Here is a 56,831-nt window from a genome sequence, read left to right as displayed (position 1 = left end):
GTTCGTGAAGCGCGGCTTCGACGCGGTCGTCGCCCCGCGCCCCAAGCTGATGGCGTACGTCGTCGTCTACGCCGAACTCGCCCTGGGCCTCGGCCTGATCCTCGGTCTCCTGACCCCGGTCGCCCTGGTCGGCGGGCTGCTCCTGAACCTCCTCTACCTCGTCCTGATGATCCACGACTGGGCCGAGCAGGGGCAGAACGCGATGATGGCGCTGATCTCGCTCGTCGCCCTCTTCGCGATGTCCTGGCAGACCTGGTCCCTCGACCACGCGATCGGCCTCTTCGGATGACGGCCGCCGCCCCCGACGTCGACGCCTTCACCCGCCCCTACTGGGAGGCGGCGGGCGAAGGCCGCCTGCTCCTGCGGCGCTGCGCGGCCTGCGCGCGGGCGCACCACTACCCGCGCGAGTTCTGCCCGCACTGCTGGAGCGAGGACGTGACCTGGGAGCCCGCGAGCGGCCGGGCCACGCTCTACACCTGGTCGGTCGTCCACCGCAACGACCTCCCGCCGTTCGGCGACCGCGTGCCGTACGTGGCGGCGGTGGTCGACCTCGCCGAGGGGCCCCGGATGATGACCGAGGTGGTGGGGGTGGCGGAGGGGGACCTCCGGATCGGGATGGAGCTGGAGGTCACCTTCCGCACGGAGGGGGACGGGGCCGGAGCGGCGACCGTCCCCGTCTTCGGGCCTGTGTCAGAGGGCTGAGATGTTCCGCCAGAGCTGGCCGCGGTCGCCGGAGTCGCAGGCGTACGTGGTCAGGAACGGCGGGCCCACGGTCATGCACTCCCCGTTGCGCACGTTCATGATCGTCCGGCCGGAGGACGTGGTGTCGCGGATCTTCCACGCCTGGTCGCTGGAGCCGTTGCAGGCGGCGACGCCGACGCCGCCGGGGTTCCCGCCCGCCTGGAGGCAGTGACCGGTCTTCCTGTTGATCAGCCGGAAGGTGCCGCCGGATCCCGGCGCGTAGGTCCACGCGAAGTGGATCGGGTTGCCCGCGCCGTCGTGCGCGCCACACGTGTGCGTGTTGGCGAAGTCGCCGTAGCCGGGGTTGTACTCGCCCACGCACTGGCCGCTCGACACGCTCTCCAGGGAGTACGTCCCCGAGGGCGTCGAGCCGCCGCCGGAGGGCGGCGGTGCCGGGCGCGTGGTCCGCGGGGTGGTCGGCGTGGAGCCTCCGCCGCCCCCGGACGCGGCGTCCCCACCGCCCCCACCGCCGGGACCGGAGCCGGTGCCGCCCGCCGCCGCACCGCCCCCGACCGCGCCGCCACCCGCAGCACCACCGACCCCGCCGCCGTCCGCACCGCCGTCCGCCGCTCCGGCACCGGCCGGGCCGGCCCCGGACGGCTGCCCCGAGGGCGATCCCGGCGCGGACGGCCCCGCGGACGAGGGCGAGACGGAGGAGGACGGGCTGGCGGTCGTCGGTATGGACGTGCCGGGCGCCGGCTGCGAGGCGGAGGCGGACGGTCGCGCCGCCGAGGAGTCGGGGCCCGCGCCCTGCCGGCCTATCTCGTACGGGCCGAGCGCGACGGTCAGGGTGGTGCCGGTGGCCACGACGACGGGCACGACGAGCATGACGAACCGGTTGCGCCGGCCCTGCCGTGGCGCCTTCGCGCCCGGCCCGGTGGCCGCGGCCGGGTCGGGGCCGGCCGTCGGGGGTTCCTGCGGGCCGCGCTGGACGAGCGCCACCGTCCCGATGTCCTCGACCGAATCGGGGGCGACGGTCTCGTCCTCGCCCGGGAGTTCCGCGAGCTGCTCGGCCGTGGGCGCCGTCGCGGCGAACGCGGACCGCTCCTCGACCCGCGCCATGACGGCCGCCGGCCACGGGGTGCCGTCCGCGTAGTCGTCGGCGAGGTCGATGACCTCGGCGGCGGTCGGCCGGTCGGCGGGATCCTTGGCGAGGCAGGACCGTACGAGATGGGCCAGAGCGGGGGCGGACTCCGTGAGCCGCCCGAAGTCGGGCTCGCCGTGGACGATCCGGTAGAGCAGACCGGGCCCGGAACCGTCGCCGAAGGGAGGCCGGCCGGTCGCCGCGTACAGCAGCAGGCTGCCCAGCGCGAAGACGTCCGCCTGCCCGGTCAACCGCGGCTCGGCGACCGCCTGTTCCGGCGCCATGTACGCGGGCGTCCCGATGACCATGCCCGTCCTGGTCAGCCGGCTCTGGTCGGCCGCGCGCGCCACCCCGAAGTCGATGAGCGACAGGCCGTCGGCCGTGAGCATCACGTTGGACGGCTTGAGGTCCCGGTGGACCATGTCGGCGGCGTGCACCGCCCGCAGCCCGGCCGCCGCCTCCCGCAGCAGCCGCCACAGGGACGCGGTGGGCAGCGGACCGCCGTGCAGCGCGAGCGCCTCGTCGAGGGTGATCCCCGGGATGTACTCGGTCGCGAACCACGGCGGCTTCGCGGTGCGGTCGCTCGCGAGCAGCCGCACGCTGGCCCCGCCGGGCAGCCGGGCCAGGTTGTCGAGCTCGTGCCCGAAGTGGTTCAGGAAGTCCGTGTCCTCGGCGAGCACCGGAAGCACCCGCTTGACCGCCGCGAACTTCCCCGGCACCGCCCCGAGATAGACCCGCCCCATACCCCCGGAGCCGAGGACGCCGAGGAGCTTGAACGCCCCGATCCGCCGCGGATCCCCCGACTGAAGCGGTAGGGCTCCGCTTCCGTTCAACTGCGCGCTGTTTTCCGGTTCCCCCTGCATGAGGCACAGGATAGCCAGGCTATCCTGCGGTCCGCAGCGCCCCTCAAGTCACAGACTCGTAGGGACAGTTGCCCTCGGGGGTGTCGTGTAGATCATGCCGGGCTCGGCGCCCGCGAACCCCAGGATCTCGGGGACGGCCGCGGACAGTTCAGGGAAGTGCCGGTGGGTTCCGTCCGGCGGCGTGGGGCTGTTCACCGTCCACACCGTCATGCCCGCGGCGAGCCCGGAGCGGATGCCCGACGGCGCGTCCTCGACGACCAGGCAGTCGGCAGGGGAGGCGCCCAACCGCTCGGCGGCCAGGAGGTACGGGACGGGGGAGGGCTTGCCCTCGCTGACGGACGCGGCGTCGACGATCAGCCCGGGCAGCGGAAGCCCGGTGCGCTCGAAACGGCCCCGGACCCGGTGGGCGTAGTTGGAGGTGACGAGCGCCCAGGAGCCGGCCGGGAGCGCGGCGAGCAGCTCGGCTGCGCCCGCGAAGGCGGCGTACTCCCCGGTGCGTACGTCCTCGTCCTCCAGCGCGTGCAGCAGCGCGAGCCCCGCCTCCGGGTCGAGTCCGGGTGCGACGGCGGCGAAGGTCTCGACGGGGCGGGTGCGCAGGGCGACCGCGTACACCTCGTCCCCGTCGAGCCCGTGCCGGGCCGCCCACGCGTGCCAGACACGGCGCTGGTTGGCGACGGCGTCCATCAGGGTGCCGTCCACGTCGAAGAGGATGAACTTCCGGTGCATGAGGATGGAGCCTAGTGACCCGGGTCGCCATCCCTCGTTGCCCGGGTCATGAAGAGCACCCTCGCGTTCACGCTGGCCACGACCACCCTCGCGGGCCTCGCCCTCGTCGGCACGGCCGACGCCGCCGCCCCGAACCCGGCCACCCGCTTCGTCCTGACGGTCACCTCGGAGGCGACCGGCGACGTGACGGAGGTCTGGCTCGCCTGTCGCCCGACCGACGGCAACCACCCCGCGGCCGAGACGGCCTGCGAGGACCTCGACCTCGCCAACGGTGAGTTCGACAAGCTCACGGGCAACCCGGACCGCGCCTGCGCGCTGGTCTACGAACCGGTCACGGCGACGGCGGTGGGCACCTTCGACGAGACCCCGGTGAGCTGGAAGAAGACCTTCGGCAACAGCTGCGAGCTGACCGCGGGGACCGGCACGGTCTTCGCCTTCTGAGCAAGGGGCGGACACCGGCACGGCCTTCGCCCTCTGAGCAAGGGGCGGACCCGGGCCCCGGCCCGCATCCGCCCCACGCCGCCGCAGGACCGCTCGCCCTCGTCGGAACGGGGTCACGTCGCCCGTCAGAACAGGGTCACGTCGCCCGTTCCGAGCGGGTCCGGGTTGGAGACCCCCTGCCGCGAGCCGAAGGGCGCGCGCCAGTCGCCGGTGCCCTCGTAGTGGGCGAGGGTCTCGTACGTGCCGCCCATGACGCCCTGGACGACCAGGTCGGGACGGCCGTCCCGGTTGGTGTCACCCACTCCGACGATGTCGGTGTACCGGTCCCAGCCGGCCCCGATCCTCGTACGGGCGGCGAACGTGCCGTCGCCCTTGCCGAGGTAGAGCCAGAGGACACCGCCCTTGTCACGGGCGACGAGGTCGCCGGCGGGGGCTCCGGCGATGTCGCCGGTGGCCGTGAGCTGGTTGTAGACGCCCCAGCCCCAGCCGATCTTCTTGCGCGGCGCGAAGGGCGCGGCCGCGTTCCCCGTGCCCTTGTACAGGTACAAGTCCCCGGCCTTGTCGGTGGCGACGAGGTCGGGGCGGTTGTCGCCGGTCAGGTCGCTGCCGCCGGTGAGCTTGTCGTAGATCTGCCAGCCGGCGCCGATCTTCGTGCGCGGGGCGAACCCCTTGCCGGTACCGGCGTGGAGCCACAGGACGCCGGTACGGTCCCGGCCGAGCACGTCGGCGTGGACCGAGCCGCCGATGTCGCCGGGGGCGGTGAAGCGGTCGTAGGTGTTCCACCCCGTGCCGTGATCGACCCGCTCGCGCTTGCTCGGGAAGCCCCACTTCCCGGTGTGGTAGAGCGTCTGGCGGGCGTCGTAGCCGACCAGCCGGCCCGATTCGTCCTTGACGAGCAGGTCCGGGGAGCCGCTGTCGGAGAAGTCGTGCGGGGCGGGCTTGTTGGCGACCGTGAGTGTGCCGGTCTGCTCCACGGTCGGCCCGATGCCGTCGCTGGGCTTCACCGTCATGCGCCAGGTGTAGTCGCCGTTGTACGCGGCGGTGTAGTCGTCGAACAGGCCGGTCCAGCGGGCGCCGCTCAGGCCGGGCCGGGTGCCCCACGCGGGCTCGGAGGTCCACCGCTTGCCGGACGCGGTGTGGGTCAGCTGGAGCTGCAGTTCGGTGTTGCCCCGATCGAGGAGCCAGTGGAGGTCCACGTCACCGCTACCGAGGTCGACTTCGCCGGACGGCAGCTTGTATGCCTCGGCGGTGATCGCGAGGGGTTCGCCGGTGCTCGCCACGAGCGTGGCGACGGGGGTGCCGTCCGAGCCGAGCGAGATCCGGTAGAAGCCCCTGCCGTGCTCGACCGTGCCGCCTCGCACGAGCAGCCGGCCGCCGGCGGCGGGGGCGATGCTCTGCACGCTGTCCAGGAGCTTGACGGTCTTCCCGGTCGTCAGCGAGCGGGCCGTCAGCCCGTAGAGAGGGTTGGGGTGGTACTGCCCGGTCTCGTCCACTCCGTACGTCACCCAGTCGCCGAGCAGCTCGGCGAGGACGGCGCCGGACCCCAGGAGGACGCGCTCGGGCTCGGCCGAGGTGTCGCCGCGCCGGGCCACCGCCAAGGTCACCCGCCGGGGATCGGCGACCTCGGTCCAGGCCACGTGCGTGGCGGACGTGCTGCTGTCGCCCTCGGCGCGGGCGTCGGGAAGGCGCCGGTCCTCGACGACCGTGCCGGTGGCCACGTCCACCAGGGCCAGGTGCTGTCCGGGCGCGCCGACCGTGGTGTACCTGAGGATCAGGGTGTCGGGGGAGGACATGTCGAAGCGGTGGAACGAGGCGTTCTCGGGCAGCCCGGTCACCTTCCGGTCGAGGACGGTGTCCGCCGGCTTGCTGACGAGGTGGACCTCGGTACCGCCGGCGCCGGAGGGCTTCGTCATGACGAGAGTGGCGCCAACCAGCCGCCAGAGCTGCGCGTTCGGGCCGAGAGCGGTGGTGTCGATCGCCACGGGGGCGGCGCCGGAGGCGAGGTCGTGGAGCGTGTGGACGCTGCCGGCCGACTTCACGGCGAGGTCCGTCTGATGCCCGCCGATGTACGGCCCTGGCGGCAGCAGGGTCGTGACGCCGTCCGCGTACCGCGACCAGCGGTACTCGACGGTCCCGTTCGGGGCGTACAGGCTGGTCAGGAGCCCCGACGTGCCGGCGCTGGACAGGCGTGAGCCGGCCGGCAGGGAGAAGGCGTCCTGCGTGGCCGCGGCGGACGCCGTCGTTCCGGTGCCGGGCCGGGGCGTCGTGGCCACCGCCGGGGTGGCCAGACCGGCCGCCGTGACGGCGAGGACGGCCGTGACCGCAGCGGCGAGACGTCGCCGGGGCGTACGAACGTGGATCAAAGGGGTCCCTCCCCCAAAGGTGCTGGTGGCGGCGGTGATTCGCCGTTGGGGGTGGGACTCCTGGGACGGCTGAAGGGTTGTACGTCTGTCCGGCGGCGATCACACGCGCCGGTCGCCCCTGCCGGGCGGCCCGGTCACGCTTCCTCGCGCCGCTCCACCACGCCCCGGACGAACGCCGCCTGGCCCGCGTGCTGGTTGTCCTCGGCGACGACGCTCAGCAGGCGGACGCCGAGGGTGACCGGCGGGTCCCAGGCCTCGTCCACGACCTGGTCGAGGTCCGTGTCGGTCAGGTCGCCGATCTGTTCCAGGGTCCGTGCGTGCACGGCGTCGTAGTAGCCGAGCAGCAGCTCCGGCGAGGCCCGGACGGCGGCGACCTGCTTGCTGGAGTGGCCGAATCCGGTGGCCTTCGCGGCGAACGGGAGGTCGAAGCGGTCCTTCCAGCCGTCGGCCGTCCAGACCTGCTCGGTGCCGAACACGCCCGCGAGATGGTCGTCCTGGACCCGGGTGAGGTGCCAGACCAGCCAGGCGATCGAGTTCGCCTCCTCGTCGACCCTGGCCGTCAGCTCCTCCTCCGACAGCCCCTCGACGGCCTGGTGCACGGCCTCCTGGACGCGGCCGAACGCGTCCGCCAGCAGGTCGGCGCTCCTCATGTCACCCAACTCCTCGCTTGCCGTCCCGGTCGGAGCGCGACTACCGCCGCCTCCGCGACTACCGCCGCCTCCGCGACTACCGCCGCCTCCGCGACTACCGCGGCCCCGCGACTACCGCGGCCTCCGCGACTTCCGCCACTCCGCCAGCACCGTCTCCACGTCGAACGGCGTCAGGTTCAGCGGCGGGCCCGCGGGCGGGCGGCGCAGCGCCTCCGCGATCCTGGTGTTGATCTCGCCGAGGATCCGGCGCACCTGGGCCTCCGGCACGGCCCGGTCGACCGCCTCCCTGGCGTCCTCGGCATCCTTGCGGAGCGCCAGCGCGGGCGGGAGGACCGACGCGCCCTCGCGGTGCATCTTCTGCTTGATCCACCACAGCTCGTCGTACGGCGCGGTGTCGTCGTCCAGCGGTCTGCCGAAGCCCGCCAGCTCCCTGAACTCGCCGCGTTCCGCGGCTTCGCGGATCTGCTTGTCCACGAATGACTCGAAGCTGACGCCGGGTGGTTTCCGTTCGGTCATACGTCCAGCCTAAAAGGCAGGAGCCCCGCTCGTGCCCGAAGGCACGGAGCGGGGCTCCTTGGGTACTTCTCTAGCCGTGCGCGATCGCCGACCCGGGCAACTTAGGCCGGGGTGACGTTCTCCGCCTGCGGGCCCTTCGGACCCTGCGTGACGTCGAAGTTCACGACCTGGTTCTCCTCGAGGGAGCGGAACCCGGACGCGTTGATCGCGGAGTAGTGGACGAAGACATCCGGGCCGCCGCCGTCCTGGGCGATGAAGCCGAAGCCCTTTTCAGCGTTGAACCACTTGACGGTTCCGGTAGCCATAAGCCCTCCTTGGGCCAAAGGGTTGCCCTGCTCCAGAACCTGCAAACAAGTCTGAAAACTACAAAAGCCTGCGGGTCACATGCTCCGCAGGCTCTGTACTGCAAGGGAAACCAAACTGCAACTTGCGAGGAGCGTAGCACGCAGGGTGTGCGACGCACTAGAGGGAAAGATCACGTCACCCACACGTTTGACGGCCTTCTGACGCGCTGACGTGAGCGCCACGCGCGCCCCGGCGATGTCCACCGTACGAGACGGGTCTAGCCTCGCGATGTGGACAATGCAACCGATGACCACCAGCGCAGCCGGCCCCGCGTCGGACACATCCAGTTCCTGAACTGTCTGCCCCTCTACTGGGGTCTGGCCCGCACGGGAACGCTCCTCGACCTGGAGCTGACCAAGGACACCCCGGAGAAGCTCAGCGAGCGGCTCGTGGCAGGCGGCCTCGACATCGGGCCGATCACCCTCGTCGAGTACCTCCGCAACGCGGACGATCTAGTCGCCCTGCCGGACATCGCCGTGGGCTGCGACGGCCCGGTGATGTCCTGTGTGATCGTCTCCCAGCGGCCGCTGGACCGGCTCGACGGGGCGCGGGTGGCCCTCGGCTCGACCTCCCGTACGTCCGTGCGACTCGCCCAGCTGCTCCTCGCCGAGCAGTACGGCGTACGGCCCGACTACTACACGTGCCCGCCGGATCTCGGGCTGATGATGCAGGAGGCCGACGCCGCCGTCCTCATCGGCGACGCCGCACTGCGGGCCTCCCTGCACGACGCCCCGCGCCTCGGGCTCCAGGTCCATGACCTGGGGCTGATGTGGAAGGAGTGGACGGGGCTGCCGTTCGTCTTCGCGGTGTGGGCGGCGCGCAAGGACTTCCTGGCACGGGAGCCGGAGACCGTCCGCGAGGTCCACGAGGCCTTCCTGGCCTCCCGGGACCTGTCGCTGGTGGAGGTCACCAAGGTCGCGGAGCAGGCGGCGCGCTGGGAGTCCTTCGACGCCGAGCTGCTGGAGCGGTACTTCCGGACGCTGGACTTCCGGTTCGGCCCGGAGCAGCTGGCGGGGGTACGTGAGTTCGCCCGCAGGACCGGTCCGACGACCGGCTTCCCGGCGGACGTACGGGTGGAGCTCCTCGGCGCCCACCGGCGCTGACGCGTTCCTCGCGAGAGGCGGGGCCCGGGCTCAGGGGCTCGGGACCGGGCCCTGGAGCCGGCGGCTGATCCACGCGATCGAGCCGTCCCCCATCCCCCGCACGTACCCCTTCGCGTTGTGCCCGCCGCCCTCGATGACCTGGAGGCGGGTCTTCACCGGGCCCTTCGTGTAGTTCTTCATGAAGGCCTTCAGGCGATCCATGCCGGACTCCTCCGTTCCGATCTGGAACGCGAGGTAGACCCGGTTCTTCTCGGTGTCCGGCTTCGTGCCCAGGACGCGGGCGAGCTTCTCCGGATTGTTCGCCTGCCGCTCCGTCTCGTGCCCCGCCCACAGCGGCGAGTCGGGCACGGTGTCGGGGCCCGACGCGATCACGGCCTTGAACCGGTCCGGGCGTTGGAGCACGGCCTTGAGTCCGGCGAAGCCGCCCGAGGACGAGCCCATGAATGCCCAGCCGTCACGGGACGCGAAGGTACGGAAATTCGCCCGGACGAAATCGGGTACGTCCTCCGTCAGCCAGGTGCCCATTCTCGGCTGACCCGGGATATCGCTGCCGTCGTAGTAGTACGTGTCGTCCGGGTTGAGGACAGGCATCACCACAATGAACGGAAGGCTCTTTCCCTCCTCCGCCCACGTACTGATGCTCGACTGGAGTTTGAGGTCCGTGCCCATCCAGTAATTCATCGGATATCCGTTTCCACCCGGAAGGGCCACGAGGACCGGGAATCCGCTCTTCGCGTACTTCGGGTCGAAATACTGCTTCGGTGCCCACACCCACACCTTGCCCGTGAAACCGGACTTCGCGCCGGAGAGTGTGGTGACGCCGATCTTGGTGCCGTCCTCAAGGGAGTTGGCCGTCCTGAAGCTCGCCTTCGGGCCGGTGGGCAGAACCGTCTCGGGACCGCCGCCGGTACGCGCACCCGCGTCCTCGCCCGGCTCCTTGCCGGGGTCCTTGCCCGCTTCCTTGCCCGGGTCCTTCGCCTGCGTCGTGCCGCTCGTGGGGGTGTCGAAGCTGAGGGGCGCGCCCTCGTCCGAGCAGCCGGTCACCAGTGCGGCCGCGGTGCCGAGGGCGAGGGTGGTGGCGAGGAGCCTGGGGAGGCGGCGGTTCACGGGGCGACTCCGGATGTTTCGGGCACGGCGGTCGATGACGACAGGTACTACGGAAGGGAGGAGGGGCGTGGTGGGCGAACGGTTGGCTGGGTACGGTTCCGAATCGTGGTGACGCGGCCCACGGGCCGGGCCGACCGACCTGGCCCGACCCACCGGCGCACACCGGCCCACACCGGCCCACCGACCGAGCAGACCGGGCCGCCGGGCCACCAAGGGGGAAGACATGCAGCCGCTCGACGCAGGAGAACCCAGGACCATCGGCGCGTACCGGATCCTCGGCCGGCTCGGCGCCGGCGGGATGGGGCGCGTCTACCTGGCCCGTACGGAGGGCGGCCGGACCGTCGCCGTCAAGATCGTGCACCCGCACTTCGCCCTGGACGAGCAGTTCCGGGAGCGGTTCCGGCGCGAGGTCGCGGCCGCGCGCCGGGTCGGCGGCCGGTGGACGGCGCCCGTCCTGGACGCCGACCCCGACGCGCTCGTCCCGTGGGTCGCCACCGGGTACGTCGCCGGGCCGAACCTCACCCACGCCGTGGAGGCGGCCGGCCCGCTGCCCGCGCACACGGTACGCGCGCTGGGCGCCGGCCTCGCCGAGGCGCTGGCGGGCGTGCACGGGCTCGGGCTCGTCCACCGGGACGTGAAGCCGTCCAACGTGCTGGCCACCCTGGAGGGCCCCCGCCTCATCGACTTCGGCATCGCGCGGGCCACCGACGGCACGGCGTCGCTCACCGCGAGCGGGGTCTCCATCGGCTCGCCCGGCTACATGGCGCCCGAGCAGATCCTCGGCCACGGCGCGTCCGGCGCGTCCGACGTCTTCTCGCTCGGCGCGGTCCTCGCGTACGCGGCCAACGGCGCCCCGCCCTTCCCCGGCGACACCTCGGCGGCCCTGCTCTACAAGGTGGTCCACGAGGAACCCGAACTGGGCGGGCTCTCCGGGGAGCTGCTCGACCTGGTGACGGCCTGCCTCGCGAAGTCCCCCTCGGCCCGCCCGACCCCGACGGCCGTCGCGACCGCCCTCGCCCCGGCCGGCGCGGCGACGCTGGTGGCGGCCGGCTGGCTGCCACCCCGCCTCCTGGAGGAGATCAGCCGGACCGCCGTAGGCCTCCTGGACTTCGACGCGGACCTGGACGCGGACGCGGACACCGAGAGGGGCGCGGACGGGAACGCGGGCGAGGGGTCTCGCGGGGACGGGCCCCATCCCCTCTATCCCCACCCGTACGCCTCCGGCCCGGTGCCCTTCACGGCGCCGTCCGTGGAGGTCGGCATGACCGGTCCGCCGTCGGGCGTCTTCGGCCCTCCGGCGTTCGTGGCGTCGGAGCTCCTGCCCGATCCCGGCGTCTTCGGCCCCCCGCCCGGCCCGCTCGGCCAGCCCGTCCCGGGCGGCCCCACGCCCACCGCCCCCACCGAGCGGCGGGCCACCCTCTCCCTGGCGGGACGCCGGGTGAGCTGCACGCTCGCGCTGGCCCTCGCGGGGGCGCTCGCCGCCGTGACGCTGGGCGCCGGGTTCCTCTACGACCTGCTGCCGGGCGGCGACCGGGGAGCCGACGCGGGAAAGACCCCTGGCAGCACGTCGAGCGCGAGCCCCCCGGACGCCTCGGAACCCACGACCGGTACGCCGAGCAGGGAACCGACCCCCACAGAGCCCACCCCGGCGCCCAGCACACCCCCCACGAACACCGCCCCCTTCGCCGCCGTCCCGGCCGCCTTCGTCGGCACCTGGACCGGGCCCACCACGGAGGCCAACGGCTCCCCGCACGGCGACTTCACCGTGGTCGTCGCCAAGGGCAGGACCGGAGAGGACGTCGTCCGCACCACGCACACCATCAGCGTCCTCGGCACCACCGTCAGCTGCCACGGCATCGGCCGGCTCACCGCCGCCACCTCCACCGAGCTCCGCATCGCCGACCGCACCGACCCCGACCGTCCCGGCACCGTCGGCCTCTGCACCACCGGCGCCTCGTCCTTCACCCTCACCCTCGACGCCGACGGAACCCTGGCCTACCGCTCCGCCGAGGAGGCCGCGGGCCGCCCGACGGGCACCCTGCGGAAGTCCTGAGAACCGCTGGCGTAGGCTGGTTCAGCTCGTCAAGACCCCCTTTGACCCCTCCGAAAGGGACACACCCGGTGACCGAGAAGGCCGACCTCCAGTCCGTGCTCGACCGCGCCGCCGAGGGTGGCCGGATCACCCCCGAGGAGGCGCTCGACCTGTACCGCTCCGCGCCGCTGCACGCGCTCGGCGCGGCCGCCGACGCGGTGCGCCGCCGCCGGTACGCGGGGACCGAGCACATCGCGACGTACATCATCGAGCGCAACATCAACTACACGAACGTCTGCGTCACGGCCTGCAAGTTCTGCGCCTTCTACGCGCCGCCGAAGGACACCGCCAAGGGCTGGACCCGCGACCTCGACGACATCCTGCGCCGCTGCGCGGAGACCGTGGAGCTCGGCGGCACGCAGATCATGTTCCAGGGCGGTCACCACCCGGACTACGGCGTCGAGTACTACGAGCGGCACTTCGCGGCCATCAAGAAGGACTTCCCGCAGCTGGTCATCCACTCCCTCGGCGCGTCCGAGGTCGAGCACATGGCCCGGATCTCGGGGGTCTCCGTCGAGGAGGCGATCACCCGGATCCACCAGGCGGGCCTCGACTCCTTCGCGGGCGCCGGCGCCGAGCTGCTCCCGGCGCGGCCGCGCAAGGCGATCGCCCCGCTCAAGGAGAGCGGCGAGCGGTGGCTGGAGATCATGGAGATCGCGCACAAGCTGGGCGTCGAGTCGACGTCCACGATGCTGATGGGCACCGGCGAGACGAACGCCGAGCGCATCGAGCACCTGCGGATGATCCGTGACGTGCAGGACCGGACGGGCGGCTTCCGGGCCTTCATCCCGTACACGTACCAGCCGGAGAACAACCACCTCAAGGGCCGTACGCAGGCGACGCTCTTCGAGTACCTGCGGATGATCGCGATCGCCCGGCTCTTCATGGACAACGTGGCCCACATCCAGGGCTCGTGGCTGACCACGGGCAAGGAGGTCGGCCAGCTGTCGCTGCACTACGGCGCGGACGACCTGGGCTCGATCATGCTGGAGGAGAACGTGGTCTCCTCGGCGGGCGCGAAGCACCGCTCGAACCGCATGGAGATCATCGACCTGATCCGCAAGGCGGGCCGCGTCCCGGCACAGCGCGCGACGACGTACGAGCACCTGGTCGTGCACGACGACCCGGCAAACGACCCGGTCGACGAGCGGGTCGCCTCGCACATCTCGTCGACGGCGATCGCGGGCGGCACCGCGCACCCGGAGCTGAAGCTCCTGGACGCGAACTGACCCCGTGGTGCTGACGATCCACGTCGCCGAGGCGTCGCCCGAGACCGCGCTGCTGGTCGACGGCGCGCACCTCGCCGCCGTCGGCCCCTTCGACGACCTGGTCGCCGTCCGTCCCGAGGCACGGGTACGGCGGTGGCCCGGCATCCTCACGCCCGGGCTGCTCAACCCGTACGCGCCCGAGCTGCTCGAAGGGGCCTACCACCCGGACCCGCGGGAGGCCGAGGAGTTCGGCACCCAGCCGATCACCGGACCGCGCGCGCAGGAGATCTTCCGCGCCGACCCCGCGCGGCGGGGCGCCTCCGCGCGCCGCGGCGTGCAGCGGATGCTGGCGCACGGGACGGTGGCCGTCGCCGGTGAACTGCGCGGGCGCGCCGCCGTGGACGCCGTGCGCCGGGCCGGACTCGCCGTCGGCCGACGGCCGGAGGCACTGCCGGGGCGTCCGTCCTTCTCCCCGGTGCCGCTCGTGCTGCTGCCGCGCCTGGCGCCGGGCGGCCCCGCCCGCTTCGCCGTCTTCGACGTCCCCGACCGCGCCACCCTCGTCCGCCTCGGCGCCTCGACGTGCGTGGCGACCGTCATCGACGGCCGCCTGGTCCACCGGCGCCGCTGAGAGACGTCTCGGCCGGACCGCGTCGGCGGCGGCCGGGTCCGGATCCTGCCGGGTGCGCGCGCCGGTCGGAGCGCGCCCTGCCGGTCGGGGCCGGGGAGGCCCTGAGACAATGGTCCCGTTACCTCCGTACCGTCCGTACCCGAGTCTGCGAGGCCGAACGCCAGTGACCCGCGCATCCCTGGACAAGCAGCCGCACGAAGTCGCCTCGATGTTCGACGACGTCGCCGCGAACTACGACCTCACCAACGACGTGCTCTCCCTCGGGCAGGACCGCCGCTGGCGCAAGGAGGTCGCCAGGGCCGTCGACGCCCGCCCCGGGCAGCGCGTCCTCGACCTCGCCGCGGGCACCGCGACCTCCTCGCAGCCCTTCGCCCGCGCGGGCGCGTACGTCGTGCCCTGCGACTTCTCGCTCGGCATGCTCCGGGTCGGCAAGCAGCGCCACCCGTGGATGCCGTTCACCGCCGGCGACGGCATGAACCTCCCCTTCCGCGACGACGTGTTCGACGCCGTCACCATCTCCTTCGGGCTGCGCAACATCCAGGACACCGAGGCCGCCCTGCGCGAGCTGTACCGGGTGACCAAGCCCGGCGGCCGCGTCGTCATCTGCGAGTTCTCGCACGCGACCTGGAAGCCGTTCCGCACGGTGTACGAGGAGTACCTGATGCGCGCCCTCCCGCCGGTGGCCCGCGCGGTCTCGTCCAACCCGGACGCGTACGTCTACCTCGCCGAGTCCATCCGGTCCTGGCCGGACCAGCCGACCCTGGCCGGCCTGCTCCGGAAGGCGGGCTGGTCGAAGGTCGCCTGGCGCAACCTCTCCGGCGGCATCGTCGCCCTGCACCGGGGCTTCAAGCCGTAGCGGGACCGGGGCCCGTGAGGCCCCGCGGCGCCGCAATAGACTGCACCCGACTGCCCTCCACCTCGTCCTCCACCCCTCGCCCTCGACCTTCGGGAGACACCGCCGTGACCGAGCAGCCCCTCTCCGAGCACAGCGCAGATGTGATCGTCGTCGGGGCGGGCCCGGCCGGTTCGACGACCGCGTACTACCTCGCCAAGGCGGGACTCGACGTCCTGCTCCTGGAGAAGACCGCGTTCCCCCGGGAGAAGGTCTGCGGCGACGGGCTCACGCCCCGCGCCACGAAGCAGCTCGTCTCCATGGGGATCGACATCTCCGAGGAGGCCGGCTGGCTGCGGAACAAGGGCCTGCGCATCATCGGCGGCGGCGTCCGCCTCCAGCTCGACTGGCCGGACCTCGCCTCGTACCCCGACTACGGACTCGTCCGCAAGCGCGACGACTTCGACGAGCAGCTCGCGCGCCAGGCGCAGAAGGCCGGCGCGCGGCTGTACGAGCGGTGCAACGTCGGCGCTCCCGTCATCGACGAGCGCACCGGCCGCATCACCGGCGTGACCGCCAAGCTCGGCGAGGAGAAGCGCGAGGTCACCTTCCACGCGCCGCTCGTCGTCGCCGCCGACGGCAACTCGACCCGGCTGTCGCTCGCGATGGGTCTGCACCGGCGCGAGGACCGGCCGATGGGCGTGGCCGTACGGACGTACTTCACCAGCCCCCGCCACGACGACGACTACCTGGAGTCCTGGCTGGAGCTGTGGGACCGGCGCGGCCCGCAGGACCGTCTGCTGCCCGGCTACGGCTGGATCTTCGGCATGGGCGACGGCACGTCCAACGTCGGCCTCGGCATCCTCAACTCCTCGGCCGCCTTCCGCGAGCTGGACTGGCGCGAGGTCCTCAAGGCCTGGTGCGCCTCCATGCCGGAGGACTGGGGCTTCACCCCGGAGAACATGACGATCCCGATCCGGGGCGCCGCGCTGCCGATGGCCTTCAACCGCCAGCCGCACTACACCAAGGGCCTGCTGCTCGTCGGCGACGCGGGCGGCCTGGTCAACCCGTTCAACGGCGAGGGCATCGCGTACGCCATGGAGTCCGGCCAGATCGCGGCCGACGTCATCGTCCAGGCGCACGCCCGCGCGACCCCGGCCCAGCGCGAACTGGCCCTGCACAACTACCCGAAGATCCTCAAGGACACCTACGGCGGGTACTACACCCTGGGCCGCGCCTTCGTGAAGATCATCGGCAACCCGAAGATCATGAAGATCGCGACCCAGCGCGGCCTGACCCACCCGGTCCTGATGAAGTTCACGCTGAAGATGCTGGCGAACCTCACCGACCCGACCGGCGGCGACGCGATGGACCGCATCATCAACGGCCTCTCGAAGGTGGCCCCGAAGGCCTGAACGCCCGCCGGAGATCGACGCGGGGGAGTACCCGGGCGCGGACGCCCGGGTCGACGTCCAGGAGATCTTCCGGGGCAGGTAGGGCGAAGACGGCAGAACGGGCGAAGAGCCGTCACTCCACCGAGGAGTGACGGCTCTTCGCCGTCGTCAGAGGGCGCGGATCAGAGGATCCGGACGGCGCCGGAGGGGGTGTCCCAGTCCAGGGAGCGCTCGACGACACCGGTCGACGGGTTCTGCGCGCCGACGTAGTTGCCGCCGCCCACGTAGATCGCCACGTGGTACGAGCCGCTGCGGCTGCCCCAGTACAGGATGTCGCCCGGCTGGAGGTCGCTCAGCGAGACGGACGTGCCCATGGACGACTGGGAGCTGGAGACGCGCGGCAGGTCGATGCCGGCCTGGCGGTAGGCGGCCTGGACGAGGCCGGAGCAGTCCCACGAGTTGGGGCCGGTGCCGCCGGACACGTAGGCGTCGCCGACCTGGGCGCGGGCGAAGGCGACGATCGCGGCGGCGGACCCGGTGGGGGCCTCGGAGCCGCTGTCGTACGAGGAGTCGCCGCCCGAGGAGGAAGAGGAGTCGGAGGAGGACGCGGAGAGCGTGGTGCGCGTCTGGGTGCGGGAGGCGCGCTCGCGGGCCTCCGCGCGGGCCTTCTCGGCCTTCTCCGCCTTCTCGGCCTCCGCCTTGCGGTCCGCCTCGGCCTTGGCCTTCTTGGCGTCCTTGGCGGCCTTCTCCAGGGCGGCCTTCTCCTGGGCCTGCAGGCTCAGGTCGAGGGCCTCCTGCTGGGAGGCCTCGGCGGAGGCGGAGACGGCGCTGGCGAGACCGGTGTCGAGCGCGCCAAGCGTGGGCATCTCGATGGTCTCGGTCACCGGCTCGGCATTCGCCGGCCCGGCAGCACCGGCCACCGCGATGGTGCTGAGGACGCCACCGGCGACTCCGGCGCGGAGCGCGAGCTTGGAGGCGCTACGGCGGGGCTTCCGGTGGCTGGGTATGTGAGCGGTCTGGGACATGAGTACAACCGCTATCAGGGCTTCACGGTTCCCATCAAGAAACGTGGGTTGCGCCACAGTTACGTTCGGAACCACCTAATCCGCTTATCTGGCGGCCTTATTGACGCCGTAACGGACAATACGGGCGTGACCCATCCAGGCCTTGATCACGGGTTTTCAATGAAACGTCCGAATTGACCGCCGCTTACCACCTCTTCACACCGTTGGCCAAGCCCCGTTTTCACCGGGCCCTCGACCGTGTGTCGCAGGTCACATCACGGGTCCATCAGGCGGGCGTGCGGCTCGTGAATCGGTGCACACGTCCACTTCGCTCCGGCCGACCCCTCGACCGGGCGACGGCCCGGTCCTTTATCACCCGCGCGAGTCCATCGCCAATTTGCTTGTAGTCACCACGGCTTGATAGTGCGACACCTCTCCCACCAGCGGTTTCCGGTCCGGATGTCACGACTGGTGATCACCTGGGCGCTTCGAGTACCAAGATCACCGCTCATCCGACTTCATGATCCTTCGTCAGGTGGTGGAGATCACAAAGTCGTTGGTGCACCCCGTGTCGCAGATCACAGAGGGGCAGGCATAAGATGCGGGGCAGTCGGGCTTGTGAACTGCCTCACATGGGGGCGATCTTTGCGGCCCGGCAGTGCGGTCCAACGGTCAAGGACGACTGGAAGGAGCGAGGAGCGTGAATGCGTACGCGCCCATCCTCGTGCTCGGTGCCCTGGGTGCGGGGTTTGCGATCTTCTCCGTGGTCATGGCCACGCTAATCGGCCCAAAGCGGTACAACAGGGCAAAACTTGAGGCGTACGAGTGCGGCATCGAGCCGACGCCCACTCCCGCCGGAGGCGGCCGCTTCCCCATCAAGTACTACCTGACGGCGATGCTCTTCATCGTCTTCGACATCGAGATCGTCTTCCTCTACCCCTGGGCCGTCACCTTCGACGCCCTGGGGCTTTTCGGGCTCGTGGAGATGCTGCTCTTCGTGCTCACCGTCTTCGTCGCCTACGCCTATGTGTGGCGGCGCGGCGGCCTGGAATGGGACTGAGGGGCTGAGGGGCACCTATGGGACTCGAAGAGAAGCTGCCGAGCGGCTTTCTGCTGACGACGGTCGAACAGGCCGCGGGCTGGGTGCGCAAGTCATCCGTCTTCCCCGCCACCTTCGGCCTCGCCTGCTGCGCCATCGAGATGATGACGACCGGCGCCGGCCGCTACGACCTGGCGCGCTTCGGCATGGAGGTCTTCCGCGGCTCGCCGCGCCAGGCCGATCTGATGATCGTCGCGGGCCGGGTCAGCCAGAAGATGGCGCCGGTCCTGCGGCAGGTCTACGACCAGATGCCCAGCCCCAAGTGGGTCATCTCCATGGGGGTCTGTGCGTCGTCGGGCGGAATGTTCAACAATTACGCGATCGTGCAGGGCGTTGACCACATTGTGCCGGTTGACATCTATCTGCCGGGTTGCCCGCCGCGCCCGGAGATGCTGATGGACGCGATTCTCAAGCTCCACCAGAAGATCCAGACCTCCAAGCTCGGCGTGAACGCCGAGGAGGCGGCCCGCGAGGCGGAGGAAGCGGCGCTCAAGGCGCTGCCGACCATCGAGATGAAGGGGCTCCTCCGTTGAGTGACGAGACTCCCAACCCCGAGAAGGAGCTCTCCGAGCAGAACCTTCCGGGCCAGCGCGGGGAGCACGGCGAGGAGGTCCGCGTCCAGCGCGGGATGTTCGGCGCCAACAACGGCGGCGACACCTCCGGCTACGGCGGCCTCGTCCGTTCCGTACGCCTGCCCGGCGCGGCGACCCGCCCCTACGGCGGCTGGTTCGACGAGGTCGCCGACGAGCTCGAAGGCGCCCTCGACGAGCAGGGGCTCCTCCCCGAGAACGCGATCGAGAAGACGGTCGTCGACCGCGGCGAGCTCACCTTCCACATCGCCCGCGAGCACCTCGTCCGAGTCGCCCGCACCCTGCGCGACGACCCGGCCCTGCGCTTCGAGCTCTGTACGGGCGTCTCCGGCGTCCACTACCTCGGCGACAAGGGCCGCGAGCTGCACGCGGTCTACCACCTGCGCTCGCTCACCCACGGTCGGCTGATCCGCCTGGAGGTGTCCGCCCCGGACGCCGACCCGCACATCCCGTCCCTGGTCGCCGTCTACCCGACGAACGACTGGCACGAGCGCGAGGCGTACGACTTCTTCGGCATCGTCTTCGACGGCCACCCCGCCCTCACCCGGATCATGATGCCGGACGACTGGCAGGGCTTCCCGCAGCGCAAGGACTATCCCCTCGGCGGCATCGCCGTCGAGTACAAGGGCGCCCAGATCCCGGCTCCGGACCAGCGGAGGTCGTACTCGTGACCACCCCGAACGCATCAGCACGCGAGACCACCGAAGGCACCGTCTACACGGTCACCGGCGGCGACTGGGAGGAAGTCGTCGAGGCCGCGGCCAAGGCCGACGACGAGCGGATCATCGTCAACATGGGTCCGCAGCACCCGTCCACGCACGGCGTGCTCCGGCTGATCCTGGAGATCGACGGCGAGACCGTCACCGAGGCCCGCTGCGGCATCGGCTACCTCCACACCGGCATCGAGAAGAACCTCGAGTTCCGGAACTGGACGCAGGGCACCACGTTCGTCACGCGCATGGACTACCTCACCTCGTTCTACAACGAGACGGCGTACTGCCTGGGCGTCGAGAAGCTGCTCGACATCACCGACCAGATCCCGGACCGCGCCAGCGTCATCCGCGTGCTCCTCATGGAGCTCAACCGGCTCTCCTCCCACCTGGTGTGCATCGCCACCGGCGGCATGGAGCTGGGCGCCACCACGATCATGATCTACGGCTTCCGGGACCGCGAGATGATCCTGGACCTGTACGAGCTGATCACCGGGCTGCGCATGAACCACGCGTTCATCCGCCCCGGCGGCCTCGCCCAGGACCTCCCGCCCGGCGCCGTCGACGCGGTGCGCGAGTTCGTGAAGACCATGAAGAAGAACCTGCCGGAGTACGACAAGCTCGCCACCGGCAACCCCATCTTCAAGGCCCGCATGCAGGACGTCGGCTACCTCGACCTCACCGGCTGCATGGCGCTCGGCGCCACCGGACCGATCCTGCGCTCCGCGGGCCTCCCGCACGACCTGCGCAAGACCGACCCGTACTGCGGCTACGAGACCTACGAGTTCGACGTTCCGACCGCCGACACCTGCGATTCCTACGGGCGCTTCCTCGTCCGCCTCGAAGAGATGCGGCAGTCCCTGCGGATCGTCGAGCAGTGCCTCGACCGGCTCGCGCCCGGACCGGTCATGGTCGGCGACAAGAAGATCGCCTGGCCCGCGCAGCTCGCGCTCGGCCCGGACGGACTCGGCAACTCCCTCGACCACATCAGGAAGATCATGGGCACCTCCATGGAGGCCCTGATCCACCACTTCAAGCTGGTCACCGAGGGCTTCCGGGTCCCCGCCGGACAGGCCTACGCGGCCGTCGAGTCGCCCAAGGGCGAACTGGGCGTGCACGTCGTCTCCGACGGCGGCACCCGCCCCTACCGGGTCCACTTCCGCGACCCGTCCTTCACCAACCTGCAGGCGATGGCGGCGATGTGCGAGGGCGGCCAGGTCGCCGACGTCATCGTCGCCGTCGCGTCCATCGACCCCGTGATGGGAGGCGTCGACCGATGACGGACGGACAGACCAGTCTCGGGATGCCCCAGCTCCCCGCCCCCGACTACCCGGCCGAGGTACGCGCCCGGTTGGAGGCGGACGCCAAGGAGATCGTCGCCCGCTACCCGGGGTCCCGCTCCGCGCTCCTGCCGCTGCTGCACCTCGTGCAGTCGGAGGAGGGCCATGTCACCCGTACCGGCATGAGGTTCTGCGCCGAGGTCCTCGGGCTGACCACCGCCGAGGTCACCGCGGTCGCCACCTTCTACACGATGTACCGCCGCAAGCCCTCCGGCGACTACCAGGTCGGGGTCTGCACCAACACGCTCTGCGCGGTCATGGGCGGCGACGCCATCTTCGAGGAGCTGAAGCAGCACCTCGGCGTCGGCAACGACGAGACCACCGAGGACGGCAAGGTCACGCTGGAGCACATCGAGTGCAACGCGGCCTGCGACTTCGCGCCCGTGGTGATGGTCAACTGGGAGTTCTTCGACAACCAGACGCCCGACTCCGCGAAGAAGATCGTCGACGACCTGCGGGCCGGCCGCCCCGTCGAGCCGACGCGCGGCGCGCCCCTGTGCACGTACAAGGAGACCGCGCGCATCCTGGCCGGTTTCCCCGACGAGCGCGAGGGGGCCGTCGAGGCCACCGGAGGGGCCGGCCCGGCCTCGCTCGTCGGGCTGCGGCTGGCCAAGGGCGAGACCCCGCACCACAAGATCGTCCACCCGCGCGGCGAAGCAGCCAGTGGGGAGGGGGAGTGATGACCTTGGCAGCCGAGATCAACAACAGCAGCCCCGAGAAGCTTCTCGCGCCGGTGCTTTCGGCGTTCTGGGACCAGCCGGACTCCTGGACCCTGGAGACGTACCGGCGGCACGAGGGGTACGAAGGGCTCCGCAAGGCCCTCGCGATGTCCCCCGACGAGGTCATCGCCTACGTCAAGGACTCCGGTCTGCGCGGCCGCGGCGGCGCCGGCTTCCCCACCGGAATGAAGTGGCAGTTCATTCCGCAGGGCGACGGCAAGCCGCACTACCTGGTGGTCAACGCCGACGAGTCCGAGCCGGGCACCTGCAAGGACATCCCGCTCCTCTTCGCCAACCCGCACTCCCTCATCGAGGGAATGATCATCGCCTGCTACGCGATCCGCTCCGAGCACGCGTTCATCTACCTGCGCGGCGAGGTCGTGCCCGTCCTGCGCCGCCTGCACGAGGCGGTGCGCGAGGCCTACGACGCCGGGCTCCTCGGCCAGGACATCCTCGGCAGCGGTCTGAACCTCGAACTCACCGTGCACGCGGGCGCCGGCGCGTACATCTGCGGTGAGGAGACCGCGCTGCTCGACTCGCTCGAAGGACGGCGCGGCCAGCCCCGGCTGCGTCCCCCCTTCCCCGCGGTCGCCGGTCTGTACGCGTGCCCCACCGTGGTGAACAACGTCGAGTCCATCGCGTCCGTTCCCGCGATCATGAACCGGGGCAAGGACTGGTTCAAGTCGATGGGCAGCGAGAAGTCCCCGGGCTTCACCCTCTACTCGCTCAGCGGGCACGTCGCCACGCCGGGCCAGTACGAGGCCCCGCTCGGGATCACCCTGCGCCAGCTCCTCGACATGAGCGGCGGGATGCGCCCCGGCCACCGGCTGAAGTTCTGGACCCCGGGCGGCTCCTCCACCCCGATGTTCACCGACGAGCACCTCGACGTCCCGCTCGACTACGAGGGCGTGGGCGCGGCCGGCTCGATGCTCGGCACCAAGGCGCTCCAGTGCTTCGACGAGACCACCTGCGTGGTCCGGGCGGTGACCCGCTGGACCGAGTTCTACGCCCACGAGTCCTGCGGCAAGTGCACGCCGTGCCGTGAAGGCACCTACTGGCTGGTGCAGTTGCTCCGCGACATCGAGGCCGGCAAGGGCGTCATGTCCGACCTCGACAAGCTGAACGACATCGCCGACAACATCAACGGCAAGTCGTTCTGCGCCCTCGGCGACGGCGCCGCCTCGCCGATCTTCTCCTCGCTGAAGTACTTCCGCGAGGAGTACGAGCAGCACATCACCGGCCGGGGCTGCCCCTTCGACCCGGCCAAGTCGACCGCCTGGGCGGACAACCACAAGGAGGTGACGGCATGACGGTCACCACGGCCGGCCCCGCCGGCGGCGGTTCCCCCGCCGTACCGCCCGAGGATCTCGTCACGCTGACCATCGACGGCGCCGAGATCTCCGTCCCCAAGGGGACCCTGGTGATCCGCGCCGCCGAGCAGCTCGGCATCGAGATCCCGCGGTTCTGCGACCACCCGCTCCTCGACCCGGCCGGCGCCTGCCGGCAGTGCATCGTCGAGGTCGAGGGCCAGCGCAAGCCGATGGCGTCCTGCACCATCACCTGCACCGACGGCATGGTGGTGAAGTCCCAGCTCACCTCGCCGGTCGCCGAGAAGGCCCAGCACGGTGTGATGGAGCTGCTGCTCATCAACCACCCCCTGGACTGCCCGGTCTGCGACAAGGGCGGCGAGTGCCCGCTGCAGAACCAGGCGATGTCCCACGGACAGTCCGAGTCCCGCTTCGAGGGCCACAAGCGGACCTTCGAGAAGCCGGTGCCGATCTCCACGCAGGTGCTGCTCGACCGCGAGCGGTGCGTGCTGTGCGCGCGCTGCACCCGGTTCTCGAACCAGGTCGCCGGCGATCCGATGATCGAGCTCCTCGAGCGCGGCGCGCTCCAGCAGGTCGGCACCGGCGAGGGCGACCCCTTCGAGTCGTACTTCTCCGGCAACACCATCCAGATCTGCCCGGTGGGCGCGCTGACCTCGGCCGCCTACCGCTTCCGCTCCCGCCCCTTCGACCTGGTCTCCTCGCCGAGCGTCTGCGAGCACTGCGCGGGCGGCTGCGCCACGCGCACCGACCACCGCCGCGGCAAGGTCATGCGCCGGCTCGCGGCGGAGGACCCGGAGGTCAACGAGGAGTGGGTGTGCGACAAGGGGCGGTTCGCCTTCCGGTACGCCCAGCAGCGCGACCGGCTCACGACCCCGCTCGTACGCAATGAGGCCGGCGTCCTCGAACCGGCGTCCTGGCCGGAGGCCCTGGAGGCGGCGGCCCGCGGGCTGGTCCGGGGCCGTACCGGCGTCCTGGCCGGCGGTCGGCTGACCGTCGAGGACGCCTACGCGTACGCCAAGTTCGCCCGGGTCGCCCTCGACACCAACGACGTCGACTTCCGGGCCCGGGTCCACTCCAGCGAGGAGGCCGACTTCCTGGCCTCGCAGGTCGCCGGGCGGGGACGCGACCTGGACGGCACGGGGGTCACGTACACCTCCCTCGAAGCCGCCCCCGTCGTGCTCCTCGTCGGCTTCGAGTCGGAGGAGGAGGCGCCCGGCGTCTTCCTGCGGCTGCGCAAGGCCTGGCGCAAGAACGGCCAGAAGACCTACGCGGTGGCCGCGTTCGCGACCCGGGGCCTGGAGAAGGCGGGCGGCACGCTGCTGCCGGCCGCCCCCGGCACCGAGACCGAGTGGCTGGACGCCCTCACCTCCCGGGTCGGCCTCGACGAGGACGGCACGCGGGCGGCCGAGGCGCTCCGCCAGGACGGCGCGGTCCTCGTGGTCGGCGAGCGGCTCGCCGCCGTACCCGGCGGGCTGACCGCCGCCGTCCGCACGGCGACGGCGACCGGCGCGAAGCTGGTGTGGATCCCGCGCCGGGCCGGCGAGCGCGGCGCGCTCGAAGCCGGCGCCATCCCCACGCTGCTGCCCGGCGGCCGCCCCGCGACCGACCCACGCGCGCGTGAGGAGGTCGCGGCCGCCTGGGGCGTCCGCGAACTCCCGCACGGCTACGGCCGCGACACCGGCCAGATCGTCGAGGCCGCGGCCACCGGCGAACTGGGCGCGCTGCTCGTCGGCGGCGTCGAGCTCCGCGACCTGCCGGACCCGGCACGCGCGCGTGAGGCCCTCGACGCGGCGTTCGTGGTCTCCCTGGAGCTGCGGCCCAGCGAGGTCACCGAGCGGGCCGACGTGGTCCTGCCGGTCGCCGCCGTCGCGGAGAAGCCCGGCACGTTCCTCAACTGGGAGGGCAGGGCGAGGCTCTTCGAGGCCGCGCTCAAGCCCGAGCAGATGACCCGCGCGCTGCCCCCGGCGGACGCGCGCGTGCTCCACATGCTCGCCGACGCCCTCGACGCCCACCTGGCCCTGCCCGACCTGCGCTCGGTCCGCCGTGAGCTGGACCGGCTCGGCGGCTGGGACGGCGAGCGGGCCTCCGAGCCCACCGAGCCCGCCCAGGCCGCGCCCCGGCCGGGCGAGGGCGAGGCGGTCCTCGCCGGACACCGGCTCCTGCTCGACCTGGGCCGTCTCCAGGAGGGCGACTCCGCGCTCGCGGGCACCCGCCACGCGGCGGTCGCCCGACTCTCGGCCACCACGGCCGCCGAGACCGGCGTCAAGGACGGCGACGTCCTCGCCGTCACCGGCCCGGCGGGCTCGACCCGACTCCCGCTCCGGGTCACCGAGATGCCCGACCGCGTGGTCTGGCTCCCGCTCAACTCGACCGGCGGCGGCGTCCTCTCCGACACCGGCGCCCACCCGGGCGACCTGGTCCGCATCGGCGCGGCGACCTCGACGGAGGTACAGGCATGACCACGCTGCTCGCTGCCGAAGACCTCTCCATGTTCGGGACCGACCCCTGGTGGCTCGTCGCGATCAAGGCCGTCTTCTGCTTCGCCTTCCTCATGGTCACCGTGCTCTTCTCCATCGTGTGGGAGCGCAAGGTCGTCGCCTGGATGCAGCTGCGCATCGGGCCCAACCGGCACGGACCCTGGGGTCTCCTCCAGTCCCTCGCGGACGGCATCAAGCTGATGCTGAAGGAGGACGTCGTCGTCAAGCGCGCCGACAAGGTGGTCTACATCCTCGCGCCCGTCATCGCCGCGGCCCCCGCGTTCATGGCCATCGCCGTGATCCCGTTCGGTCCGGCCGGCAACGAGGTCTCGATCTTCGGCCACCGCACCACGATGCAGCTCACCGACCTGCCGATCGCGATGCTGTACGTCCTCGCGATCGCCTCCGTCGGCATCTACGGCATCGTGCTCGCCGGCTGGTCCTCCGGCTCCACGTACCCGCTCCTCGGCGGCCTGCGCTCCTGCGCCCAGATGATCTCCTACGAGATCGCCATGGGCGCCGCGTTCGCCTCCGTCTTCCTCTACTCCGGGTCGATGTCGACCTCGGCGATCGTCGAGGCACAGGCGGACCGCTGGTTCGTGATCCTGCTGCCGGTCTCGTTCATCATCTACATCGTCACGATGGTGGGCGAGACCAACCGTGCCCCGTTCGACATGCCGGAGTCCGAGGGCGACCTCGTCGGCGGCTTCAACACCGAGTACTCCTCCATCAAGTTCGCGATGTTCATGCTCGCCGAGTACGTGAACATGGTGACGGTCTCCGCCGTCTCCGTGACGCTCTTCCTCGGCGGCTGGCGGGCCCCGTACCCGATCTCCACCTTCTGGGAGGGCGCGAACCACGGCTGGTGGCCGATGCTCTGGTTCGTCCTCAAGGTGCAGCTGCTGCTCTTCTTCTTCATCTGGCTGCGCGGCACGCTGCCCCGGGTCCGCTACGACCAGCTGATGAAGCTCGGCTGGAAGGTCCTCATCCCGGTCTCGGTGCTCTGGCTGATGCTGGTCGCCACCGTCCGGGCGCTGCGCAACGAGAACTTCGAGTTCCAGACGATCGTGCTCTACGTCGCCGGAGCCGTGATCGGCGTCCTGCTGATCTCCTTCGTCGTCGACGTGTTCCGCGACAAGAGGTCGAGGGCCGGCGCCGAACCGGCCGAGGACGAGATCCCGTTCGACCCGATGGCCGGCGGATTCCCCGTACCGCCCAAGCCCGGACAGTCCCTGCCGCCCGTGCCGCGGCGCAGGCCGCGCGCCGATCGGGACCTGGTTGTCAGTGGCGCCTCCGATACTGCTACTGCGAGTGAGGGAAAGGAGACGGACGGTGTCTGATTTCCAGAATCCGGTGGCCGGCTTCGGCGTGACCTTCAAGGCCATGTTCAAGAAGCGGCTGACCGAGCAGTACCCGGAGGAGCGCAAGACGACGGCGCCGCGCTTCCACGGCCGGCACCAGCTCAACCGTCATCCGGACGGCCTGGAGAAGTGCGTGGGCTGCGAGCTGTGCGCCTGGGCCTGCCCCGCGGACGCCATCTACGTGGAGGGCGCGGACAACACCGAGGAGGAGCGCTACTCCCCGGGCGAGCGGTACGGCCGCGTCTACCAGATCAACTACGCCCGCTGCATCCTGTGCGGGCTGTGCATCGAGGCCTGCCCCACGCGGGCGCTGACGATGACGAACGAGTTCGAACTGGCCGACTCCTCCCGCGAGAACCTGATCTACACCAAGGAGCAGCTCCTCGCGGGTCTCGAGGAGGGCATGGTCGACTCCCCGCACTCGATCTTCCCGGGCACGGACGAGCAGGACTACTACCGGGGCCTGGTCACCGAGGCCGCCCCGGGCACCGTCCAGCAGGTCGCCGCGTCCAAGGGGGAGAAGGGCGAGTCGGAAGAGGTGGACGCATGAGCGCCACACTCGCGGCCTACAGCACCTCCGGCGGCGAGGCCTTCCAGTTCTGGGTCCTCGGCACCGTCGCCGTGATCGGCGCCCTGTGCACGGTCCTGATGAAGAAGGCCATGCACAGCGCCCTCTGTCTGGCGGGCACGATGATCGTCCTCGCGGTCTTCTACCTCGCCAACGGCGCGTACTTCCTCGGCATCGTCCAGATCGTCGTCTACACCGGCGCGATCATGATGCTCTTCCTCTTCATCGTCATGCTGGTCGGCGTCACGGCCGCGGACTCCCTGAAGGAGACCATCAAGGGCCAGCGCTGGTGGGCCGCCGCGTGCGGGCTCGGCTTCGGCATCCTGCTGATCGCCGGCATCGGCCAGGCCTCCCTGACGGAGTTCAACGGCCTGGGCGCGGCCAACGGCGCGTACGGCGGGAACGTGGAGGGCCTCGCGGCCCTCATCTTCACCAAGTACGTCTTCGCCTTCGAGATCACCGGCGCGCTGCTCATCACCGCCGCCGTCGGCGCGATGGTCCTCACCCACCGCGAGCGCACCGAACGGGCCCGCACCCAGCGGGAGCTGTCGGAGCAGCGCGTGCGGGACGGCAAGCACCTGCCGCCGCTGCCCGCGCCGGGTGTCTACGCCCGGCACAACGCGGTGGACATCGCCGGCCTGCTGCCGGACGGCACCCCCGCCGAGCTGACCGTGATGCAGACCCTGCGCAGGCGCGGCCAGATCCGCGACGTGTCCGGGGAGGCGATGGCCGACCTGAAGGCGCTGGAGCAGCGCTCGGAGGAGCGGCTCGGCCGGGACCGGGACTCCGCAGGGGACGCGGCCGGGCGGGACCGGGACGCGGCCGGCCGGGACCGGGACGAAGAGGAGGCCTCGCGATGAACCCCGTCAACTATCTCTATCTCGCCGCCCTGTTGTTCACCATCGGCGCGGCCGGGGTGCTGATCCGGCGCAACGCGATCGTGGTCTTCATGTGCGTCGAGCTGATGCTCAACGCCTGCAACCTCGCGTTCGTCGCCTTCTCCCGGATGCACGGCAACCTCGACGGCCAGATCATCGCCTTCTTCACGATGGTCGTCGCCGCCGCGGAGGTCGTGGTCGGGCTCGCGATCATCGTGTCGCTGTTCCGTTCCCGCCACTCGGCCTCGGTCGACGACGCCAGCCTGATGAAGCTGTAAGGGGCTGAATTGTGGAGAACATGATTGCGCTGCTCGTCGCGGCGCCCCTGCTGGGAGCGGCCGTCCTGCTGTGCGGCGGGCGGCGGCTGGACAAGGCCGGGCCGCTGCTCGGCACGGTGCTCGCGGCCACCTCCTTCGTCATCGGAGCGGTGCTCTTCGCCGACATGCTCGGCAAGAGCGCCGACGACCGGGCCCTGCACCAGAACCTGTGGACCTGGATCCCGGTCGAGGGCTTCCAGGCGGACATCGCCTTCCAGCTCGACCAGCTGTCGATGACCTTCGTGCTGCTGATCACCGGCGTGGGCTCGCTCATCCACGTGTACTCGATCGGGTACATGGAGCACGACGAGCGCAAGCGCCGCTTCTTCGGCTATCTGAACCTGTTCCTCGCGGCGATGCTGCTCCTCGTCCTCGCCGACAACTACCTGCTGCTGTACTTCGGCTGGGAGGGCGTCGGCCTCGCCTCGTACCTCCTGATCGGCTTCTGGCAGCACAAGCCCAGCGCGGCCACCGCCGCGAAGAAGGCCTTCCTGGTCAACCGGGTCGGCGACATGGGCCTGTCGATCGCCATCATGCTGATGTTCACCACCTTCGGGACCTTCGCCTTCGGGCCGGTCCTGGAAGCGGCCGGCGAGACCGGCGAGGGCACGCTGACGGCGATCGGCCTGATGCTGCTGCTCGCCGCCTGCGGCAAGTCGGCCCAGGTGCCGCTGCAGTCCTGGCTCGGCGACGCGATGGAGGGCCCGACCCCGGTCTCGGCCCTCATCCACGCCGCCACCATGGTCACCGCCGGTGTCTATCTGATCGTCCGCTCCGCCGCCATCTTCAACGGCGCCCCCGACGCCCAGCTCGTCGTCGTCGTGGTGGGCGCGGTCACGCTCCTCTTCGGTGCGATCGTCGGTTGCGCGAAGGACGACATCAAGAAGGCGCTGGCCGGCTCGACGATGTCGCAGATCGGCTACATGATCCTGGCGGCCGGCCTCGGCCCCATCGGCTACGTCTTCGCGATCATGCACCTGGTCACGCACGGCTTCTTCAAGGCCGGGCTCTTCCTCGGCGCCGGTTCGGTCATGCACGGCATGAACGACGAGGTCGACATGCGGAAGTACGGCGGTCTGCGGAGGTACATGCCGGTCACCTTCGTCACCTTCGGCCTCGGCTACCTCGCGATCATCGGCTTCCCCGGCCTGTCCGGCTTCTTCTCCAAGGACAAGATCATCGAGGCGGCCTTCGCCAAGGGCGGCACCGAGGGCTGGATCCTCGGCGCGGTCACCCTGCTGGGCGCGGCCATCACCGCGTACTACATGACCCGCGTGATGCTGATGACCTTCTTCGGTGAGAAGCGCTGGCAGCCGGACGCCGAAGGCCACGAGCCGCACCCGCACGAGTCGCCGAAGTCGATGACGATCCCGATGATCCTGCTGGCCGTCGGCTCGATCGGCGCCGGTGCCACCTTCGAGTTCGCCGGGTTCGTGGAGTGGCTGGAGCCGGTGACCGCGTTCGAGCACGGACACCCGCCGATCAGCGCCGCGGCGGTCACCAGCGCCACGGTCGCCGTCATGGTGATCGGCGTCGGGCTCGCCTGGCTCCAGTACGGACGCAAGCCGGTCCCGGTCACCGCCCCGCGCGGCTCGCTGCTCACCCGGGCCGCCCGCCGCGACCTGCTCCAGGACGACTTCAACCACGCCGTCTTCGTCACCGGCGGCACCCACCTCACCCGCTCGCTCGTCTACGTCGACCACAGCCTGGTCGACGGGGTCGTCAACGGCACCGCGGCCTCGGTCGGCGGTCTCTCCGGCCGGCTGCGCAAGCTGCAGAACGGCTACGCCCGCTCCTATGCGGTCTCCATGTTCGGAGGTACTGCGGTGCTGATCGCCGCGACCCTGCTGATGAGGGCGGTGTAACCGCGATGTCCTCCTTCCCGCTTCTCACGGTGACGGCAGCGGTGCCGGCGATCGGCGCGATCCTCACCGCCGCCGTACCCGCCGCCCGCCGCACGGCGGCCAAATGGCTGGCCCTGCTGGTCTCCCTGGTCACCCTGGTGCTCGCGGCGATCGTCATGGTCCGCTTCGAGCCCGGCGGCGACCGGTACCAGCTCGTCGAGTCCCACTCCTGGATCAAGGACTTCGGCGTCCGCTACGAACTGGGCGTGGACGGCATCGGGGTGGCGCTCATCGCGCTCACCGCGCTGCTGATCCCCTTCGTCATCCTGGCCGGCTGGCACGACGCCGACCCTCTGGAGACGAAGAGCAGCCGCTGGCGGCCGACGCAGGGCTTCTTCGCCCTGATCCTGATGGTCGAGGCGATGGTGATCCTCTCCTTCGAGGCCACCGACGTCTTCCTCTTCTACATCCTCTTCGAAGCCATGCTCATCCCGATGTACTTCCTCATCGGCGGCTTCGGCGACCGCGCCCACGCGGGCTCCGACGAGAACGCGGCGGCCCAGCGCTCGTACGCGGCCGTGAAGTTCCTGCTGTACAACCTCGTCGGCGGACTGATCATGCTGGCCGCCGTCATCGGGCTCTACGTGGTCGCGGGGAACTTCTCCCTCACCGAGATCGCCGAGGCCCGCGCGAGCGGGCAGCTGGAGATGGCGACCACCACCGAACGGCTGCTGTTCCTCGGCTTCTTCTTCGCCTTCGCGGTGAAGGCGCCGCTGTGGCCGCTGCACACCTGGCTGCCGAACGCGATGGGGGAGGCGACCGCTCCGGTCGCCGTGCTCATCACCGCGGTCGTCGACAAGGTCGGCACGTTCGCGATGCTCCGCTTCTGCCTCCAGCTCTTCCCCGAGGCCTCGAAGTGGGCGACCCCGGTGATCATCGCGCTCGCCCTGGTCAGCATCGTCTACGGCGCGCTGCTCGCGGTCGGTCAGCGGGACATCAAGCGACTGGTCGCGTACGCCTCGATCTCGCACTTCGGCTTCATCATCATGGGCATCTTCGCCATGACCACCCAGGGCCAGAGCGGCGCGACGCTGTACATGGTCAACCACGGGATCTCGACGGCCGCCCTGATGCTGGTCGCCGGCTTCCTGATCAGCCGGCGCGGCTCGCGGCTCATCGCGGACTACGGCGGGGTGCAGAAGGTCGCCCCGGTGCTGGCCGGCACGTTCCTGATCGGTGGCCTGGCCACGCTCTCACTGCCGGGCCTCGCGCCCTTCGTCAGTGAGTTCCTGGTCCTGGTCGGCACGTTCGCCCGCTATCCGGTGGCCGGCATCATCGCCACCACCGGCATCGTCCTCGCCGCGCTCTACACCCTCGTCCTCTACCAGCGGACGATGACCGGCCCGGTGAAGACGGAGGAGATCCGGACGATGCCGGACCTGCGGGCGCGCGAACTGGTCGTGGTCGCCCCGCTGATCGCCCTGCTGATCCTCCTCGGGGTGTTCCCGAAGCCGCTGACGGACATCGTGAACCCCGCCGTCTCGCACACCATGTCCGACGTCCAGCAGAAGGACCCCCAGCCCGCCGTGCCCATTCAGAACCTGGAGGCGGCCAAGTGAGTGCATCCGCCGTCGCGTCCGGCACCGCGCCCGCTGTCCACAGCCTGTGGACGACGGCTGCCGAGCCGCTGACCAAGATCCCGGCACCCCACATCGAGTACGTCCAGCTCTCACCCGTACTCATCGTGGTCGGCGCCGCGGTCCTCAGCGTCCTCGCCGAGGCCTTCGTGCCCCGCAAGGGCCGCTATCACGCCCAGGTGTTCCTGACCGTGCTGGCCCTGGTCGCCTCCTTCGCCGCGATCGTCGGCCTCGCCGCCGGCGGCTACGGCTCCACCAAGGCGCACATCGCGGCGATGGGCGCCATCGCCGTCGACGGCCCGGCGCTCTTCCTCCAGGGCACGATCCTGCTGGCCTCGCTCGTCGCCGTCTTCACCTTCGCCGAGCGCAGGCTCGACCCGGCCGACCACGGCCACAAGGTCGACTCCTTCGCCGCCGAGGCCGCCGCCGTGCCCGGCAGCGACCAGGAGAAGGCGGCGGTCAAGGCCGGGTTCACCACCACCGAGGTCTTCCCGCTGGCGCTGTTCGCCATCGCCGGCATGCTGGTCTTCCCGGCCGCCAACGACCTCCTGACGCTCTTCATCGCGCTGGAGGTCTTCTCCCTCCCGCTCTACCTGCTCTGCGCCGTCGCCCGCCGCAAGCGGCTCATGTCGCAGGAGGCCGCGGTCAAGTACTTCCTCCTCGGCGCCTTCTCCTCGGCGTTCCTGCTCTTCGGCATCGCCCTGCTCTACGGCTACGCGGGCTCCGTCTCGTACGCCACCATCGCGAACGTCGTCGACGGCTCGGTCACCTCGGTCGACCCGGTGCTCGCCCAGACCATGGGCAACGACGTGCTGCTGCTCATCGGCTTCGCGATGGTCCTCATGGGGCTGCTCTTCAAGGTCGGCGCCGTGCCGTTCCACATGTGGACCCCGGACGTCTACCAGGGCGCGCCGACCCCCGTCACGGGCTTCATGGCGGCCGCGACGAAGGTCGCCGCGTTCGGTGCGCTGCTGCGCCTGCTGTACGTGGTGCTGCCGGGCCTCACCTGGGACTGGCGGCCGGTCATGTGGGGCGTCGCCATCGTCACCATGCTGGGCGGCGCGATCGTCGCGATCACCCAGACGGACATCAAGCGGCTCCTCGCGTACTCCTCGATCGCGCACGCGGGCTTCCTGCTCGCCGGTGTCATCGCGGCCACGCCCACCGGCATCTCGTCCGTGCTCTTCTACCTGGGCGCGTACTCCTTCGTGACGATCGGCGCCTTCGCGGTCGTCACGCTGGTCCGGGACGCGGGCGGCGAGGCCACGCACCTGTCCAAGTGGGCGGGGCTCGGGCGCCGTTCGCCGCTCGTCGCGGCGGTCTTCGCGGTGTTCCTGCTCGCCTTCGCCGGTATCCCGCTGACCTCCGGCTTCTCGGGCAAGTTCGCGGTCTTCAAGGCGGCGGCGGAGGGCGGCGCGGGCGCACTGGTCGTCGTCGGTGTCATCTCGTCGGCGATCGCCGCGTTCTTCTACATCCGGGTGATCGTGCTGATGTTCTTCAGCGAGCCGAAGGCGGACGGCCCCACGGTCGCCGTGCCCTCGGCCTTCACGGCGGCCACGATCACGGTGGGCGTCGCGGTCACGCTGGTGCTGGGCCTCGCGCCGCAGTACTTCCTCGACCTGGCGGGCCAGGCGAGCGTGTTCGTCCGGTAGCGCCGCCGACGCCTGGGCCCGGTCTCCGCTCTCGCGGGGGCCGGGCCCTCGTGCGTCCGCGGTTACGGCGCCGGAACGATCCGCCCCGTGACCTCGCCGAGCGCGACCTGTGTCCCGTCCGGGCCCGGCGCCCAGGCGGTGAGGGTGACCTCGTCGCCGTCCTCCAGGAACGTCCGCTTGCCGGTGGGCAGTTCGAGCGGGTCGCGGCCGTTCCAGGTCAGTTCGAGGAGCGAGCCGCGCTGGTGGACCTCGGGTCCGGAGACCGTGCCGGAGCCGTACAGGTCACCGGTGCGCAGCGAGGCGCCGTTGACCGTCATGTGGGCGAGCTGCTGGGCGGCCGTCCAGTACATGGTGGCGAACGGCGGCTCGGAGACGACCTCGCCGTTGATCTCGACCGTGATGCGCAGGTCGAAGCCGCCGGGCTCCTCGTCGGTGGCGTCGTCGAGGTAGGGCAGGAGGTCGAACTCCCGGGCGGGCGGGGCCGTCCGGGCCGCGTCCAGGGCCTCCAGGGGCGTCACCCAGGCGGAGACGGACGTGGCGAACGACTTGCCGAGGAAGGGGCCGAGGGGGACGTACTCCCAGGCCTGGATGTCGCGCGCGGACCAGTCGTTGAGCAGCGTCAGGCCGAAGACGTGCTCGCGGAAGTCGCTCAGCGGGACCGGGGTGCCGTGCGCGGAGGGGGTTCCGACGACGAAGCCGACCTCCGCCTCGATGTCCAGCTTCACCGACGGCCCGAAGACGGGGGCCGGGTCGGTGGGCGCCTTGCGCTGCCCCGCGGGCCGGACGACGTCGGTGCCGGAGACGACGACGGTGCCCGCGCGGCCGTGGTAACCGATGGGCAGGTGCTTCCAGTTGGGGGTGAGCGCGTCGCCGTCGGGGCGGAAGATCCGGCCGACGTTGGTGGCGTGGTGCTCGCTCGCGTAGAAGTCGACGTAGTCCGCTACCTCGAACGGCAGGTGGAGCGTGACGGTGTCGAGCGGGTGCAGGAGCGGCTCTATGACGGGGCGGTGCGCGGGTACGGTCACCCAGGCCGTCAGGGCCCTGCGCACGTCGCGCCAGGCGGTGCGGCCGGCCGCGAGCAGCGGGTTCAGGCCGGGCTGCGCGAGCAGGGCGGCGTAGGGCGACCCGAGCGCGTGCGCCGCCGCTCCGGCGTCGAGGACATGACCGCCGATGCGGACGCCGACCCTCCGCCGGTCGGGCTCGTCGGCGGGGGAGAAGACGCCGTACGGAAGGTTGTGCGGGCCGAAGGGATCGCCCTCGGCCAGGTCGAGCGGGGACTGCTCGGGCATCGGTGCTTGCCTCGCTTTCCACGGGTGTGGGGGACACGTTACGGGGCGGGCCGCCGGACGCGGATGACATGGATCACAGAGAAAGTGGGGCCTCCGTGCACAACTGTCCATGTATGCACGGTTTATGCGTCCGACCGGTGAGCTCTGCGTGAACCGTGTGACTGAGCGCGTTCAATTTCTGCTTTCCAGGTCCTGAGTCGGAGTCATACGATCACGGCATCGTCGCGCCGCGTGAGGTCTCCGCGGGCGCGACTCCCCCTCTCGCTTCGTCTTCACCGACCACTCCTGACCAGAAAAGGTCCACCTTGAAGATTCGCCGCATGCTCGCGACGGCCGTGGCCGCCGCCGTGACGACCCCGCTCGTCCTCCTGTCGGCCGCCCCGGCCTTCGCCGACACGAAGCCGGCCGCTCCCGCGCAGACGCAGGAGCAGAAGCCGACGATCGAGCAGCTGAAGAAGAAGGTCGCCGAGGCGCAGAAGGCGTACGACGCCGCGGTGATCGCGTACGACGCCTCCCAGAAGGCCATCGACGCGCTCGACAAGGCCGACCACCTGCTCCAGATCGCCCTCGCCGACGCGAAGAAGGCGGCGGAGCAGGCCACCGCCGACAAGGCGAAGGCCGACCAGGCCGTGCTGGACGCCCAGGCCAAGCTGGACGCCGCCACCACCGACGAGGAGAAGGCCGCCGCGCAGACGGCCCTCGACGCGGAGAAGGCGAAGGCCGCCCTCGCGGCCACCGCCAAGACGGCCGCCGACCTGGGCGTCACCACGGCGAACCAGGCCGTGGAGGACAAGCGGGCCGAGCTGTTCCGGAAGACCGGTGAGGCGAAGACGGCCAAGGAAGAGGCGCTCGCCGCCCTCGACGCCGCCAAGGAGGCGCTGAAGGACGCCGAGGAGGAGCCGCCGCACCCCGACTGCGAGAACGTCTCCGACCAGCTGAAGGTGACCCTGACCGGCCCGGACAAGGTCGTCGCCGGCACCAGCGTCGAGTTCAAGCTGCAGATCACCAACGGCACCGGCCGGAAGCTCGACTCCGTCTACGGGCTGACCGACCTCTACGACCTCGGCGAGAAGGACACCCTGGCCGACCACACCGAGCTCAAGTGGGGCGCGGTGAACGCCGAGTGGGACGACCTGGACACCGAGGTCGGCGTCATCGAGCTCGGTGAGCTCGACAAGGGCCAGAAGGCCGACCTCCTGGTGCGGATGACCGTCGACGCCGAGGCCCCGAAGACCGAGGGCATCTTCGTCGCCGACTTCGGCTACGACAGCGAGGACGGCTCCTGCGGCTTCGTCGAGGAGCCGGCCACGGTCGAGTTCCAGGTCGAGCCCAAGCCGAAGGAGCAGCCCACCACCGGCGGCACCACCGGCGGGACCACGGGCGGCACCACGGGTGGCGGCAACACCGGCACCACCCAGCAGGGCGGCACCTCCACCACGGCGGTGACGACCACCGGTCAGCTCGCCAAGACCGGTTCGAGCGACGTCATGCCGCAGTTCGCCCTCGCGGGCGGCGCGGCGGTCGCCCTCGGTGCCGGCGCGATGTTCCTCGTCCGCCGCCGCAAGGCCGGCGTGGACGCCTGATCCGAGCGGTGCCAGGCACGGTGTGAAGGGCCCGCGTTCCGGGAGGAACGCGGGCCCTTCGCCGTACCGCTCATCCCGCCGTGCGCGGGATCCGCTTCTCCCAGGTGCGGTGGAAGAGGACCTCGTCGCCCTCCTTGCACACCACCTCGTTCGACGTCAGGAACGCGTCCGCGTCGCAGGTGATCTCCGAGCGGGAGTCCACCGTCACGTTCCACGCCAGCTCCGGGCGGTGGAGGCGGATGGACCAGTCCGAGCGGGTGTGGGCGGTCAGGGGGTCGTCCTCGGTGATCGTGTACGTCTCCAGGGCGTCCTCGGTGAACTCCAGACCGTCCGGGTAGACCCGCGTACCGCCGTAGCGGGGGTCCACCTCCAGGCGCCATTCGCCCTTGGCCACGTCCCGTACCACCAGCCGCTCCGGGCGGGGCTCCTCCAGGGTGGCCGGGGTGACCACGCCAAGGGGTTCGGACTGCTCCGGGGCCTGCCACTCGACCGCGTCGGCCGTCGGGCGGCGGACCGGGAGCGTCAGGTTCGATGCGGTCGGGGTGAGGGTGAAGCCCGCCGCGTCCGGTTGCGGCCAGATCCACGGCCAGTACGCGGACGAGATCGCGAGGCGGACCCGGTGGCCCGGCGGGAAGGTGTGGCCGATGCCGTTCAGCTCGAAGACGAAGTCCTCCGTCTCGCCGACCTGCGCCTCCACCGCGCGGTCGCGGCCGTAGCGGGCGGAGAAGTTCAGCGCGCCCCGGGTCACCAGGGTCGAGGAGCCGTCCGGGGCCACGTCGCACAGGCGGGCGATCACCTGGCCCGTCGGCGCCGGGGTCGTCAGGGAGAGGCTCACCTTCGGGCGGCCCAGGATCTCGATCGGCTGCCCGTCCGCCGGCACCGGGAAGTCGAAGCAGGCCGAGTGGGCGTCCTCCTCGCGCTGGTCCGGCGGCAGGTCGGCGTCGTTGCCGAAGGGGAAGAAGCGGCCCGCGTCCAGCCCCGTCTGCTGCGGCGAGTCGACCACGACCGGGTCGCCCTGGAAGGCGTACGTGACGGGGGTGACGTGCGGGGAGGGCCAGGCCGGGTCGGTGACCCAGCGGCCCGGCAGCTCCTCGTAGACCGTGGCCGGCGGGTGCGACGCGCTGATCCACGAGCGCAGCAGCGGCTCGGCCATCACGTCGTTGTCCACCCCCTTGAGGTGGTGGTCCCACCAGCGCAGCGTCTCCTGGAGGAAGCCGATCGCCGGGCCCGGCGGCAGCCCCCGGTCCGGGTACTGGTGGGACCACGGCCCGATGATCCCGCGCACCCGGTCCTGCGGCAGGTGCTCCACCAGACGCAGCACGGTGTCCCGGTACGGGTCGTGCCAGCCGCCCACCGCCAGGACGGCCGCCCCGATCGCCCCGTAGTCCTCGCAGACGCTGCCGTGCTTCCAGTACGCGTCCCGGGTCTGGTGGGCCAGCCAGGTGTGGATGAAGGGGTCCACGGCCTCCAGGCGCCGCAGCCACAGCCGCCGCCACTCCTCGCCCGCGTGCAGCGGGTCCGGCGGCCGGCAGACGAAGGCCAGCATGGTGGCCGCCCAGGCGTGCATGTCGACGGCGAGGACCGAGCCGCCCATGTAGTGGACGTCGTTGTCGTAGCGGTCGTCGGTCGAGCAGACCGTGACGATCGCCTTCAACGGCTCGGGCGCCAGCGCGGCGATCTGGAGCGAGTTGAAGCCGCCCCAGGAGATCCCGAACATGCCGACCTTCCCCGTGCACCAGGGCTGCTCGGCGAGCCAGTGCACCACCGCCACGCCGTCCGCCAGCTCGACGGCGTCGTACTCGTCGCCCGGCAGCCCCTCGCTGTTCCCGTGCCCGCGCACGTCGACGCGTACGGAGGCGTAGCCGTGCCCGGCGTACCAGGGGTGGCGCTGCCAGTCACGGGGCGCCGTCCAGTCGCTCAGGCGGTACGGGAGGTACTCCAGGAGCGCCGGGACGGGCGCGTCGGTGACCGGCCGCCAGATCCGGGCGTACAGCTTCGTGCCGTCCGGGAGCGGGATCCGGACATCCTCGTGGGTCGTCTCGTACGGGAACGCGGTACGGATCTTCATCACGGGCCTCCACGGACCTCAGTGGACGGGGTGCATGGTGCGGCGCAGCCAGGGCGCCATGGCGATCACGACGAGGCCCACGACGACGGCGATGGCCCCGTTGACGCCGAAGTAGGCGGGCTTGGAGACGTCGTCGTACAGCTTCACCGTCTGGGCCTGGATGCCGTTGGCGAGCGCGAGGGAGAGGAACCAGAGCGACATGGTCTGGCTGGAGAAGGCCTTCGGCGCGAGCTTGCTGGTCGCCGACATCCCGGAGGTCTCCAGGAGAACGTCGCCGAGGCCGAGCAGCAGGTACGAGCCGACGATCCACCAGGCCGCCATCCGGTACGTGTCGTCCGCGTGCCCGGACGTCGGCACCACCATCAGCAGGAACGACAGACCGCCGAGGATCACACCGAAGGCGATCTTGTTCGAGGCGTGCGGCTGGTTGTGGCCCATCCGGGCCCAGACGGTGGCCACGACCGGCGCGAGCGCCACCTCGAAGGCGCCGAGGGCGGAGGCGTACCAGCTGGCCGGGAAGTCGAAGCCGAGGATGGTCGTGCGGGCGTTGGTGGAGGCCAGCAGGATCATCGTCGAGTACGCCTGGAAGAGGATGAAGTTGAAGACGACCGAGGCCAGGAAGAGCACGATGTACGGCTTCAGCCGGCCGCGCTCCTCCGCCGTGACCCGGGGGCTCCTGAACATCACCCAGAAGTAGACGACCGGGGCGATCACCGAGATGAGCGTCAGCAGGTCGACGAAACGGTCCATCGTCAGCCAGCCGATCCCGGCCAGCAGGGCTCCCAGGGCGCCCACGACGACCACGCCGACGACGATCGTCCACACCGCCCGGCGCATGGCGTCGGGGGCGAGCGCGAATTCGGCGGAGTGCTTGCGCCCGGCCAGGTGACGGCGGCCCAGGACGTACTGGAGCAGGCCGAAGGTCATGCCGACGGCCGCCGCCGAGAAACCCCAGTGGTAGCCGCGGTGGTCGGCCAGCCAGCCGGTGATGAGCGGTCCGGCGAAGGCGCCGATGTTGATCGCCATGTAGTAGAGGGCGAAGCCGGCGTCGCGGCGGTCGTCGTCGGTGGCGTAGAGCTTGCCCACCATGGTCGCGACGTTCGGTTTGAGCAGGCCGGTGCCGGCGCTGATCAGGCCGAGGCCCACCCAGGTCATGGCGGCCGTCGGCACGGCCATGGAGTAGTGGCCGAGCGCGATCAGGATGCCGCCCCACAGGACGGCCCGGTACGAGCCCAGGATGCGGTCGGCGAGCCAGCCGCCGGCCACGGACACCAGATAGACGAGGGTGCCGTACGCCGCCGCCACGGAGGCCGCGGTGCCCTCGTCCATGCCGAGGCCCTCGTTCGCGACGCTGTCGGCGAAGTAGAGGACGAGGATCGCCTGCATGCCGAGGAACGAGAACCGCTCCCAGACCTCCAGACCCGAGAGGGTGAGGAGTCCCTTCGGGTGGCCGAAGAAGGCATGATCGTCTTCGGGCGGCGGCTGCTCGCCGTCGGTGTCGGTGTCGCTCGCTGTTCGGGACAAAACGGCTACTCCTGGTCGTATGAACTGATCACGAACATACCGGGGGTGGCGGGAAGGCGCCCATGGTGATCGAAACGCGACCGGATACGCTGACTTGAGTGAATCGAGCGACACATCGACAATCCGTGTGATCGTCGGCAGCAGAAGCAGGCGTCAGCAGACAGGAGACCCCCTCGTGACCGTCGTCGGGCCGTTCGGTCTTAGCGTGCGGGACCAGGCTCTTGAGGCCGATGTCCAGACCGGATTGGCGGCCGTGGAGGCAGGTCTCCTCGACGCCACCAAGAGCGAGATCCCGTTCATCACGGAGGCCGCGCAGCATCTCGTCCTGGCAGGTGGGAAGCGTTTCAGGCCCCTGCTCGTGATGCTCGCCGCCCAGTTCGGCGACCCGTACGCGCCGGGTGTCGTGCCCTCGGCCGTCGTCGTCGAGCTCACCCACCTGGCGACGCTCTACCACGACGACGTCATGGACGAGGCGGACGTGCGGCGCGGGGTCGACAGCGCGAACACCCGATGGGGCAACTCCATCGCCGTCCTCACGGGTGACTTCCTCTTCGCCCGCGCCTCGCACACGCTGGCGGACCTCGGACCCGAGGCCGTACGCATCCAGTCGGAGGCGTTCGAACGTCTGGTCACCGGTCAGATCCTGGAGACGGCCGGCCCGCAGGGCGACCGCGACCCGGTCGACCACTACCTCGACGTCCTCGCCGGCAAGACCGGCTCGCTCGTCGCCGTCTCCTGCCGCTTCGGCGCCATGATGTCCGGCGCGGACGAGAGCGTCGTCGACATCCTCACCCAGTACGGAGAGCGGCTCGGCGTCGCCTTCCAGCTCGCCGACGACGTCCTCGACATCGCCTCCGACTCGCACGAGTCCGGCAAGACCCCGGGCACCGACCTCCGCGAGGGCATCCCCACCCTCCCGGTCCTCCACCTGCGCACCGCCGCGGCGGCGCACGGGCGCCCCGAGGACCTGGAGCTCGTCGAGCTGATCGACGGCGACCTCAGCGACGACGCCCGGCACGCCGAGGTCCTGCGCCGGCTGCGCGTCCACCCGGCCCTGGAGCAGGCCCGGCGGGACACCGTGCGGTTCGCGGAGGAGGCACGGGCGATGCTGGCGCCGCTGCCGGAGGGGTACGCGAAGTCGGCCCTCATGGAGCTGTGCGACGCGGTGGTCCACCGGGCGGGCTGACCCGCGCGGCGGTCCACGCGGGCGCGCCGGCCCGTCCGGGACACCCCCGGCCGGGCCCGCGAGTCCCCCCGGCTGGGCCCGCGAGCTCCCCCGGCCGGGTCAGGGACCCTAGGGGCGTGTCATCCCATAGCAGTACGCGAGGTTGCTTCCGCAGTCTGACGATTCCTCGCCGCCGCTTTGGTCAGATGGAGTCATCGACCACGGAGGTAGGACAGACCATGGCACAGACCCGTAAGGCGAGCCGCTACGTCGTCCCGTTCGCGGTGGCCGGCGTGGCCGCGGCGACGATCGGACTCGTACCGGCGCTGGCGGCGTCGGGCGACCCCGACCTGCCGGAGATCACGGCACAGCAGCTGATCGAGAAGATCGCGGCGTCGGACACGCAGACCCTGTCCGGCACGTTCAAGGTGAGCACCGACCTGGGCCTGCCGTCGGTGGCCGGTCTGGCCGACAGCTTCGCGGGCGCGTCCGGCGGGGCGACCGGCTCCACCCCGTCGACGGACCCGGCCGACATGCTGACCAAGCTGATCTCGGGCACGCACACGCTGCGCGTCGCCGCGGACGGCCCGGAGAAGCAGAAGCTGACGCTCCTGGACGGCTCGGAGGAGTACAGCCTGATCCACAACGGCGACGACGTCTGGGCGTACGACAGCAAGGCGAACGAGGTGCTCCACGAGAAGGGCGCCTCGGCGGGACCGGCAGGCGAGAAGCCCGACCAGGAACTCCCCGGCACCCCGAAGGAGCTCGCGGACGAGGTCCTGAAGGCGGCGGGTGACACGACGTCGATCACGGTGGGCGGGACGGCCACGGTGGCCGGCCGGGACGCGTACCAGCTGGTGATCAAGCCCAAGCAGAGCGGTTCGACGGTCGAGTCGGTGAAGATCGCGGTGGACGCGAAGACCGGCACGCCGCTGAAGTTCACGCTGGCGTCGGTCCAGGGCGGCAAGCCGGTCCTCGACGCGGGCTTCACGAAGGTCGACTTCGCCAAGCCGGCGGCCTCGACGTTCGCCTTCGAGGCGCCCGAGGGCGCCAAGGTGACCGAGGGGACGGGCGAGCACGGGAAGGCACCGCAGGACGTCGAGAAGGGCCTGGAGAAGGAGTTCGGCGGGCTCGACGGCCTCTTCGGCGGCGTGCCCGGCACCGGCGACGGCCAGGGCGTGAACGTCATCGGCGAGGGCTGGACGACGATCGCGTCGTACGACACCGGCGCCGAGGCCCCGAAGACGGACGAGGCCCCGAAGGAGTTCCAGGGCTTCCTGGACTCGCTCGGGGACGAGGTCAGCGGCAGGTTCGGCTCCGGCACGGTCTTCCAGACGAAGATCGTGAACGCGCTGATGACGGACGACGGCAAGGTGTACGTCGGCGCGGTGACGAAGCAGGCCCTCGTGGACGCGGCGAACGCCGCGAAGTAGGGCCGGCGCGAAGGAAGTGGGACCCCGGGTGGGTCGGGGGCGATGGTCACCGACCCACCCGGGCGTTTTCGCTCGCCGCTACGGGAACGTCAGCTTGAAGCTGTTGATGTACCCGGTGTCCTGGGCGGCCTTGTCCTGGACGCGGAGCTTCCAGGCGCCGTTGGCGACCTCGGAGGAGGCGTTCACGGTGAAGGTCTGGACGATGTTGTCGGCGCTGCCGCCGGCCCGGTTGTGCAGGTTGTAGACCGAGCCGTCGGGGGCGAGGAGGTCGACGACGAGGTCACCGCGGTAGGTGTGGACGATGTTCACGTCCACCTTGAGCGCGGCGGGGGCGTTGCCGGTGATGCCGGTGACGTTGACCGTGGAGGTCACCGCGGCGCCGTTGTCCGGGACGGCCACGTCGGCCGCGTTCTCGAAGACCGTGCCGGTGGGCGGCGTGGTCGTACCAGCCGACAGGGTCCAGACCGCGTGGGCGACGGCGTCGCTGTTGCGGTCGAGCGCGGTGTCGTTGATGTTCGCCGTGGTGTCGCAGGAGGAGTGGTAGCAGCGGTCGAAGGCCGTGGCCGTACCGCCCCACTTCTGCACCTGGGCGCTGGACTTCACCCGGCTGGCACCGGTGAAGAGGCCACCGACGGGGATGCCGACGTTCTTGAACGAGGCGTGGTCGGAGCGACCGTCACCCTCGGTCTCGATCTCGGTGGGGACCCCGATGCCGGCGAAGTAGCCCTTGAAGGTCTGCTCGATGGTGGGGTCGTCGTCGTAGACGAAGTAGCCGGGGTTCGGCGAGCCGATCATGTCGAAGTTCAGGTACCCGGAGAACTTCGCACGCTCGGTGCTGGGCAGCTGGCTGACGTAGTACTTCGACCCGACGAGCCCGAGCTCCTCGGCGCCCCACCAGCCGAAGCGCAGGTGCTTCGTCGGCTGGAGGTTGGCCCGGGAGACGGCGAGCGCGGTCTCCAGGACGGCGGCGGAACCGGAGCCGTTGTCGTTGATCCCGGCGCCGGAGGAGACCGAGTCGAGGTGCGCCCCGGCCATCAGGACCTGGTTGGGATCGCCACCGGGCCAGTCGGCGACGAGGTTGTAGCCGGTGGCACCGCTGGAGGTGAACTGCTGGACGGTGGTGGTGAATCCGGCCGCGTCCAGCTTGGCCTTCACGAAGTCGATGGACGCCTTGTAGCCGGTACGGCCGTGGGCGCGGTTGCCGCCGTTGGCGTTGGCTATGGACTGCAGGTCGGCGAGGTGCTGTTTGACGTTGGCGAGCGATATGTCGGGCGCCGCCGTGGGCGCCGCGGGTGCGGCGGGCGCGGCGGTCGCGGACGCGCCGGTGAAGCCGGCGAGGGCCAGCGCGGCGACGGCGGAGAGCGCGGCGGCACGTCTGGGAACGGAGAACTTCATGTGGGGGCTCCGGATTCCGAACGGGGATGGGACGGAAACGTGCGAGACGCCCCGGGGCATGGGTGCCACGAGGCGCTGGAGCTGTGCGGGTGGTGCGTGGGCTGAATGTTCGGCGAGAGTTTGACTTGCCGTCAAGAGCGGAAACCGGTCAGCCCCGTCCGCTCAGCGGACGGGCGCGTCCTGTACCAATCGGCTTGTGCGGGGGTGCAGTTGGGGCCGGGGCGGGGTTGGAGGGACCGACCACCCGGTGCGGTGCTGGGCGGCGCCTGCGGCGCACCGAGCGCGGCGTCCGAATTCCGCCGGCGCGGCGGGGCGCGTGCGCGTGAGGCTGGTCCCATGACCACCTACACCGCACGCGCCGTCGACCCCGCCGTCCTCGCCGAGCTGCGCGACCGGGACGACGCCGGGCAGCCCTGCGTCCCGTTCACCGCTCTCGCCGACGCCGCCGAGGTCGGCAGCCCGCTGCGCTGCTGCCTGCGCGACGTCGTCCCGGGCGACCGGATCGCCCTCGTCTCCTACGCCCCGCTGCGCCGCTGGGCCGCCGCGACCGGGGCCCGGCCCGGGGCGTACGACGAACAGGGCCCGGTCTTCGTCCACGCCGACGCGGAGGCGTGCGGCGGGCCGGCCGCCGCACCGGAGTCGTACCCCTTCGACCGGCCCGGCGCGCTGCGCACGCTCCGCCGGTACGACGCCGAGGGACGGATCGTCGGCGGTCGGCTCCTGGAGATCCCGGCGGAGGCGACCGCCGCCTTCGACAAGGGCTTCGCGGAGGCCTTCGCCGACCCGCGCGTCGCGCTCGTCCAGGTCAGGGCGGTGGAGTACGGCTGCTTCCAGTTCGAGGTACGGCGCGCCTGAGTCCGGCGGGAAGTGGGACGTCACTCCACGCAGAACTCGTTCCCCTCCGGGTCCGCCATGACCACCCAGGTCGCCCCCCACTCCGAGACCCGGCGCAGGGCCGAGGCGCCGAGGGACTCAAGGCGGGTCACCTCCGCGTCGCGGGTGTCGGGCCCGGGGTGGAGGTCCAGGTGGACGCGGTTCTTGACGGTCTTCTCCTCCGGGACGCGTTGGAAGAGGATGCGCCGGCCGCGACCGGCGTCCGACTGCTCGTCGAACGGGTCGTCCGGGTGCCGGACGGCGGCCAGATCGCGCCAGGCCCTGCGGCCGTCGGCGAGCGTGATCGTCAGGTCGGCCGGCGCGGCGTCCGCGTCGAGGAGCCGGGAGATGAGCGCGGTGTGGTCCTCGTCCACGTAACCGAGCGCGGCGGCCCAGAAGCCGGCCTGCGCGTGCGGGTCGCCGGCGTCGACGACGACCTTCCAGTGGAGGGGCGTGGTGGGGGCGGGTGTGGATGCCATGGGGCCAGTCTTGCGGCTCCACCGGCCCGCCGCGCGGCGCCGCGCGCCGGGTGACGCGGCTGGGGCGACGCGCGCCGGGCGTCGCGCGCGGACCGGCGTGGGCCGGGCGTCGCGCGCGGGCCGACGCGGGCCGGGCGTCGCGCGCGGGCCGACGCGGGCGGGTCGACGCGCGCCGGGCGACGCGGGCGGGTCTTCGCGCGCCGGGCGACGCGCGCCGGGCGATCCGCGCCGGGCGATCCGCGCCGGGCGACGGGCGCCGGCCGACCCGCGCCGGCCGACGCGAGTGCGGCGACGCGCGCCGGCGGGTCACACCCTGGCGGCAGCCGGCTCGCGTGCGGTGGACGCCTCCGCCGCCTCCGCCGCCTCCTTGGCGTCGTACGCCTCCCGCGCCGTAGCGATCTCGTTCTGGTGTTGCTCCGTCCACGTCACCAGCGAGCGGATCGTCGTGTGCAACGTCCCGCCCAGCGGCGTGAGTTCGTAGTCCACGCGGGGCGGGATCACCGGGTGGACGGTCCGCTTCACCAGGCCGTCCCGCTCCAACTGCCGCAGGGTCACCGTCAGCATCCGCTGGCTGACCCCGTCGATCTCCCGCTTCAACTCAGAGAAGCGCAGCTTGCGGCGGTCGAGCAGGGCGATGACCAGCAGGGACCACTTGTCGGCGACCCGGTCGAGGATCTGCCGCACCTCGCAGTCCTCCCGCGTGTCCCACTGGAAGGGGTCAGGATCCCCCGACGCGCCGTCGGCGTAGGTCACTTCGCAGTGACTCGGTGACTTCAAAGTGCCTTCTTCCATGGCAGCCGATCCTGCCGCAGGATCGAGGTGGTTACAAGAGGGAACCGACCCTCCGACCGGTAACCGCCCCTGCCCCCTTCCTGCCAGGAGACAGCTGTGTCCACCTCCTTCCCCGCACGCGCCTGGGCCCTCCTCCTCGTCCTCTGCGGCACGATCTTCCTCGAAGGCATCGACGTCGCCATGCTCGCCGTCGCCGTGCCCAGCATCAGATCCGATCTAGGCCTGTCCACCGGCACGGCGGCCTGGGTGATGTCCGCGTACGTCCTCGGCTACGCCGGCTTCACCCTCCTCGGCGGACGCGCCGCCGACCTGCTCGGCCGCCGCCGGATGTTCCTCGGCTGGCTCGTCGTCTTCCTGCTCTTCTCCGGGCTCGGCGGTTTCGCCCAGGAAGGCTGGATGCTGGTCACGGCCCGCTTCGTGACGGGGGTCGCCGCCGCCTTCATGACCCCCGCCGCGCTGTCGATCATCACGACCTCGTACGCGGAGGGTCCGCAGCGCAACCAGGCGCTCCTCGTCTTCGCCGGCACCGCCGCCGGAGGCTTCTCCCTCGGCCTCGTCATCGGCGGGCTGCTCACCCAGCTCGGCTGGCGCTGGGTCTTCTTCGCCCCCGTCCTCCTCGCCGCCGCGATCCTGCTCGCCGCGGTGCGCCTGGTCCCGAAGGAGCCGCGCCCGCAGCGGGCGACCGGCGGTTTCGACCTGGCGGGCGCACTGACGGCGGCCGGCGCGATGCTGCTGCTCGCGTTCGCGATCGTGCGGCTCGAACACGGCCTCGACGGCTGGCCGCTGACCGCCCTCGTCGCCGCCGCGGGCGCGGTCCTCGCCGGGGTGTTCGTCGCCGTCGAGCGGCGGGTCGCCTCCCCGCTCGTACGCCTCGGGCTGCTGCGCAAGGCGTCGACCGTCCGGGCCGACCTCGGTGCGCTGCTCTTCGTGGGGTCCTTCTTCGGCTTCCAGTTCGTCGCCACGCTCTACCTGCAGGAGCTGCGCGGCTGGTCCTCGCTGGAGACGGCGTTCGCGCTGATGGTGATGGGCATCGACGCGATCCTGGCGCCGACGCTGACACCACGCCTGGTGGCACGGTTCGGCAACGCCCGGGTGATCCTCGGCGGGTTCGTGCTCGCGGTCGTCTCGTACGCGCTGTTCCTGCCGGTCGGCCCGGACTGGTCGTACGCCGCGATGTTCCCGACCCTGCTGCTGACCGGCCTCGCCTTCTCGCTCGCGTACGGGCCGCTGACCATCGCCGCGACCGACGGCGTCGCGGAGGAGGAGCAGGGGCTCGCGAGCGGGCTGCTGACGACGGCGACGCAGTTCGGCTCGGCGGTCGGCATCTCGCTGGTGACGGCGGTGTACGGGATCGTCGGCGGCGGCCTCGACGGCTTCCGGGCGGCGCTGGTCGTCCCGCTGGTGATGGTGGCCCTCGGGGCGGCGGTCACGGCGACGGGCGTACGACGGAAGGCGCGCGGAGGCGAGACGCCGGGGGAGTCGCTTCCGGCGGCCTCGGCGACCTCGGTGACGTCGGCGGTCTCCGTGACGTCGGCGGCCTCGGCGCCCTCGTCCGACGGGGCGGGCAAGGTCACCGTCTCTTGACGGGTCCGGGCCTGCCCGGCCCGGCGCCCGCCGGTCAGGCCTGCCGCGTGGAGGTGGTCGTCGCCTCGGACGCGGTGGGCCCGGCGGTCGTCATGACCGCCTCCGGGACCGCCTCCGGGTTGCCCGCGGCCGCCCGCTCCGCCGCCGCGAGCGCGGCCCGGCTGCGGCGGGCGGTGCGCAGGGCGTCCCACGTCAGGATCGTCAGTGCCAGCCACACCAGCGAGAAGCCCGCCCACCGCTCCGGCGGCATCGCCTCGTGGAAGTACGCGATGCCCAGCACGAACTGGAACATCGGCGCCAGGTACTGCAACAGCCCCAGCGTCGACAGCGGTACGCGGATCGCCGCCGCGCCGAAGCAGACCAGCGGCACCGCCGTCACCACGCCCGTCGCGGCGAGCAGGGCCGCGTGCCCGGCGCCCTCGGCGCCGAAGGTGGCCGTGCCCTGCGAGCCGAGCCAGAGCAGGTATCCGAGGGCGGGCAGGAACTGGACGGCCGTCTCGGCCGCCAGCGACTCCAGGCCGCCGATGTTGACCTTCTTCTTCACCAGGCCGTAGACGCCGAACGAGAAGGCCAGGATCAGCGAGATCCACGGCGGCTGCCCGTACCCGACCGACAGGACGAGCACGGCCGTCGCCGCGACACCGACCGCCACCCACTGCGCGGCCCGCAGCCGCTCCTTCAGGAGCAGGACGCCGAGCGCGATGGTGACGAGCGGGTTGATGAAGTAGCCGAGGGACGCCTCGACGACGTGGCCGGTGTTGACGGACCAGATGTAGACGCCCCAGTTGACGGTGATCACCGTCGCCGCGAGCGCGATCAGGCCCAGTTTGCGCGGACTGCGCGCGAGGTCGCGTATCCAGCCCCAGCGGCGGACCACCAGCAGCGCGACGACGACGAAGGCCAGGGACCACACCATCCGGTGGGCGAGGATCTCGATCGCGCCGGCGGGCTTGAGGAGCGGCCAGAAGAGCGGGACCAGACCCCACATTCCGTAGGCACCGATCCCGTAGAGGAGACCCGCTCGTCCCTCGTTGTCCGTCTTCACCGAACCTCCCGCCCTGCGCCGCGCCGTCCTGATGAAGGTAGCGCCGCACAGGGCAGGCTGTCATGTCCGTACCGCGATACGGTCATGACCCGTCGGTGAACGCGCGGTCAGCCGGCGAGCGCCACGGCGACCGTCTCCGCCAGCGGGGTCGTCGGGCGGCCGATGAGCCGCGACAGGTCGCCGGTCCGGCGGGCGAGCGCCCCGCGCTCGATGGCCCGGTCGACGTCCACGAGGACCGCGGCGAAGAGCGGCGGGACGCCCGCGCCGGTCAGGATCTCCTCGTGCGTCGCGGCCGGGACGTTGTCGTACGCGATCTCCTGGCCGGTCTGGCGGGCGACCTCGGCCGCGTACTCGGCGAGCGACCAGGCGACGTCGCCGCTCAGCTCGTACGCCACGTTCACGTGCTCCTCGACCGGGCCCGCCAGGACGGCGGCGGCCGCGGCGGCGTAGTCGGCGCGGGCGGCGGAGGCGACACGGCCCTCGCCCGCGTTGGAGACGACGGCGCCGTGGGCGAGGACGGGGGCGAGGTTGGCGGTGTAGTTCTCGGTGTACCAGCCGTTGCGCAGGAAGGTGTACGGCAGCCCCGAGTCGAGGATCAGCGTCTCCGTCGCGCGGTGCTCGGCGGCCAGCTCGAAGTCGGCCTCCGGGCCGCCGAGGATGCCCGTGTAGGCGAGCTGCGCGACGCCGGCGGCCTTGGCCGCGTCGATCACGGCGGCGTGCTGGGCCACGCGCTGCCCGACCTCGCTGCCGGAGATCAGCAGGACCCGGTCGCCCGCCTCGAAGGCGCCCGCGAGGGTCTCGGGCGCGCTGTAGTCGGCGATCCGCAGGGCGACGCCGCGCTCGGCGAGATCGGCGGCCTTCGCCTTGTCACGGACGACGGCGACGACGGACGCGGCGGGGACGCGGGTCAGCAGCTCGTCGACGACGAGACGGCCGAGCTGTCCGGTGGCTCCGGTGACGACGATGCTCATGGGGGTTCCTTGTCGTGGAGAGGTGAGGTGAAGCGATGCACTCACCGTACGGCTGGCGCTAACCTTTCGAAAGTACCCACTCTGAAGTAAGGTACTGGCATGGAAGTAAGGGCAACCGGAAGCGTGGTCGAGGAAGTGGAAGCGGGAGGGGGTGGCGGCGCGGTGGGCCGAGAGACGCGGAGTCCGCCGGCCGATGTCGACGGCGGCCTGTGCCCGTCCCGGCTCGTCCTCGAGCACGTCACCAGCCGCTGGGGGGTGCTCGTCCTCATCGCCCTGAGCGAGCGTTCGTACCGCTTCAGCGAACTGCGCCGCAGGGTCGGCGGCGTCAGCGAGAAGATGCTCACGCAGACGCTCCAGACCCTGGAGCGCGACGGCTTCGTCCACCGCGACGCCAAGCCCGTCATCCCGCCGCGCGTCGACTACAGTCTCACCACCCTGGGCGAGCAGGCCGCGGACCGGGTCAGAGAACTCGCCGGCTGGACAGACGCCTGCCTCCCGGCGGTCGAGGAGGCCCGCGCCCGCTACGACGAGGCACGTCGCGAGGCGGTCGCGAGATCGTCCCAATGAGACGGTAACCAGGGCCGGTCGGATCCCCACGCCGTACGATCTGCTCACCACTGGGGGCAAGTGTGAGCGTGCGTGGGGGATACATGACGTACGGGTACAAAAGAGTGCTGCGCGCCTGCGGGGGCTTACTGGCCTGCGGCCTGGTCCTGACCGGCTGTTCGGCGACGGACGAGGGCGCGGACACGGGCAAGGGCGCCGAGGGCGGAGGGAGTTCGAGTCCCTCCGCACCGAGCCCGTCGTCCGGGTCGCCGAGCTCCGCCCAGCCGGCGCCGACGCCCTCGCGGCTCGGGTTCACCGCGGACCCGAAACGGGCCCCGAAGGGCGAGGCCGATGCCAAACGCCTCGCCCTCGCGGTCGTGGCGGGCCCCGAGTCCTGGGGCTCCGACTACGTCAAGCGGACCCCGCACCTCAGCGCCGACGACTACTGGCCTGTCCTCGACAAGCAGTGCACCTGGGAGACCGGCACCCGCCCGGGGACCGTGCTCTACAGCGTGACCGCCTACAACGAGGTCCCCGCCACGGCGGAGCGGGGGGCGCTGCGGGTCTCCGCGACGGTCACCGTCCACCGCTCCGAGTCGGACGCCGACTGGGAGATGGCCGAGACCCTGGAGGAGGCGCTCCGCTGCCCCGACCAGCGGCTGCGCGACGGAGAACGGATCAGCGGCCTGATGTCGCTGGGCAGCCCCTTCGGCGTCGGCGGCAACTACACCGCGGCGGACTCGCTCCGCGAGGCGGGGAAGTACCTCAACGACGCAGTCAAGGGCGAGCAGACCTACTCCTGGTACCAGTCCCGGGTCGGCCAGATCACCGTCGCCGCCGTCGTCAAGGGCGCGCCCGGCCACATCGCCAAGGAGGTCGACAGGGCCCAGGTGCAAGCCCTGGTCACCATGGTCGGCCGCGCCGAGGACGCCCTGGAGGTCCAGCAGTCATGAACCCCACCCCTCCCCAGCCGTCCCCCGACGACCACCTCGCACCCAGCCCGGGCGACGCGCACGAGCCGGGCGACGCGCAACAGCCCGCACCCAGGGCGGGCGACGCGCACGAGCCGGGCGACGCGCAACAGCCCGCACCCAGGCCGGGCGACGCCCCCGAGCCGGACTCCGCGCCGGAGTCCGGGAGCGGTCCCGCCCCGGCGCCGGTCTCCGACGCCCGCCCCGATCCCCGCCTCGGCGGGTGGCCCCGATCCACCCCCACCCCCACCCCCACCCCCACCCCCACCCCCGCGCCCGACAGCGCGCCCCGCCCCGGCCCCCGCCCCGCCCCCCGCCCCGGTGCCCTTCAGCCCCTGCTCCCCTCCGACCCGTCCGGCATCGCCGGGTACCGGCTGCTCGGGCGGCTCGGGGCCGGAGGCATGGGGGTCGTGTACCTCGGGCGTACGGGTCACGGCGAGCTCGCCGCCGTGAAGGTCACCCACGCCGACCAGGCCGAGGAGGCCGACTTCCGGGCCCGCTTCCGGCGCGAGGTCGAGGCCGCGCGCCGGGTCGTCAGCCCCTGGGCCGTCCCCGTCACCGGCGCCGACCCGGACGCTCCCGAGCCGTGGATGGCGACCGCCTTCGTCCCCGGGCCGTCCCTCGGCGAGGCCGTCGCCGCGCACGGACCGCTGCCGGAGCGGAGCGTACGGATCCTCGGCGGCGCCGTCGCCCGGGCGCTCGCCGCCGTCCACGCGGCCGGACTGGTCCACCGGGACGTCAAGCCCGGCAACGTCCTCCTCGCCTTCGACGGCCCCCGGCTCATCGACTTCGGCATCGCCCGGTCGACCGGAGAGGCGCCGCTCACCTCCACGGACATGGTCGTCGGCACCCCCGGCTTCCTCGCCCCCGAACAGGCCGAGGCGCGCTCCGCCGAGATCGGCCCGCCCAGCGACGTCTTCGCCCTCGGCTGCCTCCTCGCCCACGCCGCGACCGGCCGCCCGCCCTTCGGCACGGGGTCGGTCGACGCCCTCCTGTACCGCACCGTCCACGACGAGCCCGACCTCGCGGACGTACCGCGGACGCTCCTGGACCTCGTGCGGGCATGCCTCGCCAAGGACCCCGCCGCGCGGCCCACCGCCGAGGAGATCGCCGCCCGCCTCACCGAGGACACGCCGGGCGCGGCCACCGACTGGCTGCCCGCCCCCGTCGTCCGCACCATCGCCGAACGCTCCGCCGCGATGCTCGCCCTCCCCGAGATCGACGCCACCGAACACGGCACACCCGCGACCGAGGCCCAACCGGCGCCCAGCCGACGGAAGTTCCTGAGCCTGGCCGCCGGCGCCGCCGTCCTCGCCGCCGGTGGCGGCATCGCCGCCAGGGCCGCCCTGCGGGACGACAAGGACGCGGACGGCACGGACGGCAAAGCCGCGCCGCCCCCGAGGAGACGGCGCTGGATCCTCGGCGTCCAGGCGGACCTGACCGGCCCCGCCCAGGACATCGGACGCGCCCAGGAACGCGGCGCCCGCCTCGCCGTCGAGCAGTTCAACGCCCGTAAGGACAAGCCCTTCACCCTCGAAGTGAAGGTCTCCGACGACGCCGGCGACAAGGACAGGGCCCTCGCCGCGGCCCGCGTCCTCACCGACGACCCCGACGTGATCGGCGTCCTCGGCCCGACCTCCGACTACACGGGCCTGGCCGCCCTCCCCGCGTACGACGAAGCGCTCGTGCCGCTGATCACGGTCTCCGCCGGGCTGAACCTGCTGACCAACGAGGCCGGCGGCCAGGGACTCTCGATCCTGCGGGCCTGCCCCCAGCACATCATCGCGGGCAGCTTCCTCGCCTACTACGTCCTGACGAAGACCGCGAGCGTCCGCCCGGGCATCCTCCAGGAACGCACCGACGACACCTACGCCTGGCAGTACATCGGCGGCGCGAACTTCGCCTTCCGCCAGGAGAACGTCCGCCCGGTCCCCCGTGTCGTGCCCGGGAGGGCGACCGACTACAAGCGGGTGCTCGGCGCCATGATGGACGAGGGCATGGACGCGTACGTCCACTGCGGCCTCACCCCGAGCGCCGCCCTCGCCGCCAAGGCGCTCGACGAACTCGGCTTCACCGGGATGCGGATCACCGGCCAGCACGTCTTCGAGCCACGGTTCCTGGCGGAGGCGGGCGACGCGGCGGAGGGCTGGATCGTCGGCGCGCCGGTGCTCGACCCCACGACCCGCAAGGAGGCGGCCGGCTTCGTCGCCGCACACCGCAGGCGGTACGGCACGGCCCCCGCCTTCTACACGGGCGAGTCCTTCGACGTGGTCCACCTCCTGCTCCAGGAGGTGGAGAAGGCCGTCAAGGGCGGCAAGCCGCTCGACCGCACCACGCTCACCCCCGCGCTGTGCGCCGCCCGGTACACCGGCGTCATGGGCGGCTACACCTTCGACGAGTCCGGCACCCTCTCCGGCGTCGGCACCTTCATGTACGGCGTCGAGAACGGCCGTTTCAAGCCCCTGGAGTTCGCCCCCGGGGCGCCGCCGAAGACCAGACGGAGCTGACGCGTGCGGCCCCTTCGCCCCGCCGACCCCTCGGCGATCGCCGGCTACCGCCTCCTCGGCCGCCTCGGCGCCGGCGGTATGGGCGTGGTCTACCTCGCCCGCTCCGCCGGCGGTGCGCTCGCCGCGCTCAAGCTGATCCGCGCCGAGCACGCCGCCGACCCCGGCTTCCGGGAGCGGTTCCGGCGCGAGGCCCTGGTCGCCGGACGGATCACCGGCCACTGGGTGGTCCGGGTCCTCGGCTCCGACCCGGAGGCGCGGGAGCCCTGGCTCGCCACCGAGTTCGTGCCGGGACCGTCGCTCGCCGAGGCCGTGGGCCTGCACGGCGCCCTGCCCGAACCGACGGTGCGCGCCCTGGGCGCCCGCCTCGCCGACGCCCTCACGGACATGCACGAGGCCGGGCTCGTCCACCGGGACGTCAAGCCCGGCAACGTCCTCCTCGCCCTCGACGGGCCGCGCCTCATCGACTTCGGCATCGCCCGGTCGGCCGGGGCCACCGCCCTCACCGCCACCGACGCGATGATCGGCACGCCCGGCTACCTCGCCCCCGAGCAGGCGCGTGCCACGGGCGCGGGCGAGGTCGGCCCGCCGAGCGACGTCTTCGCGCTGGGGTGCGTGCTCGCGTACGCGACGACCGGCCGCCGCCCCTTCGGTACGGGAACGGTGGCCGCGATCGTGTACCGCACGGTCCACGCGGACCCCGACCTCGACGGCGTACCGCGGGCGTTGCTGCCGCTGGTGACCGCCTGCCTGGCCAAGGACCCGACCGACCGGCCGACGGCGGCGGAGGTACGGGCCCGGCTGGGGCAGGCCCGGGGCCCGGCGGGGGACTGGCTGCCGCCCGGGCTGCCCGCACTGATCGCGGAACGCTCCGCCCGCGTGCTGGACCTGCCCGTGGCCGAACCGACCGTCGTCGTCCCCTCCGCCGGCGCAGGCGTAGGAGGCCCCGGCGGGGGCCGGACCTCGCCGTCACGACGGCGGTTCCTGGCCCTCGGCTCCGCTGCCGCCGTCGCCGTCGCCGGCGGTCTGACGGCCTGGCTGGTCAACCGCGAGGGCACACCCGGCGGCACGGGCGGAGGAGCGGGCGGGGACACGGGTGGCGGCGCGGGCGCCGGCGGACCGTCCGGGCCGCTCCCCGCGTACACGATCGGCGTCCAGACCGACCTGAGCGGTCCCGGTCGGGCGTCCGGCCGCGCCCAGGAACGCGGCGTCCGGCTGGCCGTCGAGACCTTCAACGCCCGCACCGACCGGCCCTTCGACCTCGCGGTGAAGGTACGGGACGACGGGGGCGACGCACGCCGGGCGGGCGTCGTGGCGCGGGAGTTGGCGGCGGACAAGGCCGTCATGGCCGTGGTGGGCCCCACCAGCCGCGAGACCGTGATCGCCGCCGCCGACACGTACGACGCGAGCAAACTGGTCCTCGCGACCGTCGCCGTCGGCATCGACCAGGGCGACCTCACCAGCCAGATCGTGTACCCCGTCTACCGTGAGCTGCGCGTCCATCACGACATGCTCCAACTGCCCTTCACCAGCGTCGCCCTCGTGCGCGGCGCCAAGCGGACGACCGTCGTGGAGGACCGGGCGGCGGGCGACTACAGCTGGCGGACGGCCAACTCGGTGCGGACCACCATGGGCGCGGTGAGCGAGAGCGTGAGCGTGCATCAGATCGCTGCCGACAGCGTCGACTTCGGCCCGCTCGTGCGCGAGGTGATCGCGGCCCGTCCCGACGCCGTGCTCTACGCGGGCGTCTCCGAGCGTCGCGCGGGCCTGTGCGCCAGGGAGCTGGACCGGCAGGGCTACGACGGTCTGTGCGGTGGCGTCGAGTACGCGCTGGGGCCGGAGTTCCTCGAGGTCGCGGGCCCGGCGGCCGAGGGCTGGTACTTCGGCACCACGTACGTCGATCCGGCCCGGCTGCCCGCGGCCACGGCGTTCACCGCCGCCTACCGCAAGCGCTGGGGGCTCACGGACGCGGCGCCGGTGGAGCGTTTCGCGACCGAGGCGTACGACGTGGTGATGCTCCTGGCCGACCGGATGAGGGGCCTGGGGTCCGGCCAGAAGCTGGACACCGGGCGCGTGGCCGTACGCGGGGCGATGCGGACGTTCTCGTACCAGGGGATCGCGAAGCAGTACGGCTTCGACGGCCAGAACGTGATGATGTTCCAGTACAACAAGGAAGTCTTCCTGTACCGGATCGAGCAGGGCGCCCCGCGCTTCCTCGGGCAGTTCGAGAAGGCGGCGGAAGACGAGAAGAAGCGCGGGAAGAACGGGTGAGGGGCCCTCGCCCCCTCACCCGTGCGCGCCGCTGCGGCGACGGCCCTACGGATGGTGCCGGCAGCGATCAGCCGACGACGGTCCAGGTGTCGTTGCCGGTGAGGAGGTGGGTGAGGTCGCCTTTGCCGTGTTGTTCGATGGCGGTGTCGAGTTGGTCGGCCATGAGGGTGTCGTAGACGGGGCGTTGGGTGGAGCGGAAGACGCCGATGGGGGTGTGGTGGAGGGTGTCGGGGTCGGCGAGGCGGGAGAGGGCGAAGGCGGTGGTGGGGGAGGGGGTGTGGGCGTCGTGGATGAGGATGTCGGTTTCGTTGTCGGGTGTGACGGTGACGACGTTCAGGTCGCCGGTCCGGGGGTCACGGACGACGCCCTTCGCGCCCTGGGCGCCGAAGCGGATGGGTTGGCCGTGGGTGAGGCGGATGACGGCTTCTTCGGCTTGTTGTTTGTCTTTGAGGACGTCGAAGGCGCCGTCGTTGAAGATGTTGCAGTTCTGGTAGATCTCGACGAGTGCGGTGCCGGGGTGGTCGGCTGCCTGGCGCAGGACGTCGGTGAGGTGTTTGCGGTCGGAGTCGACGGTGCGGGCGACGAAGGAGGCTTCGGCGCCGAGGGCGAGGGAGACGGGGTTGAAGGGGGCGTCGAGGGAGCCCATGGGGGTCGACTTGGTGATTTTGCCGACTTCTGAGGTGGGGCTGTACTGGCCTTTGGTGAGGCCGTAGATCCGGTT

49 protein-coding genes (1 of these 49 running past the window's edge) are annotated in these 56,831 nt (G+C 71.6%); 32 read left to right on the top strand and 17 right to left on the bottom strand.

All coding sequences use genetic code 11. The features are described from left to right. Positions 1 to 289 carry the 3' portion of a DoxX family membrane protein gene (locus ACIPPS_RS26940; protein ID WP_401436968.1) on the top strand. It extends 164 nt beyond the left edge of the window, so 289 of the gene's 453 nt are visible here — the last part of the coding sequence; the start codon falls outside the window, past its left edge; it ends in the stop codon at positions 287 to 289. Then, positions 286 to 702, top strand: coding sequence for a Zn-ribbon domain-containing OB-fold protein (locus ACIPPS_RS26935; protein WP_401436966.1), 417 nt, complete (start codon positions 286 to 288; stop codon positions 700 to 702). The genes ACIPPS_RS26940 and ACIPPS_RS26935 overlap by 4 nt, the downstream gene beginning before the upstream one ends. On the opposite strand, the gene ACIPPS_RS26930 is transcribed toward ACIPPS_RS26935, so the two are convergent. Continuing rightward, positions 691 to 2,688: a protein kinase gene (locus tag ACIPPS_RS26930; protein WP_401436963.1), complete on the bottom strand. Its 1,998-nt coding sequence runs from the start codon at positions 2,686 to 2,688 to the stop codon at positions 691 to 693. The two genes, ACIPPS_RS26935 and ACIPPS_RS26930, sit on opposite strands and share 12 nt — an antisense overlap. A gap of 48 nt (positions 2,689 to 2,736) precedes the next feature. Beyond that, positions 2,737 to 3,414, bottom strand: a complete 678-nt coding sequence (locus ACIPPS_RS26925; RefSeq protein ID WP_401436961.1) for an HAD-IA family hydrolase — start codon at positions 3,412 to 3,414, stop codon at positions 2,737 to 2,739. 48 nt (positions 3,415 to 3,462) lie between these two features. Here ACIPPS_RS26925 and ACIPPS_RS26920 point away from each other — a divergent pair, with 48 nt between their 5' ends. Continuing rightward, entirely contained in the window at positions 3,463 to 3,855 is a 393-nt protein-coding gene (locus ACIPPS_RS26920) for an SSI family serine proteinase inhibitor (RefSeq protein ID WP_401436958.1), read from the top strand. A gap of 125 nt (positions 3,856 to 3,980) precedes the next feature. Here ACIPPS_RS26920 and ACIPPS_RS26915 read toward each other — a convergent pair whose 3' ends face one another. The 4 genes from ACIPPS_RS26915 to ACIPPS_RS26900 form a co-directional block, all read right to left on the bottom strand. Continuing rightward, the gene (locus ACIPPS_RS26915; protein WP_401437707.1) at positions 3,981 to 4,865 is read right to left on the bottom strand and encodes an FG-GAP repeat domain-containing protein; all 885 of its coding nucleotides are present in this window, start codon (positions 4,863 to 4,865) and stop codon (positions 3,981 to 3,983) included. Between the two features lie 1,487 nt (positions 4,866 to 6,352). Further along, the gene (locus ACIPPS_RS26910; protein ID WP_401436956.1) at positions 6,353 to 6,868 is read right to left on the bottom strand and encodes a DinB family protein; all 516 of its coding nucleotides are present in this window, start codon (positions 6,866 to 6,868) and stop codon (positions 6,353 to 6,355) included. Between the two features lie 111 nt (positions 6,869 to 6,979). Further along, the gene (locus tag ACIPPS_RS26905) at positions 6,980 to 7,384 is read right to left on the bottom strand and encodes a DUF1992 domain-containing protein (RefSeq protein ID WP_401436954.1); all 405 of its coding nucleotides are present in this window, start codon (positions 7,382 to 7,384) and stop codon (positions 6,980 to 6,982) included. 101 nt (positions 7,385 to 7,485) lie between these two features. Continuing rightward, positions 7,486 to 7,689 carry a cold-shock protein gene (locus ACIPPS_RS26900; protein WP_003967102.1) on the bottom strand — a complete coding sequence of 68 codons (204 nt, stop codon included), beginning with the start codon at positions 7,687 to 7,689 and terminating at the stop codon, positions 7,486 to 7,488. Between the two features lie 270 nt (positions 7,690 to 7,959). Between ACIPPS_RS26900 and ACIPPS_RS26895 the strand changes: the two genes are divergently transcribed. After that, positions 7,960 to 8,832 carry a menaquinone biosynthetic enzyme MqnA/MqnD family protein gene (locus ACIPPS_RS26895; RefSeq protein WP_401436951.1) on the top strand — a complete coding sequence of 291 codons (873 nt, stop codon included), beginning with the start codon at positions 7,960 to 7,962 and terminating at the stop codon, positions 8,830 to 8,832. Between the two features lie 30 nt (positions 8,833 to 8,862). Here ACIPPS_RS26895 and ACIPPS_RS26890 read toward each other — a convergent pair whose 3' ends face one another. Further along, positions 8,863 to 9,939 (bottom strand): alpha/beta hydrolase, encoded by a 1,077-nt coding sequence (locus ACIPPS_RS26890; protein WP_401436949.1) that lies wholly within the window; start codon positions 9,937 to 9,939, stop codon positions 8,863 to 8,865. 223 nt (positions 9,940 to 10,162) lie between these two features. On the opposite strand from ACIPPS_RS26890, the gene ACIPPS_RS26885 reads away from it, so the two are divergent. From ACIPPS_RS26885 to ACIPPS_RS26865, 5 genes are all read left to right on the top strand, one after another. Beyond that, the gene (locus tag ACIPPS_RS26885; RefSeq protein WP_401436947.1) at positions 10,163 to 11,992 is read left to right on the top strand and encodes a serine/threonine-protein kinase; all 1,830 of its coding nucleotides are present in this window, start codon (positions 10,163 to 10,165) and stop codon (positions 11,990 to 11,992) included. Between the two features lie 68 nt (positions 11,993 to 12,060). Beyond that, positions 12,061 to 13,260 (top strand): cyclic dehypoxanthinyl futalosine synthase, encoded by a 1,200-nt coding sequence (gene mqnC / locus ACIPPS_RS26880; RefSeq protein WP_401436945.1) that lies wholly within the window; start codon positions 12,061 to 12,063, stop codon positions 13,258 to 13,260. Positions 13,261 to 13,267: 7 nt separating this feature from the next. After that, positions 13,268 to 13,867 carry a hypothetical protein gene (locus ACIPPS_RS26875; RefSeq protein WP_401436942.1) on the top strand — a complete coding sequence of 200 codons (600 nt, stop codon included), beginning with the start codon at positions 13,268 to 13,270 and terminating at the stop codon, positions 13,865 to 13,867. 163 nt (positions 13,868 to 14,030) lie between these two features. Then, positions 14,031 to 14,723, top strand: coding sequence for a demethylmenaquinone methyltransferase (locus ACIPPS_RS26870; protein WP_401436939.1), 693 nt, complete (start codon positions 14,031 to 14,033; stop codon positions 14,721 to 14,723). A gap of 104 nt (positions 14,724 to 14,827) precedes the next feature. Beyond that, entirely contained in the window at positions 14,828 to 16,114 is a 1,287-nt protein-coding gene (locus ACIPPS_RS26865) for a geranylgeranyl reductase family protein (RefSeq protein ID WP_401436937.1), read from the top strand. A 161-nt stretch (positions 16,115 to 16,275) separates the two neighbouring features. Here the strand turns inward: ACIPPS_RS26865 and ACIPPS_RS26860 are convergent, their stop codons facing one another. Beyond that, positions 16,276 to 17,118 carry a C40 family peptidase gene (locus ACIPPS_RS26860; protein WP_401436934.1) on the bottom strand — a complete coding sequence of 281 codons (843 nt, stop codon included), beginning with the start codon at positions 17,116 to 17,118 and terminating at the stop codon, positions 16,276 to 16,278. A gap of 679 nt (positions 17,119 to 17,797) precedes the next feature. Here ACIPPS_RS26860 and ACIPPS_RS26855 point away from each other — a divergent pair. The 14 genes from ACIPPS_RS26855 to nuoN are packed head-to-tail and all read left to right on the top strand — an operon-like array spanning position 17,798 to position 33,617. Then, positions 17,798 to 18,157 carry an NADH-quinone oxidoreductase subunit A gene (locus ACIPPS_RS26855; protein WP_030494815.1) on the top strand — a complete coding sequence of 120 codons (360 nt, stop codon included), beginning with the start codon at positions 17,798 to 17,800 and terminating at the stop codon, positions 18,155 to 18,157. Between the two features lie 17 nt (positions 18,158 to 18,174). Then, positions 18,175 to 18,729 (top strand): NADH-quinone oxidoreductase subunit B family protein, encoded by a 555-nt coding sequence (locus tag ACIPPS_RS26850; RefSeq protein WP_187741805.1) that lies wholly within the window; start codon positions 18,175 to 18,177, stop codon positions 18,727 to 18,729. After that, positions 18,726 to 19,457: an NADH-quinone oxidoreductase subunit C gene (locus ACIPPS_RS26845; RefSeq protein WP_401436932.1), complete on the top strand. Its 732-nt coding sequence runs from the start codon at positions 18,726 to 18,728 to the stop codon at positions 19,455 to 19,457. The genes ACIPPS_RS26850 and ACIPPS_RS26845 overlap by 4 nt, the downstream gene beginning before the upstream one ends. Next, positions 19,454 to 20,776 (top strand): NADH-quinone oxidoreductase subunit D, encoded by a 1,323-nt coding sequence (locus ACIPPS_RS26840; RefSeq protein WP_401436930.1) that lies wholly within the window; start codon positions 19,454 to 19,456, stop codon positions 20,774 to 20,776. The genes ACIPPS_RS26845 and ACIPPS_RS26840 overlap by 4 nt, the downstream gene beginning before the upstream one ends. After that, complete coding sequence (gene nuoE / locus ACIPPS_RS26835) at positions 20,773 to 21,516, top strand: NADH-quinone oxidoreductase subunit NuoE (protein WP_401436927.1); 744 nt, start codon at positions 20,773 to 20,775, stop codon at positions 21,514 to 21,516. Before ACIPPS_RS26840 ends, nuoE begins: the two co-directional genes overlap by 4 nt. Then, on the top strand, positions 21,516 to 22,865 hold the full coding sequence (nuoF, locus tag ACIPPS_RS26830) for an NADH-quinone oxidoreductase subunit NuoF (protein WP_401436924.1): 1,350 nt from the start codon (positions 21,516 to 21,518) through the stop codon (positions 22,863 to 22,865). The genes nuoE and nuoF overlap by 1 nt, the downstream gene beginning before the upstream one ends. Then, the gene (locus tag ACIPPS_RS26825; protein ID WP_401436922.1) at positions 22,862 to 25,342 is read left to right on the top strand and encodes an NADH-quinone oxidoreductase subunit G; all 2,481 of its coding nucleotides are present in this window, start codon (positions 22,862 to 22,864) and stop codon (positions 25,340 to 25,342) included. Before nuoF ends, ACIPPS_RS26825 begins: the two co-directional genes overlap by 4 nt. Continuing rightward, on the top strand, positions 25,339 to 26,700 hold the full coding sequence (gene nuoH, locus ACIPPS_RS26820; RefSeq protein WP_401436919.1) for an NADH-quinone oxidoreductase subunit NuoH: 1,362 nt from the start codon (positions 25,339 to 25,341) through the stop codon (positions 26,698 to 26,700). Before ACIPPS_RS26825 ends, nuoH begins: the two co-directional genes overlap by 4 nt. Positions 26,701 to 26,743: 43 nt before the next feature. Continuing rightward, positions 26,744 to 27,271, top strand: coding sequence for an NADH-quinone oxidoreductase subunit NuoI (gene nuoI / locus ACIPPS_RS26815; protein WP_401437705.1), 528 nt, complete (start codon positions 26,744 to 26,746; stop codon positions 27,269 to 27,271). Then, complete coding sequence (locus ACIPPS_RS26810; RefSeq protein WP_401436916.1) at positions 27,268 to 28,149, top strand: NADH-quinone oxidoreductase subunit J; 882 nt, start codon at positions 27,268 to 27,270, stop codon at positions 28,147 to 28,149. Before nuoI ends, ACIPPS_RS26810 begins: the two co-directional genes overlap by 4 nt. Beyond that, entirely contained in the window at positions 28,146 to 28,445 is a 300-nt protein-coding gene (gene nuoK, locus ACIPPS_RS26805; protein ID WP_069927518.1) for an NADH-quinone oxidoreductase subunit NuoK, read from the top strand. The genes ACIPPS_RS26810 and nuoK overlap by 4 nt, the downstream gene beginning before the upstream one ends. 11 nt (positions 28,446 to 28,456) lie before the next feature. Next, positions 28,457 to 30,349, top strand: a complete 1,893-nt coding sequence (gene nuoL / locus ACIPPS_RS26800; RefSeq protein WP_401436912.1) for an NADH-quinone oxidoreductase subunit L — start codon at positions 28,457 to 28,459, stop codon at positions 30,347 to 30,349. Between the two features lie 5 nt (positions 30,350 to 30,354). Continuing rightward, on the top strand, positions 30,355 to 31,947 hold the full coding sequence (locus ACIPPS_RS26795) for an NADH-quinone oxidoreductase subunit M (protein WP_401436910.1): 1,593 nt from the start codon (positions 30,355 to 30,357) through the stop codon (positions 31,945 to 31,947). Next, entirely contained in the window at positions 31,944 to 33,617 is a 1,674-nt protein-coding gene (gene nuoN, locus ACIPPS_RS26790; RefSeq protein WP_401436907.1) for an NADH-quinone oxidoreductase subunit NuoN, read from the top strand. The genes ACIPPS_RS26795 and nuoN overlap by 4 nt, the downstream gene beginning before the upstream one ends. A 62-nt stretch (positions 33,618 to 33,679) precedes the next feature. Here nuoN and fahA read toward each other — a convergent pair whose 3' ends face one another. Continuing rightward, complete coding sequence (gene fahA, locus ACIPPS_RS26785; RefSeq protein ID WP_401436905.1) at positions 33,680 to 34,906, bottom strand: fumarylacetoacetase; 1,227 nt, start codon at positions 34,904 to 34,906, stop codon at positions 33,680 to 33,682. Positions 34,907 to 35,226: 320 nt separating this feature from the next. Between fahA and ACIPPS_RS26780 the strand changes: the two genes are divergently transcribed. Beyond that, on the top strand, positions 35,227 to 36,489 hold the full coding sequence (locus tag ACIPPS_RS26780; protein ID WP_401436902.1) for an LPXTG cell wall anchor domain-containing protein: 1,263 nt from the start codon (positions 35,227 to 35,229) through the stop codon (positions 36,487 to 36,489). 70 nt (positions 36,490 to 36,559) lie between these two features. Here ACIPPS_RS26780 and ACIPPS_RS26775 read toward each other — a convergent pair whose 3' ends face one another. Continuing rightward, the gene (locus ACIPPS_RS26775; RefSeq protein ID WP_401436900.1) at positions 36,560 to 38,557 is read right to left on the bottom strand and encodes a CocE/NonD family hydrolase; all 1,998 of its coding nucleotides are present in this window, start codon (positions 38,555 to 38,557) and stop codon (positions 36,560 to 36,562) included. An 18-nt stretch (positions 38,558 to 38,575) separates the two neighbouring features. Next, positions 38,576 to 40,081, bottom strand: coding sequence for a peptide MFS transporter (locus tag ACIPPS_RS26770; protein WP_401436897.1), 1,506 nt, complete (start codon positions 40,079 to 40,081; stop codon positions 38,576 to 38,578). A 175-nt stretch (positions 40,082 to 40,256) separates the two neighbouring features. Here ACIPPS_RS26770 and ACIPPS_RS26765 point away from each other — a divergent pair, with 175 nt between their 5' ends. Next, positions 40,257 to 41,267: a polyprenyl synthetase family protein gene (locus ACIPPS_RS26765; protein ID WP_401436895.1), complete on the top strand. Its 1,011-nt coding sequence runs from the start codon at positions 40,257 to 40,259 to the stop codon at positions 41,265 to 41,267. 218 nt (positions 41,268 to 41,485) lie between these two features. Next, positions 41,486 to 42,679, top strand: coding sequence for an outer membrane lipoprotein carrier protein LolA (locus tag ACIPPS_RS26760; protein ID WP_401436892.1), 1,194 nt, complete (start codon positions 41,486 to 41,488; stop codon positions 42,677 to 42,679). A gap of 78 nt (positions 42,680 to 42,757) precedes the next feature. On the opposite strand, the gene ACIPPS_RS26755 is transcribed toward ACIPPS_RS26760, so the two are convergent. Further along, the gene (locus ACIPPS_RS26755; RefSeq protein ID WP_401436890.1) at positions 42,758 to 44,074 is read right to left on the bottom strand and encodes a M28 family metallopeptidase; all 1,317 of its coding nucleotides are present in this window, start codon (positions 44,072 to 44,074) and stop codon (positions 42,758 to 42,760) included. A gap of 336 nt (positions 44,075 to 44,410) precedes the next feature. On the opposite strand from ACIPPS_RS26755, the gene ACIPPS_RS26750 reads away from it, so the two are divergent. After that, positions 44,411 to 44,929, top strand: a complete 519-nt coding sequence (locus ACIPPS_RS26750; RefSeq protein ID WP_401436888.1) for a DUF1203 domain-containing protein — start codon at positions 44,411 to 44,413, stop codon at positions 44,927 to 44,929. Positions 44,930 to 44,949: 20 nt separating this feature from the next. On the opposite strand, the gene ACIPPS_RS26745 is transcribed toward ACIPPS_RS26750, so the two are convergent. Both ACIPPS_RS26745 and ACIPPS_RS26740 read right to left on the bottom strand, forming a co-directional pair. Then, positions 44,950 to 45,426 (bottom strand): VOC family protein, encoded by a 477-nt coding sequence (locus ACIPPS_RS26745; protein ID WP_401436886.1) that lies wholly within the window; start codon positions 45,424 to 45,426, stop codon positions 44,950 to 44,952. 306 nt (positions 45,427 to 45,732) lie between these two features. Further along, positions 45,733 to 46,218, bottom strand: coding sequence for a winged helix-turn-helix transcriptional regulator (locus ACIPPS_RS26740; RefSeq protein WP_401436884.1), 486 nt, complete (start codon positions 46,216 to 46,218; stop codon positions 45,733 to 45,735). Positions 46,219 to 46,314: 96 nt separating this feature from the next. Between ACIPPS_RS26740 and ACIPPS_RS26735 the strand changes: the two genes are divergently transcribed. Then, complete coding sequence (locus ACIPPS_RS26735) at positions 46,315 to 47,802, top strand: MFS transporter (protein WP_401436881.1); 1,488 nt, start codon at positions 46,315 to 46,317, stop codon at positions 47,800 to 47,802. 34 nt (positions 47,803 to 47,836) lie between these two features. Here ACIPPS_RS26735 and rarD read toward each other — a convergent pair whose 3' ends face one another. After that, positions 47,837 to 48,847, bottom strand: coding sequence for an EamA family transporter RarD (gene rarD / locus ACIPPS_RS26730; protein ID WP_401436878.1), 1,011 nt, complete (start codon positions 48,845 to 48,847; stop codon positions 47,837 to 47,839). A 107-nt stretch (positions 48,848 to 48,954) separates the two neighbouring features. Further along, entirely contained in the window at positions 48,955 to 49,818 is an 864-nt protein-coding gene (locus ACIPPS_RS26725) for an NAD(P)H-binding protein (protein WP_401436876.1), read from the bottom strand. Between the two features lie 99 nt (positions 49,819 to 49,917). Between ACIPPS_RS26725 and ACIPPS_RS26720 the strand changes: the two genes are divergently transcribed. The 4 genes from ACIPPS_RS26720 (at position 49,918) to ACIPPS_RS26705 (ending at position 56,110) form a co-directional block, all read left to right on the top strand. Next, complete coding sequence (locus ACIPPS_RS26720; RefSeq protein ID WP_401436874.1) at positions 49,918 to 50,385, top strand: winged helix-turn-helix transcriptional regulator; 468 nt, start codon at positions 49,918 to 49,920, stop codon at positions 50,383 to 50,385. Between the two features lie 83 nt (positions 50,386 to 50,468). Next, on the top strand, positions 50,469 to 51,317 hold the full coding sequence (locus tag ACIPPS_RS26715) for a hypothetical protein (protein ID WP_401436872.1): 849 nt from the start codon (positions 50,469 to 50,471) through the stop codon (positions 51,315 to 51,317). Beyond that, complete coding sequence (locus ACIPPS_RS26710) at positions 51,314 to 53,842, top strand: ABC transporter substrate-binding protein (protein WP_401436870.1); 2,529 nt, start codon at positions 51,314 to 51,316, stop codon at positions 53,840 to 53,842. Before ACIPPS_RS26715 ends, ACIPPS_RS26710 begins: the two co-directional genes overlap by 4 nt. A gap of 3 nt (positions 53,843 to 53,845) precedes the next feature. Beyond that, positions 53,846 to 56,110 (top strand): bifunctional serine/threonine-protein kinase/ABC transporter substrate-binding protein, encoded by a 2,265-nt coding sequence (locus tag ACIPPS_RS26705; protein WP_401436867.1) that lies wholly within the window; start codon positions 53,846 to 53,848, stop codon positions 56,108 to 56,110. Between the two features lie 67 nt (positions 56,111 to 56,177). Here ACIPPS_RS26705 and ACIPPS_RS26700 read toward each other — a convergent pair. Continuing rightward, positions 56,178 to 56,831: thiamine pyrophosphate-dependent enzyme (locus tag ACIPPS_RS26700; protein ID WP_401436864.1), on the bottom strand; the 654-nt coding region annotated here is incomplete at its 5' end.

Origin of the sequence: Streptomyces sp. NPDC090127 (assembly GCF_044746945.1) — a bacterium.
Taxonomy (GTDB): domain Bacteria; phylum Actinomycetota; class Actinomycetes; order Streptomycetales; family Streptomycetaceae; genus Streptomyces.
This window is presented reverse-complemented; position numbering and strand designations above follow the sequence as displayed.

Excerpts from the sequence above, each read along its gene's own strand:
- ACIPPS_RS26935 (WP_401436966.1), top strand. The coding sequence starts at position 286 with ATGACGGCCGCCGCCCCCGACGTCGACGCCTTCACCCGCCCCTACTGG.
- ACIPPS_RS26930 (WP_401436963.1), bottom strand. The coding sequence starts at position 2,688 with ATGCAGGGGGAACCGGAAAACAGCGCGCAGTTGAACGGAAGCGGAGCC.
- ACIPPS_RS26925 (WP_401436961.1), bottom strand. The coding sequence starts at position 3,414 with ATGCACCGGAAGTTCATCCTCTTCGACGTGGACGGCACCCTGATGGAC.
- ACIPPS_RS26920 (WP_401436958.1), top strand. The coding sequence starts at position 3,463 with ATGAAGAGCACCCTCGCGTTCACGCTGGCCACGACCACCCTCGCGGGC.
- ACIPPS_RS26915 (WP_401437707.1), bottom strand. The coding sequence starts at position 4,865 with ATGACGGTGAAGCCCAGCGACGGCATCGGGCCGACCGTGGAGCAGACC.
- ACIPPS_RS26910 (WP_401436956.1), bottom strand. The coding sequence starts at position 6,868 with ATGAGGAGCGCCGACCTGCTGGCGGACGCGTTCGGCCGCGTCCAGGAG.
- ACIPPS_RS26905 (WP_401436954.1), bottom strand. The coding sequence starts at position 7,384 with ATGACCGAACGGAAACCACCCGGCGTCAGCTTCGAGTCATTCGTGGAC.
- ACIPPS_RS26900 (WP_003967102.1), bottom strand. The coding sequence starts at position 7,689 with ATGGCTACCGGAACCGTCAAGTGGTTCAACGCTGAAAAGGGCTTCGGC.
- ACIPPS_RS26885 (WP_401436947.1), top strand. The coding sequence starts at position 10,163 with ATGCAGCCGCTCGACGCAGGAGAACCCAGGACCATCGGCGCGTACCGG.
- ACIPPS_RS26860 (WP_401436934.1), bottom strand. The coding sequence starts at position 17,118 with ATGTCCCAGACCGCTCACATACCCAGCCACCGGAAGCCCCGCCGTAGC.
- ACIPPS_RS26850 (WP_187741805.1), top strand. The coding sequence starts at position 18,175 with ATGGGACTCGAAGAGAAGCTGCCGAGCGGCTTTCTGCTGACGACGGTC.
- nuoE (WP_401436927.1), top strand. The coding sequence starts at position 20,773 with ATGACGGACGGACAGACCAGTCTCGGGATGCCCCAGCTCCCCGCCCCC.
- nuoF (WP_401436924.1), top strand. The coding sequence starts at position 21,516 with ATGACCTTGGCAGCCGAGATCAACAACAGCAGCCCCGAGAAGCTTCTC.
- ACIPPS_RS26825 (WP_401436922.1), top strand. The coding sequence starts at position 22,862 with ATGACGGTCACCACGGCCGGCCCCGCCGGCGGCGGTTCCCCCGCCGTA.
- nuoH (WP_401436919.1), top strand. The coding sequence starts at position 25,339 with ATGACCACGCTGCTCGCTGCCGAAGACCTCTCCATGTTCGGGACCGAC.
- nuoI (WP_401437705.1), top strand. The coding sequence starts at position 26,744 with ATGTTCAAGAAGCGGCTGACCGAGCAGTACCCGGAGGAGCGCAAGACG.
- ACIPPS_RS26810 (WP_401436916.1), top strand. The coding sequence starts at position 27,268 with ATGAGCGCCACACTCGCGGCCTACAGCACCTCCGGCGGCGAGGCCTTC.
- nuoK (WP_069927518.1), top strand. The coding sequence starts at position 28,146 with ATGAACCCCGTCAACTATCTCTATCTCGCCGCCCTGTTGTTCACCATC.
- ACIPPS_RS26795 (WP_401436910.1), top strand. The coding sequence starts at position 30,355 with ATGTCCTCCTTCCCGCTTCTCACGGTGACGGCAGCGGTGCCGGCGATC.
- fahA (WP_401436905.1), bottom strand. The coding sequence starts at position 34,906 with ATGCCCGAGCAGTCCCCGCTCGACCTGGCCGAGGGCGATCCCTTCGGC.
- ACIPPS_RS26780 (WP_401436902.1), top strand. The coding sequence starts at position 35,227 with ATGCTCGCGACGGCCGTGGCCGCCGCCGTGACGACCCCGCTCGTCCTC.
- ACIPPS_RS26775 (WP_401436900.1), bottom strand. The coding sequence starts at position 38,557 with ATGAAGATCCGTACCGCGTTCCCGTACGAGACGACCCACGAGGATGTC.
- ACIPPS_RS26760 (WP_401436892.1), top strand. The coding sequence starts at position 41,486 with ATGGCACAGACCCGTAAGGCGAGCCGCTACGTCGTCCCGTTCGCGGTG.
- ACIPPS_RS26755 (WP_401436890.1), bottom strand. The coding sequence starts at position 44,074 with ATGAAGTTCTCCGTTCCCAGACGTGCCGCCGCGCTCTCCGCCGTCGCC.
- ACIPPS_RS26750 (WP_401436888.1), top strand. The coding sequence starts at position 44,411 with ATGACCACCTACACCGCACGCGCCGTCGACCCCGCCGTCCTCGCCGAG.
- ACIPPS_RS26745 (WP_401436886.1), bottom strand. The coding sequence starts at position 45,426 with ATGGCATCCACACCCGCCCCCACCACGCCCCTCCACTGGAAGGTCGTC.
- ACIPPS_RS26740 (WP_401436884.1), bottom strand. The coding sequence starts at position 46,218 with ATGGAAGAAGGCACTTTGAAGTCACCGAGTCACTGCGAAGTGACCTAC.
- ACIPPS_RS26725 (WP_401436876.1), bottom strand. The coding sequence starts at position 49,818 with ATGAGCATCGTCGTCACCGGAGCCACCGGACAGCTCGGCCGTCTCGTC.
- ACIPPS_RS26720 (WP_401436874.1), top strand. The coding sequence starts at position 49,918 with ATGGAAGTAAGGGCAACCGGAAGCGTGGTCGAGGAAGTGGAAGCGGGA.
- ACIPPS_RS26715 (WP_401436872.1), top strand. The coding sequence starts at position 50,469 with ATGACGTACGGGTACAAAAGAGTGCTGCGCGCCTGCGGGGGCTTACTG.
- ACIPPS_RS26710 (WP_401436870.1), top strand. The coding sequence starts at position 51,314 with ATGAACCCCACCCCTCCCCAGCCGTCCCCCGACGACCACCTCGCACCC.